We start from the raw sequence: 42634 nt of genomic DNA on the forward strand, positions 1-42634 counted from the left end.
CACCACGCCCAGCTTCTTGTCTTGTGTCTGAGACATAGGGATTCTTTCTTGAAGACTAAAAAACAGCCGCGACGCGAGTGCGCAGCGGCTGCCTGCCAGTGCCTTGCCAGGGCTCAGAAGCGTAGCGACATGCAGCTGACACCGCCGTCAACCTTACGGTATTCCGAGGTATCAACCTCGATCACCTCGTAGCCGAGCGCGGCGATCTTGGCGGCGGTCTTCGGGTAGCCGGAAGGCATGATCACCTTGCCGTTGACCCAGATGCAGTTGGCGGCGTAGATCTCGTCTTCCGGCAGCTCGATAATGTTGTACTTCTGGAATTCGGGCTTGGTCAGGAACTCGCCGGCGCACATCAGGTTGTTGTTCTCCAGATAGGCAAGCCCGGTCTTCAGGTGCAGCACCTCGTCCATGGAAACGACAGAACCGGTCATGCCGTACTTTTCCAGAATGGCGATCAGCTGGCGCGCGCCCTCGGCATTGGTACGGGCCGAGTTGCCGATATAGTAGTGGTTGCCGACCATCATCACGTCGCCTGCGTCCAGCGTGCCCGGCTCGACAATGCGCTCGACGTTCTTGTAGAAGCGGGCAAGGATGGGCGCCATCAGTTCGGCTTCACCGCGGCGGCTGTCGGCACCCGGGCGGGTGACGATACCGCAATGCGGCGTGCACAGGGCCGGATCTTCAACGAACACCGAATCCGGAAACTCTTCGGCCGGCGGCAGGATGGTGATGTCGACACCGCAAGTCTGCAACGCACGGATATAGGTGTTGTGCTGCTCGATCGCCTTTTCATAGATCGGCTTGCCGAGGTCAGAAGCAGACAGGCCATCAACCAGAGCGCGGCAAGGGGTACGGGCGATGATGTGCTTGAACATGGTGTGAGTCCTCAAGATAAAAGTAGGTGCTAGTTAAAAATCGTTCACACCTGGGTTTTAGCGAGAAGCGTGCCAACTATTGCCGGCATCTTGCAATTTTTTGCCCCAAATCGGCGGCAAAACGCCATGAAACCACCCACAAAACGGCAGTTCATGGCCATAAAACGAAGTGCAAAACGATGAATATGTCGTAAAATCGACAGACGTCGAAAAACGGACAAGCGCCCATCCCTGCTGTGGCGATGCCCCGCCCCCGATGCGTCGAAAATCCGACAAGGAAGCGCAATGGAAGAGATCCAGTGGCTGGTGCTGAGCATGAAAGAGCTGCTCGACACCCTGAACCAGCCTGTCACCATGGTCGACCGCAGCGGCCACTTCGTGTACTACAACCGCGCCAGCGCGCGCATGGACGGCGTGGACCCGGCCAATATCCTCGGCCGCCACATTCTCGATGTCAGCCCGTGGCTGAAAACCGAAGACAGCACCTTGCTGCGCTGCCTGTCGCAGCACAGCCGCTTTGTCGACCACTATCAGGCCTATCACGGCAGCGACGGCCGCCAGTTGCACTACCTGCATTCGGCCATGCCGCTGTTCGGCCGCAGCGGTGACGTGATCGGCGCCATCGAGATCGGCCGCACCGTAGACAACCAGCCATCGGACAATAACGACCCCAGCCCGGTGCCCGACATCGTCGGCCACGACGCGCGGCTACGCCTGCAGATCGACGCCATCGACATCTACGGCCATAGCGAACTGCCGGTACTGATCTATGGCGAAACCGGCACCGGCAAGGAGCTGTTCGCGCGCCGCGCCCATGCCAAAAGCCCGCGCGCACGCGCGCCCATGCTGTGCCTGAACTGTGCGGCGATACCGGAAAACCTGCTGGAAAGCACCCTGTTCGGCACCACCCGTGGCGCGTTTACCGGTGCCGAAAACAAGAAGGGACTGTTTGCGCTGGCCGATGGCGGCACGCTGCTTCTGGATGAAATCAACTCCATGCCGATCGCGCTGCAAAGCAAGCTGCTGCGCGTGTTGCAGGACGGCAGCTTCCAGCCGCTGGGCAGCCAGCAGCCGCTGCGCGCCAATGTGCGCCTGATCGCGGCGCTCAACCAGCGCCCGCTGGATGCCATCGCCGCCGGCCGCCTGCGCGAAGACCTGTATTACCGCCTCAACGTCGGCTACATCTTTATCCCGCCGCTACGCGAACGCCGTGGCGACATCGCCCTGCTCGCCCGCCGTTTTGTCGACAAGCACGCCGCCAGCCTCAACCCGGCCATCACCACCTTGTCGGATGCAGCCATCGCCACGCTGGAAGCGCAGGCCTGGCCTGGCAATGTGCGCGAACTGGAAAACGTGATCCGCCGCAGCTTGCTGCTGGATAAAAGCGGCAGCACGCTAAACACCATCGCGCTGATGCACGACAGCGCACCGGCCGCCGTAGCGGCCCAGCCCCCCGATACGGCACCGGCAGGCAGCGGCCCGCTCAAGGCGCGTCTGGCGGCACAGGAGCGCCACATCATTGCCCAGGCACTGGCCGCCAACGGCAACAGGCTGGCCGCCACCGCCCGCGAGCTGGGTCTGCCGCGCACCACGCTGATCTCGCGCATGGCAAGGCTGGGGCTGACAGACATTTAAAAGCTCATATCCCCGTTACGAACGGGCACCGATGGGTGTGGGCTTTGTGTCCGCTACGCGGACGCTTTTTACTTGCCGCTTCCGCTGACCGAGCGCGGCAAGCGCAGCGGCGCGAGGGAATATGAACTGGGATGGGAGGCTGGCGTATGAGCTGGCGGCATGGCCAATAATAAAGCGATGCCCCACACAAGTTGGGGTTTACGCCATGCGATGCGCGCTATCAGTGCGTCAGCCACCCATCCCCGTTAGGCTCGCGCCGGTGCAAAAGACGCTGGCGAGGTCTTAAGCTGGCCCTTGTTCGAGCGATTTGACGGTAGCAAATACCCCGCTGAGCGAATCAAAGATTCGCACGCATGGAGTTGGCTAGCGCCTCGCCAGTGCCTTTTGCGCCGGGGTTTCACGAGACTTCGGGGGCGTTTGGGATGCAAGGGGCTTGTCGCCACAAGCCCCTGCCCGTTCGCCGCGCGGAAGCGGCAAGTAAAAACACGTCCGCGCAGCGGACACAAAGTCCAAAACCTATCTACGCCAACTCGTAACTGGGACATAGCCAATAATAAGTAGCAACCCGCAACTACGGCATCGCCCGCAAGAAAGGTCATCATGGAAACCCAAGACAGCCTGCTCGCCTTCTGGTTCGGCGAGTCAGACGACGACGCCCAGACCGCCGCCACACAGGCCGCGCTATGGTGGGGCAAAAATCCGGACACCGACGCGGCCATACGCCAGCGTTTCGCACCGCTGCTGCCGGCTGCGCGCAAGGGCGAATTAAACCACTGGTGCGCATCCCCCAAAGGAACGCTGGCGCTGATCCTGCTGACCGACCAGATCCCGCGCAATAGCTATCGCGGCACAGCCAACGCCTTCGCGTTTGACGACATCGCACTGGCCTTGTGCCGGCAAGGCCTGGCCGCAGGGCAAGACCGAGCGCTCAGGCCGGTAGAGCGCGTCTTCTTCTATCTGCCGCTGGAACACGCAGAAGACCCGGCACATCAGGCGCACAGCGTGCAGCTGTTTCGCGAACTGGCCGATGCAATGCCCACCGCACAGCAAGCCGTGTTCGAATCCTTTGCCGACTATGCGCTGCGCCATCAGGCGGTGATCACCCGCTTCGGCCGCTTTCCGCACCGCAACGCGATACTGGGGCGCACATCAAGCGCGGAAGAGACCGCATTTCTCGCCCAGCCCGGCTCGTCGTTCTAGCGGCTATTAACGTGGTGCATAAGCAGCACACCTAACGTGGAATTCAGCGGTAAGCCAAAGCGCAGCTTTGGCGAGTCCGCTGGAATGCCGGGTTAGGCGATTGATGTGGATTAAGTAGCATCGCCATGGAACCGCAAATATTTAGACATTGCTGTTTCGATTTTCTTAATTGATGCATCAAAGTCTGCAAGTGCTGCACTCGCATCAAGAGCCATCTTTGAGAGGAGCTCGGGATCACCAGCTAGACTGCTTCCACTTGCCTTGAGGCCAATGACTTTGAAAGAGTCTGAGTGAATTTTTTCGAGCATCTCAAAAATCTTCGATTCATCGGAAAACAAAAACTGAGACTCACGGCACGACCGAATGAACGCACGCTGTACTTCTTTGAACTCTTCACTTCGGTCACCCGGAGGGAGGGCTGATAGTTCTTGGAAGAACGTAATTGTGTTGGAGTAAACCTCAAAACGCCTGTTGTACAAATCTAGCCTTAATTTGTTCTGATTCGTTTTCCATTGTTGATATGCGACAAATGCGACAAAAGTTGCAATTACGCTTGTGACGAACGGTGGCCCAATCGCAACTACATAGTCGAACAATTCGGGGCAAATTGATGTGCAGGTCATGATGGTGTCTAACGTGAAATGTACACCTGCTCAGGTGCATATCTGGCTGGCGCGTGTGCATAAGCAGGCACACACCAATATTTACATTTATTTTTCAAATACTTGGGCGTACATGCACCCGATAGCACACATTCAGACGGGACGGCGGTGCGGCACTGACTGACGGTACTGCGTGATCGGTTCTAGGTAAGAGCTGCAGGCTACCCAGCAGATGATAACATGCAAATTGGATTACTGATTTCACACATCCACCCTCTGCGCCAGATCGGGCAGTCGAGCTTACGGTATTCCGCCCCATCTGGCGAAGGCAGGCTGCCGGTACCGCCAGCAGCATAAGCAAGCCGATGCCACCAGCCCATCCGCCAGCCACCCTTCCCCGTCAGGCTCGCGCCGGTGAAAAAGACGCTGGCGAGGTCTTAAGCTGGCCCTTGTTTGAGCGATTTGACGGTAGCAAATCGCGAGTTGGCCAGCGCCTCGCCAGCGCCTTTTACACCGGGGTTTCGCGAGACTTCGGGGGCGCCGGGGATGCAAGGGGCCGGGCGCGTCCGGCCCCTGCCCGTCCGCCGCGCGGAAGCGGCAAACTAAAAAAAGTCCGCGTAGCGGACTCCACACAAAAGCCCCAGCACGCAGCTGGGGCTTACCGCCAGCCCATACGCCAGCCACCCCCTCAACGCATGCTGAAAGCCTCTCGATGAAATACCGGCGCATGCTGGCGTGCCGCCAGGCCGCGCGCCAAGGCATCACCCATGCCTGCCGGCCCGCAAAACCACACCGCATCGACCTCGGGCAACATCGCCACATCCAGCCTTGCACCCTGATCGCTCTCTATCAGGTGCAGCTTCACGCCTGAGCGCAGGCAGGCGGCGCGCACCTCGTCCAGTGCGGCAGCTTCGGCGCTATTGCGGACGCAGTAATAGAAATCCACTGGCACCCCCTCGCCGGTTTTATTGCGCGCCTCCAGCCATGCCAGAAACGGGGTGATGCCGATGCCGCCGGCGACCCAGGCCTGACGCGTGCTGCCGGCGTGATCAAAGCAACCATACGGCCCTTCCACCTCAAGACTGTCCCCGGCCTTGAGAATGGACGGGAGGGTGGCGGTGTAATCCCCCAGCGCCTTGATGATGAAGCGCAGCTCGCCGCCCTGACGCTCAGCGCTGGCAATGGTGAACGGGTGCGCGCCTTCGCCGGCATCAAAGCTCACCAGTGCAAACTGGCCGGCTTTATGGCCGGGCCAGCCGGCAACGCTGCAGCAGACTTCCAGCGACTGGCCGGGCAAGGCGTGTACCGCCGTGATATGGCCGTTGTAGCGGCGCGAACGGCCGATGCGGCCAAACAACGACCACAGCGCGCTCAGCGTCGTGAACAGCAGCAATAGCGCCAGCAAAGCGCCGGCCGGGGTCAGCCACAAGGCCTTGTCGGCCAGCATCAGGCCGTGAAAGACGCCGGCCAGCGCAATCGGTGCAAACAGCTTGTGCGATGGGCGCCAAATGCGATAAGGCAGGGCCCGCAACAGCGCCAGCAGCACCATGCCCAGCATCAGCCAGGCGGCCCACTCCCCCATGTCCTTGGCCAGACTGACCAAGGGGTCGCGCGCCCCGCCACCACCGGCACGGCGGATTTTTGGCTCTGCCCATTGCATGGCCACAAACAGCTTGGGGGACAGTTCGATCAGCCAGTGCGCCCCCAGTAGCAGGCCCGAGGCGATACCGAAGCGTTTGTGCTGGGCGTAGAGTTTGTCCAGCCCGCCCATCGCGCGCTCCAGCCACATCGGACGCATGGCCAGCAACATGGAGCCGGCCATCACCGCCAGCAGCATCACGCCGCTGAGCAGCCGCAATTGCGAACGCCACGCCCAATAATCGGCAGGCCAGCCGTGCGCCCATACGCTGCAGACGCCATACAGCAGGAAAGACACGAGAAGAATGAGGGTCAGTGGGCGCTTGAGCATGGTCGGCTTTCATCGAGACTGGATGCTTTCATTAGATCATGCCCACGCAGAAAATTGACTATGGCATGGGCTGCGCTTTGTTGCTGAATGTTGGTATGCGCCGCCAGCTTCACACTTATTAACATGTAGACGGCAAACAGGCGGGCCAGGCGGATGCCGGCATGGACAAAGCCCATGGCTGCGTCGACAATACCGCCCCTGTTCCCGGCGCAAGCGGGACCCTTTGCCTATGGATGAAAGGAATACCCGCATGGCCAGCCCCAGCACGCCCAGCCTCGAACTTTACGGCGCATTGCAACGCGCGTTCGACCACTTCAATGCCACACTGTTTGCCGGCGAGTTGCCGCCGTGCATGATCACGCTGCGCGCGCAGCGCACCCGCTACGGCCACCACCAGCATGCGCGCTTTGTCAGCCGCGATGGCGCTTCGCTGGACGAGCTGGCGCTCAACCCCGGCTATTTTGCCCTGCGTCCGGTCGAAACTGTGCTGTCGACGCTGGCGCACGAGATGGTGCATCACTGGCAGGAAAACAAGGGATCGGTTACGCCGTCCAACCACCACAACCGCGAGTGGGCCGAGAAAATGAAGGAAGTCGGGCTGATGCCCAGCACCACCGGTGCGCCCGGCGGCGAAGAATCCGGCTCGCGCGTCAGCCACTACATTATCGAGGGCGGGCCGTTTGCCAAGGCATGCCAGGTGCTGCTGGACCAAGGCTTTGTCCTGCCGGTGTACGACAGGCACGCGCCCGAGCCGCCGGAGCGCGTACTGGCGCGCAGCATGGTGAGTTTCAACGAGAATGCGCCGCCCGCGCCGGACGGCATGAACGATATCGAGCCTTACCGGCCGGAGCCGGCTGCGGCCTTGAACGAGGCACCGATGGAAGCGGCCGAGGCGCAGGGCAAGCCGCTGCCCATCGTGGCCCCGCCCCCGCCGCGCCCCAGCAACCGCTCGCGTCTGGCCTGCCCGCAGTGCGGCGCCAGCGCGTGGATCTCCAAGGAAGTGGTGCTGATCTGCGGCAGTTGCGCGGTGCCGCTGGAAGCGGTGTAAAACGGTTCAGCTGCCGGCTGGTGGCGTCTTGCGCTCCAGCCGGTCTTCCAGCTCGCCGATGCAGGCGGCGATGCCGTTGCCGGATTCTTCGATGCGCTGGCCCAGCTCGGCTTTCAGGGTCACGTTCTGCGCGGCCAGCTTGGTCAGTTCGGCCTCCAAAAAGGCGCGCAGCTCGCTGAAACGCGAAGCCTCGGCCTTGTCGGCCAGCTCGCGGTTGGCCTGCAGCTCGCGCGCATGGCGGCGGCCATCCATCAGCACCGAGCCTTGCAGATAGACGATGTAGACCAGAAACAGCACCGCCAGCAGCACCATCAGCCCCAGCATCACCAGGCCCAGCGATGCCTGGATATCCATGAAGCCCAGCGACAGCGTGCTGGGCGCCATCACCACCGCCCAGTTCAGCGCCACAAACACCGCGATCAGGCCCGCCACCACCAGCAATAACAGCGTACGCAATTGCATATCACCCCCCAATCATTAAAACAAAGCCTAGCTGCCGCTAGCCATGCGTTACAAACAAACAGCTTAGCAGCCACTCAAGCTGAAACCGGCACAGCGGTGCAACTACAGACCGATGCTCTGCCCTTACGGCGAAATGGCGAAAAACAGGAAGGTGGCAAACAGCACCAGATGCACGACGCCCTGCAGGATGGTGGTTTTTCCGGTCGCAAGGCTCATGGAGCCAACCAGTAAAGTCAGCCCCAGCAGCACGGTTTCCTTCATTTCCAGGCCCAGCACCAAAGGCCGGCCGGTCATGACGAAAATCAGGGCCACGGCTGGAATGGTCAGCCCGATCGACGCCAGCCCCGAACCCAGGGCCAGATTCAAACTGGTCTGCAAGCGGTTGGCACGGGCGGCACGGGTAGCCGCCAGCGCTTCGGGCAGCAATACCATGGCGGCGATGATAATACCGACCACCGCTTGCGGCGCCCCCATCACACCGACCATCTGTTCGATAGAGGGCGACAGCACTTTCGCCAGACCGACCACGGCGACCAGCGACACCAACAGCAAGCCGGCACTCCAGCATGCGACCTTGTTGCCGGTGGCTGCGTGTGTACCCTCGTTGCTGGCTTCATCCAGAAAATAGTCGCGGTGGCGCACCGTCTGGACAAAGACGAAAGCGCCATACAACACCAGCGAGACCACGCCGGTAAAGGCCAGCTGTTTGGATGACAGCATATGCCCCGCTTCGCTCAGGCCGTAATTGGGCAGCACCAGGGTCAGCACCGCCATCGAGGTCAATACCGCCATTGCGGCACTCACGCCCTGCTGCTGATACTCCTGCTCGCCATGACGCAGGCCGCCCAGCAACAGACACAGGCCGACAATGCCGTTGCAGATAATCATGATGGCCGAGAAGACCGTATCGCGTGCCAGCGCCAGCTTGTCCTCGCCGCCGGACAGCATCATGGACAGGATCAGCGCGACTTCGATAATGGTCACCGCCAGCGCCAGCACCAGCGTACCGAAAGGCTCGCCGATGCGGTGTGCAATCACCTCGGCGTGATGGACGGCAGCAAAAACCGCACCGCCCAGACACACGGCCACAGCGGCCAGAAACCAGGCAGAGCTGACGCCGCTAAAAGCGACCCCGAGCAACACACAGGCCAGTAGCGGGAAAATCCAGCTCCAGCGCGGAAGTTGGTGAGCAGACATTGCGGCCCCTTTTATCAAAAATTCGTCATATGCTAACGGATATCATCATACCAGATGACAACGTGCACCTGATTCCGGTCTGCCCATCGCCCAAAGGCTCAACTGCAGCCACCATCAGCATAGAGCGCCCCAGACCCGCAACCTAGCCCAGCATTGAGGCAATGCTGGGGCTAACAGAAACTCAGCCCAGCGCCCGCGCGACAAAATGCTTAGGCACGCGGGTCTTGGGCACGCGTACACCAAACCAGCGCCGCACTTCCCAGTCGAGGCCAATGCCGTGCATATAGTTGTACAGCGCCTTGGTCAGCGCCTCGCCCATCAGCGCGTGATCGGTACCGGTCGGGTCGGTAAAGCCGACATCGTTCTTGGCGAAGCTCACCTCGGGCAATGGAATCAGCTTGATGCCGTACTCTTCCGGATGCTGGCCTACCGGCGAGTGCACAGTGCAGGCAAAGCGGTGGAAGAAGCCGGACTGGATGCAGCCGGCCTCAAACAGCTGGCGCACATACTCCAGCGCGTCCACCGTGTCCTGCACCGTCTGGGTCGGGAAGCCGTACATCAGATAGGCATGCACCAGAATGCCGGCCTCGGTAAAGTCGCGCGTCACCCGCGCCACCTGCTCGACCGACACGCCCTTTTTCATCAGTTTCAGCAGGCGGTCGGAAGCCACCTCCAGCCCGCCGGAAATGGCGATGCAACCGCTTTGTGCCAACAGCTGGCATAGCTCGGGCGTGAACGATTTTTCGAAGCGGATATTGCCCCACCAGGTAATCGCCACCTTGCGTTTCAACAGTTCCAGCGCCAGCGCCTTGAGCATCTTGGGCGGCGCAGCTTCGTCGACAAAATGAAAACCGCTCTGCCCGGTCTCGGCAATGATGGCCTCGATGCGGTCGACCAAGAGTTCGGCCGAGGCGGTTTCATAGCGCGAGATATAGTCGAGCGAGACATCGCAGAAGCTGCACTTTTTCCAGTAGCAACCATGTGCCACCGTCAGCTTGTTCCAGCGCCCGTCCGACCACAGCCGGTGCATGGGGTTGAGCATGTCCAGCAGGCTTAAATACTTGCGTATCGGCAAGCCGTCCCAGGTCGGCGTGCCCACATCGGCAAACGGCACATCCGGCTCGGGGAAATTCACATAGCGCACGCGGCTCTCGTCACGCACAAAGGTGCGCACCAGACGCTCACGCGAACGCTGGCCAGCCACATGGTCAAGCAGCGCCAAGAGCGGGCGCTCGCCATCGTCCAGCGTGACAAAGTCGAAGTAATCGAATACGCGCGGCTCTTTAAGTTCGCGCAGTTCGGTATTGACGAAGCCGCCACCCAGCACCGTCTTGATCGCCGGATTGATGCTTTTAATGGTCTGCGCGATGCGGAACGCCGCATACACCGAGCCGGGGACCGGCACCGACAGCAGCACCACATCCGGCTGATGGCGCTCCAGCGCGTCGCGGGTCAGGCGCGCGAGCACATCGTCCACCAGCGTAGGCGCACCGGCCAGGGCGCGGGCCAAGGGCTCGAATGTGGGCTGGCTCATCGCCAGACGTTCGGCGTAGCGCACAAATTCGAAGCGCTCGTCGGCAGCATCGCGCAGCACATCGGCCAGATCATCCAGATACAGGGTCGCGTAATGGCGCGCACGATCGGTACTGCCCAAGGCGCCAAAGGCCCAGGTCAGCGGGTCTTCATCCGGATACTCGGGGTCGATATAGGCATTGATCGTGGCAAAGCGCTGCCCTTCGGGCAAGAAGCTGCGACTGGCGATGCGGTGGGCGATGGTCGGGTCGCTGCCCTGCAAAAAGGCCAGCGCCGGCGCGATGGTCGCATCGTAGGCGTCGTACTGCTCCAGAAAATGCCGCACCTGCGCGCTGCGTTTTTTCGCCGGCAGCTTCTGTGCCGCATCGCGCAAGGCGGCCAGCCCCGGGCGCGAAAACAGCGCCAGCACCAATGCCAGCGCCAGATCCTCCTGCACGGCAGCAAAGCCCTGCTGGCGCAAAAAGCCGGTGAGATAGGCGGTGGACGGGTACGGGGTATTGAGCTGGGTCATCGGCGGGATGATGGACAGCACGCGCGGGCGGTTCGGCATATCGTTCAAGGCAGGCTTCAGTTTGTGGCGCGGCAACACCGCAAGGGCGGCAATTTTAGCGCCTGACGCGCCGGAACGCGAAGGAATCCTCAGCTAATGACAATGATGGCTGGCACTGGCCACAAGTCATGCTTTAAGACTAGGATGTTGGCCACCAGCCTTTACATCAAGGAAGACCCTCATGATCAAGTCGCGTGCCGCTATTGCCTGGGCAGCCCAACGCCCGCTGGAAATCGAACTGGTGGATGTGGAAGGCCCCAAAGCCGGGGAGGTGCTGCTGCGCATGGTGGCCAGCGGCGTGTGCCACACCGATGCCTACACCCTGTCCGGCGCCGACCCGGAGGGTATTGTCCCCGCCATTCTGGGGCATGAGGGCGGCGCCATCGTCGAAGAAGTCGGTGCCGGTGTCACCTCGGTCAAGCCGGGCGACCATGTGATTCCGCTGTATACCCCCGAATGCGGCCAGTGCAAATACTGCCTGTCGGGCAAGACCAATCTGTGCCAGGCGATACGCGCAACCCAGGGCAAGGGCCTGATGCCGGACGGCAGCAGCCGCTTTTCGCTGCACGGCAAGCCCATCTACCACTATATGGGCACCTCGACCTTCTCCGAATATACGGTGCTGCCGGAAATCGCCGTCGCCAAAATCAACAAGGCCGCACCGCTGGAGAAAGTGTGCCTGCTGGGCTGCGGCGTCACCACCGGCATGGGGGCGGTGCTCAATACCGCCAAGGTTGAAGCCGGCGCCACCGTCGCCATCTTCGGGCTGGGCGGCATCGGCCTGTCAGCCATCATAGGCGCGGTCATGGCCGGCGCCAGCCGCATCATCGCCATAGATGTCAACCCGTCCAAGTTCGAGATCGCCAGACAATTGGGCGCCACCGACACCATCAACCCGCTGGACTTCGATAGGCCGATACAGGAGGTGATCGTCGACATGACCGACGGCGGCGTCGACTACTCGTTCGAATGCATAGGCAACGTCAAGGTGATGCGCTCGGCGCTGGAATGCTGCCACAAGGGCTGGGGTGAATCGGTAATCATCGGTGTCGCCGGTGCCGGCGAGGAAATCGCCACCCGCCCGTTCCAACTGGTGACCGGCCGCGTCTGGCGCGGTTCGGCCTTTGGCGGCGTACGCGGGCGCAGCGAGCTGCCCGACTATGTCGAGCGCTATTTGAAGGGCGAGTTCGAGCTGGATACCTTTATCACCCATACCATGGGTCTGGAAGACATCAACACCGCCTTCGATCTGATGCACGAGGGAAAAAGCATACGCTCGGTGATCCATTTCTGATGCCATCAAGGATAGAGATGAATACCCAACTGAACATGCTCGCCAACCAGCGCTGCTTTGACGGCAGCCAGCAACGCTGGCGTCACCCATCCAGCACGCTGGGCTGCGAGATGACGTTTTCCATCTATCTGCCACCCGGCGCCGGCCCCCATACTCCGGTGCTGTACTGGCTGTCCGGCCTGACCTGCAACGATGAAAATTTCGTGCAAAAGGCCGGCGCCCAGCGCATGGCCGCCAGACTTGGCCTCGCCATCGTCTGCCCCGACACCAGCCCGCGCGGCGATCAGGTGCCGGATGATGGCGGCTGGGATCTGGGGCAAGGCGCCGGCTTTTACCTCAATGCCAGCGCCCGGCCCTGGCAGTCGCACTACCACATGCACGACTATGTGGTGCACGAGTTGCCGGCACTGATATCCAGCCACTTCAAGCTGAGTAAAAGGAAATCCATCAGCGGCCACTCCATGGGCGGGCATGGCGCGCTGGTTTGTGCGCTGCGCAATCCCGGCCACTACCACTCGGTGTCAGCCTTCGCCCCCATCTGCCACCCCATGGACTGCCCGTGGGGCATCAAGGCCTTCAGCGCCTATCTGGGAGCAGACAGGGACAGCTGGCGGGCATGGGATGCGTGCGAACTGATGGCACAGGCGAGCGAGCGCCTGCCGCTATTGATCGATCAGGGCGAGGCGGACGATTTTCTGGCCCAGCAGCTGCAACCGACTGCCCTGCTTGCCGCCGCTGGCAAGGCCGGCACTCCGCTGACGCTACGCATGCAGCGCGGCTACGATCACAGCTACTTTTTTATCGCCAGCTTTATCGACGAACATCTGGCATTTCACGCCCAGGCCTTGCAGCCATGAGCTATTGGGAGCGCTGCCTGCACGCCATCCTGTTTGAAGCCATTGCGCTTGCCATGCTGATTCCGGCGACCAGCTGGATCATGGGCGAAAACCACAGCCTGATGAGCGTGGTCATGATCTCGGTCTCGCTCACCGCGATGGCGTGGAATGTTGTCTTCAACTACGTTTTCGACCGACTGGTGCCGGGCGATCGCATCACGCGCAAGCTGCCGATACGCATTGTGCACAGCATCAGCTTCGAAGCCGGCCTGCTGCTGGTCTCGGTGCCGCTGGTGGCCTGGCTGATGAAGTGCAGCCTGTGGCAGGCCTTCTTGCTGGACGCGGGCACGGCGCTATTTTTCCTCGTGTATGCGCTGGCATTCAACTGGCTGTACGACAGCCTGCGCGCACGCTGGCAGCAGCAGCCGGCCTAGCCGGTACCGGCTGCCGGCCAGCGGCTGTTAATGCTGCGCCACGATATAGAAGTAGTAAATCATCAGCAGCGCAATCAGATACACCGACCAGTGATCCTCGCGCCAGCGCCCGGCTGCCACTTTCAGGAAGGCATACACCAGCATGGCCGCCGCGATACCGTTGCCGGCATTGAAGCTGAAGATGCTGATGGCGACACAGACAAAGGCCGGCAGGTATTCGGTGACATCATCGAAATCCACCTTGCGAATCGACCCCATCATGCTGATGCCGATAAACATCAGCACCGGTGCGGTCGCCGCCGCCGGGATCATGCCCGCCAGCGGCGCGACAAACAACGTCAGCGCAAAGCACAACGCCGTCACCACCGCGGTAAAACCAGTGCGCCCGCCCGCCTGCACCCCGGCCGAACTCTCGACATAGGTGGTCAGCACCGGGCAGGAGAAAAATGCGCCCAGGGTGGTGGCACAGGAGTCGACATGGAAATTGCGGTCTATGCCCGGCAGATTGCCATCCTTGTCCAGATAGCCCGCCTGCGCCCCCACCCCGAGCAAGGTGCCCAGAGTCGAGAAAAAGTCGGGAATGAAAAAAGCCAGCAAAAAGGGCAGATAGGCCGGACTTAACGCCGCCATCACATCCATATCGAAAGCCAGCGCGCTGAAGTCGGCCGGCAGCGAGATCAGGCTATCCGGCACGCGCGCCAGACCCAAGGGGATGGCCAGCGCGGTAATCAGCGCAATGGCGAGAATGATGCCGCCGCGCACCTTGCGCGTGGTCAGCCACAGCACCAGAAAAAATCCGGCGATAGCCAATAGCGTAGGCGGCGCCAGCAAGTCGCCGAACACCAGCACGTTCTTCCTGGCATCGGCCACGATAATGCCGGCCTGCTTGAAGCCCAGCAGCGCGATAAACAGGCCGATACCGACCCCGACCGAGACCTTGACCCCGTGCGGAATCACCCGCACCACGAAATCGCGCACGCCGAGGAAGGAAACCAGCATGAACAGCACGCCGCTGACCAGCACAATGCCGTTGGCTACCGGCAGCGGCACACCGCTGCCCAGCAGGGTAAACGAGAAGATCGCCACGCTGCCCAGCCCCGGCCCCAGCACAAAGGGACGGTTGGTATAGATGCCCATCGCCAGCGTGGTGACCACCGTCATCAGGATGGTCACGGTCAGCGCCGCATCGAACGGCAACCCGCCCTTGGCCAGCATGCCCGGCACCACCGCCACCATATACGCCATGGTGGCAAAGGTGGTCAGCCCGGCGATGATTTCCTGACGGAAGCCGGTCGCGTTTTCGGCAAAGCCAAACCAGTGTGCGATACGTTGACGGGTAGCGTTCATGCGCCCTCTCCTTGTATTGGGTCGATTGCCCGCGGGCGGTAACGGATCAGCTGTTCGGCCGGAATGACAGGCTCGGCCTGCAGGCGGGCACGCAGCGCATCAAACTCGGCCAGCCACGCGGATGCACACGCGGCCTTGTCCGCCTCGTTCATCCAGCTGGCACGCACAGCCAGCGCCAGCATATGGCGCAGGCTGTCCAGATCGAAGCCGAACTCCTCCACCATCACCCGGTAGCAATTGGCGGCATCGGTATCGTGGATGTGCCAGTCGTCGGTGCCCGGGATAATCGACAGGCCCAGCCTGGCCATCTGGCGGATAGGGTGCTGCTCGCGCCACTGGCGCGCATCCGGCCATTGGCGGTAATAAAAGGTATTGGAAGGAATCACGGTAAACGGGATGCCCGAAGCGGCATAGCGCGCCGCCAGCGCGGGATTGTCGACAATGGTGTAGCCGTGGTCGATGCGGTCCAGCCCGATCAGCTCGACGCCGGTTTCGACATTGCGCCAGTGCAGGCCAAATTCTGAACAATGGGCGGTCAGCTTCAGCCCGCCTTGTTGCGCCAGACGATAGGCCTTCCAGAACTGCTCGATCGGCGCATTACCCTCGCGATAATCGATGCCTATACCCGGCACACCCGGATGCGGATGGGCGAGCATGGCCTCGACCATCGCCACCGCCTCTTCCGGCGATTTTTCACGGTTGATGGACGGAATCAGGCGGATCACCAGCCCCAGTTCAGCCCGAACCTGGTCAATCGCCGACAGCAGCGCCGCCGTCACCACCTCGTAAGCCAGCTCGGTATCGGACGGATTCCAGAAGGTTTCCAGATAGCGCACACCGCAAGCGTGGGCATCGGCGGCCACCTCGCGCAATACGCGCACATAGTCGTCGGGCTCGCGCATCAGGCGGTACAGCAAGGTCAGCGCATCGATACCGCCCCGGCTTTCGCCGGTTTCGGCCTGATGGGCGCGGTAATAACACTTGGCTTCGCGCTCGCTCAGGGCGACACCATATTTGCGTGCCAGATCCAGCATGGTCGCCAGACGCACACCGCCTAGCAGGTGATAGTGCAGTTCGACTTTGGGAAAGGCCCGGTAAAAATCGGCCAGCGTCAGCAAGGAGGGATTCATGGTCTGCGGTGAGGATGGACGACGAAGGCAATTGTCCGGATCACACAGGCGATGTGAAGTGCCAAAAACGGTATGACCATGCCGGATCGGCATCACCATGCTCTTCCACAAGCCTTGCCAGACAACAGCCAGTCTGCCGTAAAAAACGCCTACCCCTCCTGCACGGCAGGCCTGGCACTGTCATCCGGCCTGGCCTTTGCCTTGCCGGTCAGCGACACCCATAAAGTCGCCATAAAGATCAATCCGCCACCGATAGCACCCTGAAGCGACAGGGTTTCACCCAACATGGCAGTCGCAAACAAAGCGCCAAACAAGGGCTCGCTTCCTGTCAGCACCACCACCCGGGAGGGGCTGCAACGGCGCACCGCCCAATTCTGGACAAAGAAGGCAAACAAAGTACAGAACAGAACCAGGTAAGCCAGTGCCAGCCAGAATCCCGGATTGACAGGCAAGGCCGGCAAAGGCTGGCCCTCCCACCACCACAGCAAGGCGCACAAGCTGGCGGCGACACCGGTCTGCAAACCGGTCGCCGCCAGCGAAGACAAACGACTGCCAGACAGCAGGCGCTGACTGAGGCAGACCATCAGTGCGCGCAAGATGGCGGCGGCCAGCATCCACGCGTCCCCGGCGCCGAATCCCAGCCCGCCACCGACCAGCAGGAACGTGCCCAGACAACAGACCAGCGCCGCCAAGGCCATGCCGGCATCCGGCTTGCGCCGCGTAAAAGCCCACTCAAGCCAAGGCGTCAGCACAATACACAGGCTAATCAGGAAGGCCGCATTGGCAGCACTGGTCAGCGCGACCCCCTTGGTCTCGCATACAAAGATCGCCCACAGCAATACCCCCAGCGGCAAGCCCGCCTGCAGGCAATCACGGCGGTCTTTTTTCAGCGCCGACCAAAGCGCAGGCGCCAACAGCAGGAAAGTGAGCGCGAATCTGAGGGTCAGAAAACCCAGCAGCGGAAACCATAACAAGGCCTGTTTGGTGACGCCATAACTCGTCCCCCACACCAGCGCCAACATCAGCAACAAGATTTCAGCCATTACCGCCTCCCATTTAAATTCAAATGGGATTATCTGCGTGTGCCATTTGGATGATAATCAGCATCTCCGGAACAGGATTGATTCCCCATGAACAACAGTCAGCTGAACGAATCCCTGCCCGACATGGCTGTTTTCGTGCGTGTCGTCGATTGCGCCAGTTTTTCCGGAGCGGCACGGACACTGAATCTGACGCCATCGGCCGTCAGCCGTATGATTGGCCGCCTGGAACAGGCATTGGGCATGCGACTGCTGGAACGCACCACCCGCCAATTGCGCTTGAGTGAACACGGCAAAGAAATCTACATGCTGTGCAAAGAAATGCTGGCCTCGGCGCAAGCCGCCGTTGATCTGGCACAACAGACTGCGGCACAGCCAGCCGGCACGCTGCGCGTCAGTGCACCCAAGGCCTTCGGCCGACGGGTACTTCACCCGCTGGTGAGCGGATTCTTGCAACGCTTCCCCCAGGTCAGACTGCAACTGCTGCTGCAGGACGCCAGCCCGCACCCGGTCAAGGATGAAATTGATCTGATGCTGCTTATCAGTGATACGCCGCCCGAAGCGATGGTCGCGCGGCCCCTGATGCAGGTCAGGCAACAACTGTGTGCCTCAAGCGCATATCTGGCTGAGCATGGCGAACCCAGACACCCGCTGGAACTGGCCAAGCACGCCTGCCTGCTGCTGGCCGAGATGCCCGGCGACAATAGCTGGACGTTACGCAAGGGCGAGGAGGAAGTCAGCGTGGCAGTAACAGGGCCTTATGCCTGCAATCACAGCGAAGTCAGGCTGGAGGCCATGCTGGACGGGATGGGCATTACCTGCCTGCCATCCTTTATTGCGCATGAAGCGCTGCAATCCGGCGCCGCGCAGGCCATCTTGCCGCAATGGGCGTTTAGCGGCCCGTATCAGGGCACGGTCTGGCTGATGAATTTACCCAACCGGCGGCTGCCACCCAAATGCCGTGTTTTTATCGACTACCTGACAAACGCCCTCGCCTGAGCTCTCATACCATGGCGCCAGCAGACGCCAGCCGCTGGCAAGGCGGGTTTCCAGATGCTGCCAGAAAGTTTCGGCCGCGGCGGCCAGACGGCCTTGCTGACGATACAGCCGTACCTGATACGGCACATGCAGGCATTCCGGTGCGACGGGGCACAGCGTGCCGGCAGCAAGCTGGGGACGAATCAGCGCATCCGGCAACCAGGCCACCCCCTCGCCGCGCAGCGCCATCTCGGCCAGCAGCTGGCACATCGAGGTTTCGAATACCGGGCACAGGCTGAGCGCCGCATCGACATTGTGCCGGTGCAACAAGCGGGCACTATAGGCATCGGCGCTGTAGCGCAGATAGGGAACCTGTTCTTCACGGGGATTGAAAGCCGCCTGGCCATCGGCACCGGGCGCCGACACCAGCAGAAAATCGCCGCCCCCCAGCAACAGGCTGCGATAAGGCGGCTTGAGCAATGCCAGCACATCAAAGGCCAGCACGAAATCACAACGCCCCTCGGTCAGCGCGGCCTCGGCTTCATCCACCCGCATGATATCGACGGCAAAACCGTCACCGGACGGTGCCGCATCCGGCGGAGAAATCAAATCCAGCAGCAGGGGTGAAGCCAGTGCATGCGGCGAGGCGATACGGATGGGGTGAAACAGGGCAGGATCGGCCCCGTTCAGTGCATCCAGCCCCTGCTCCAGCTGCATCACCAGCGAGCGCGCCAGGCTGTGAAACTGCCGGCCGGCAGCCGTCAGGCTGATTGGCGTCGTTGTGCGATCGACCAGTTGCTGCCCGACGGCCTGCTCCAGCGCCTGGATATGGCGGCCAAAGGCCGGCTGGGTAATATGACGCAGGGCAGCCGCACGCGAAAAATGCCGTACCTCGGCCAGTACCAGAAAATCCTGCAGCCATTTGGTTTCCATGCACCCGCTCCCGATAACAAGGGCGTGAGTGTAAGCAGATTCAGCCAATAAAGCACCGTTGACAAAACGGCGTAAAAGACAGAAGCCATGCTGGCTTCCGGCTACTCCCGGGCAGGCATGGCTTCAACTGGCAAGGGCCGCGCGTGGCGCGCGGTACGCGGTTTAACGCGGAATGATAGGCGCGATACTCAAGGGATGCTTCTTGATCGCCTTGGCCGCTTTCTTTTCTTTGGCGGTCATCGCCGCCGGCTTTTTGGCTTCCTTGGTGCTCTGTCTGATCTTGCCCATGATGCTGCTCCTTATAAGCGCCCACAAATGCAGGTGCTGACCGAGTATAGGCTGATGGGACAGGATCAGCCGGATAAGGCACCATAAAGCTGCGGGCCAAACAAGGCTTTGCTCAGACCGCCACGCTGCTTGCCATTACGCTAAAACCAGTTTTTGACATAGCGCAAAAGAAACCTACACTGAAATGAAATATTTCTAAAACAGCTTTCAAAATCGAGCCCCATCCAGAGGGGGTCTGAACATGTCTGTCGCCGTCCCTTTCACCATGATCTCTCTGGACAACCGCATCGTCATCGGCCTGAACCAGTTCATGCACAGATGGCCACAGCTCGACAGCCTGCTCGCATGGGCCATGGATGCGGCGATTATCAAGTTCCTGCCTATGGTGCTGGTGATTTGCTGGCTCTGGTTCTCGGACACTCCCGAGCAGTTGCCAAGACGAAATATTCTGCTCACAGGCCTGCTAACCAGCCTTGCCACACTATTCATCGCAAGGTTCATGGCCTTGCTGTTGCCCTTCCGGGCCCGGCCATACACCAACCCCGACCTGCATTTTGTAACGATAACGGAAGGTGCGTTGCGCACCTGGAGTTCGTTCCCGAGTGACCATGCCGTGCTGGCTTTTGCCTTGGCCACCACGATCTACCGCATTTCCCCTAGGCTGGGCACCTGGGCCTTCCTGCACGCGACCGTGTTTATCTGCCTGCCGCGACTGTATCTGGGCATGCATTATCCGTCCGACCTCGCGGTCGGTGCCCTGATCGGGGTGTTGCTGGTATTGCTCACCATCAGGATTCCAGCCAGCAAAGCTGCAAGCGGTGCGCTATTAAAAATAGAACGCCACTGGCCACAATGGTTTTACGCGACAGGGTTTTTAATACTGTTCGAAATTTCGGAAATGTTTGACAGCCTGCGTCAGGTTGCTGGTTCGATATTCCACATGCTGAGACAGTAACTATTGCAGGCCATAACACGCATCAAATACCAATATAAAATTTTCGGTATATATATATATATATATATGAACAAAACACTATCTATTTCGGTAATCGTGACGGCCTACAACGTAGCGCAATACATCGGCCGCTGCATCCAGTCCATTCTGGAGCAAGATTTATCCGACTTTGAGCTCATCATAATCAACGATGGCTCCACGGATGATACACGACACATTATACAAAAACATGCAGGGACTGACTCACGCACAAAAATAATCACGCAGGAAAATAGCGGCGTATCAAACGCCAGAAACAGAGGCATTCGCCTGGCGCAAGGCGACTATATATTGCATATAGATGGAGATGATTGGCTAGACAAAAATGCATTAAAAAAACTACAAGAAATAGCCATCCAATTTAAGCCAGACATAATCGTTACCGACTTTTATATGAACTATCCGGATGGAAAAGAATTTTATATATCACAAACAATATGCACATCCACCGAACAACGATTTCGCGATGTGTTATCACTACAATGCGATACCCTACCACCCACGCGCCTTTACCGCCGAAACCTGCTCATACAACACGGGATCAACTACCCAGAATACATACGGAGCGCTGAAGATTTTTGTGTAGACCTGCAAGCGTTTTTTTACGCTGAAAATGTAATAAAAATGGACCATGCATTCTATCATTATTACCAGCGCAATAGCAGCATCAGCCATTCACCTGAAAAATACGCCTACGATATCATTTTGTCTTATCATTTTGCCAAATCATTCCTTAGCAAAAACAATATAGCGCCTGACGAATATGCAGCTGATATCCAGTACTACGAATTTGCCAAGGCATTTACAAGCCTTCTATCCGCCAGAGGAAATGAAGAATGGCATCGTCGCGAATTCGATAAAATTCGCCACAATATAAAGCACTACAAATCCAACCCAAGAATAAACACACTCATCGCCACCATGCCGATAAGAAAAAAAATTCTAATATCGGTCTATAGCTTCAGCTATTTAGCAGGAAGATTTACAAAATTTATATTCAACACAACAAAAAACCATAAATTCAGGAAATCAAAAAACTATCCTGACCAACTACCTCCGTCTTCTAGTTACCGAGTAATGGCAACCGATACAGAAAATAATATATAGGATCATATGGAAAACATCGATATATTGCCATTTATTCCATTCAAAAACCCAAACTTTACACTGAAAGCAGATAATAGCCTGCATGATTTTTTCTCTCGTGTGCAAGCAAAATTCACGGAAGAAGAAGCCCGTGTCTGGCAGGCCATCGATGGTCAAACGGATAATGCCAGCCTTGAAGCCCGTCACCCCGGAGCACTCGCCTGCATCCAGCGCTTTCATGCACAAGGCTGGTGCGAATGTGTCGAGCCACACTTTCCCCAAACACGCCGCACGGTGCTGGTGATTGAGCCGCATATGGATGATGCCGCCTTCAGCGTAGGCGGCCTGATGTGGTCAAGACGGATGCATTGCCGCTTTACCGTTTTGTCCATGGTGGGCATCAGCAACTACACAGCGGGACTGGGCTTTACCCCACCGCAACTGAATGGCAAGAACGAAGTCACCGCCTTACGCAAGGCGGAGTCCGCCCTGATGGCCCGCTGTATTGGTGGCAGGCATGAAACACTGTCGATGGCGGATTCGCCCCTACGCTATCCAAATGCCCTCCATCACGATACTTGGCCCCCTGACTGGTTTACCCTCCATGCTCAGGCCATTTCGGCTCTCATCAGCCATCGTGCCGGCCAAAACGAATTCACTCAACTGGAGGGACTTATCGAAGCGGCACTGGACAGGTTCAGCTTTGCAGAGCTTTGGTTGCCACTGGGACTGGGGGGGCATAGCGACCACGAATTGACGCGAGACGTCTGGCTACAGGTGCTGCAACGCAAGCACCTGCAATGCACCGTCTATTTATACAACGATGTACCTTACGTCAACCGTGCTGCCGCACATCAAACCCAGATACTGGCCGCACTGAACCGGCAGCATGGCAAAACCGTCAGCGACACATATGCCATTGATGAGGCGATGGCGGGCAAGCTCCGCTTAAGCGCCATTTATCGCACGCAATTCCAGCCCGAAGAAATATGGCCACAGATCACACAAGCGGCTACTGACCGTACATCAGCCCTACCCCGTTTTCAGGAAACCCTGCACCAACTCATACGACTTCCTACTCCGCTTGACTGCAACCAGTTTTATTCGCGTAAGCATATTGTCGAAAGATTAGGAAACCGGCTTGAGCGATGGATACCCCCGCACCGGACAACAAAGCGGATCCGGCTTTTTGTCAGCATGCCATTTGGCCACTGGGCCGACGATATCAAACAGATCATGCAGGCGTTCCCCAAAGCCAGACTCGAAATTCAGCTTGTCTCCGACGCCAGCATCGAAGCCCAAGGTTATCAACATCCGAGGGCACACCTTATCCCTTGCAACAGCAAACTCCGCTTCGCCCTGAGCCTGCTTGCCGCCTTACTCAGCCCATGGCGAGGACCGGTACTGCTCATCGGCTCTGAACAGGTCAGCCGGATCACGCAATCAGGTCTGGCGGGCAGACTGTTGCAACACTCGCATTTCTTCGCGGCAGCGACGGCAAGCGATCTTGTTATCGCCTTGCTTGACCAGCAGCCGCGTTCAAGCACCGGACAGGCGGCGGCCATTTAGTCCGCCATCTCGGCCGACTCGACCACCCTCACCCCGGGTTTGGCTGCCAGCGCCGCAGCCAGCATGGCCGCTGCGACCTTGTCCACAGGGATGGCACGCCATTTTTTCGGCACGAAGCAAGCCAGATGCCGGTTCAGCCACAGGCCGATCTCTTCTGCCCGGCGTTGCTGCGGCCGCGGCCCGGCATCCAGCAGCGAGGGGCGCACGATGGTAAGCGAAGCAAAACCCAGCGCCCTCACGTCGCGTTCGGTCTCGCCCTTGGTCTTGAGATACAAGCCGTATGATTTTTCATCTGCGCCCAGTGAGGAATTGAGCACGAACGCAGGCGTTCCAGCGGCATAAGCCAAGCGCGCCGCCGCCAGCACATAATCGTGATCGACCCGGTAAAAGGCGGCAGCGGAACCGGCCTGCTTGCGTGTTGTTCCCAGCGCGCACAGGGCGGCATCGGCCTGCCACCATGGGGCGCTATCCGGCAAGGCGGCAAAATCAACGAGAGGATTATCCAGATGAGGATGCGGTGGTAACGCTCGCCGCGTCGGGGCAACCACACGGACAATACCGGGGTGAGCCAAGGCCTGCGCCAGCATCTGCTGGCCGACGGCGCCGCTGGCTCCCAGAATCAGAACAGTTTGCACAAAGGATCTTTCTGCAGACATCAGGACGGCCGTTTAAACGCCGTATCTTTAACTTATCAGACAAAAACTGCTTGACCCGCTACACACAAGCCGGTATAAACGCCGCAAGCAAGATTTCAAGCAGCAGACTCCAGCAGTTCATCATAGTCCCCCTTTTCTAGCGGCACTTCATTGTATTCCCGGTCTTCCTTGATGTTTACGTCCGGCAGCTTTGTCTGCACGACGCGCTTCCATTTTTTATAAATACTATCCTGCTTTACACAATTCAGGCCCGACTCTGGCCTTCTGCTATCGGTTGAATACCACACATTGACACTATTGGCAGTCACAGATAATCGGCAAATCCGGCATAAGCCGGATGGCAGGAAATCCGACAAGAAAGAAAATATTATTATGATGATGAAAATCAGCGAACTGAAAGCCGGCTTCCGGATCAGCGAACACAAAGATAATGGCGATATCCAGCACTTCGAAGTGGTAAATGTCCAGCCCGCTGGCCGCCGGGTCGAAGTAACCTTCCGCTCGCATAGCGGCATGGAGAGCGCGCTATACCCGGCTGATGCCTACCTCAGCGCATACTAATCAAATCAGAGGTCCAAATGAAATCTGCCTGCCATAAGGCAAGCAGATTTCCTGACCAAGCCGGCCCGACCTGCTCTATTCAGGGCGGCAATGTTTTCCGGTAAAAAACTTAAGGCAGCGCTTCAACCTGCCTGATCAACTCGATCTCGCATAAGCACCAGTCGCTTCCCCGCTCCTGCACTTTGCCCAGTGCCACCAAAAAATGCTTGCCACGCGCAGTCATATAAAACTGCTTTCCCAGCGAATACGAAGATATGGCAAGCACCATCGCATTTATCTTGCGCCCCTCACGAATACAAGGCACAAACAGAGCCGTCTCCCCGCCCAACCACATTCGCTCAGCCGGTAACTCGGGCATTCCCCCACCCTCCGGCCGGAGAGAAGCGGCAACCGGACGTTCTGACAGGATTTCTACCCCAAGATATATTTTTTCGGCGGTCGGCCGGTTGATCCGGCGCATGATACCCAGGCTCCATGAAGCCTCGCTTCCACTGCGAAAACCAAGTAAACCACCAATAGAAACCCACTCATTGCCTATAGTGGCCAGAGAAACGCCTAAGCCGCTTGTACTTTGATTGTCAACGAGACACTGTGGCAGGACTTCTTTCGCCTCTGCACCTTCCCGGCTAACCGATGCAGAAGGTCTGCTGCGGCTGGTAACAAAACCATAAATCCGGATCTCAGCCATCTCGTCGGAAGACGAAGCCGTTTCGCTGGCATGTTTTTTCTCGTCGGGTTCGCGTACCAGTTTATGCAACAAGGGCAGGCGGTAAGCGAGCTCCAGCATTTTCCCGGTGACCGGCAAACGCTCGGCACGCTCAAAACGATAAGGCTGTGATGCCCACTCACGCTGCAAATAGCGCAATAAAGCCGCATCCAGACCGGGTTCCCGCAGAGATTTAAGCACCTCCGGCATCCGGCTGCTATCGAGCATAATCAGCCAGGTATTGACCTGCTCAATCAGCGCAGAAGTTCCCCAGTAACGCATTGTCGGAACATTGGGTATAGAAGGACGGGCAGGCGGCAAGCCTACGGCAAGATTCACGCAAAAACTAAGCTCGCCCGTATTTTCGGCAACCAGACTGACATAACTGCTTAAGCGCTGTGCCAGCATATAGGCCATATTGATCTGCCGAGGCTGCAAATTTCCACTACCAAGCAAGGATACCAACAACAGCACCAGGTATTGATCCTGAACTGTCGTCCCAGTCTCTTGACCGAATAGCAAGACTGGCGCAATAGCCATGCCACGCGTCTCTGCCAGCCGGTATAGCTGATGCACATTTGTCCAGAACACCTTGTCCGGCGAGAAATGGCGAAAATACAGCCACAAAGCATGCTCTGCCTGATAATGCATCATGCACGCCATAGCCTCCGGCAATAATGCCCGAATGCCTTCATCGTCCTTCATCTCAATGACGAGAAAACGCTGATAAGCGGTACAAAACAGCTGGCTATAGCGCAACATCTGATTGCGCAGTTGTGACTCCATCACTTTGGGCATGCGGGCACTCATCAAATACTGAGTGCGCAACTGTGATTGCAAGGGCTGGGACAAACGGTTCAATACCAGCAGAGCCTCCAAGGTGTCGGCATCATGCTGGTGAGCCTGCCCAGCCTCATTGAAGCGCGCCAGTTCATCACACAATATTTCATGCGCAGCAGCACCATGCTCATCGAGTTGCTGCTGCAACCACTGTGCGGCATTTTTCCCATCGGAAAAGGGACCTGCCGGGTTTTTCTTGCCGGCACCAAAAGAAAGAAAATCAAGCCTGCTCATCACTATGTGCATCTCATTAGTATTGGCATGGTAGCTTTGGCCGCAACACAACCCGACCCTGAATGCTTTTCAAGTATACCCCGTCACACTCTTTGCAATAGAACATTCATCAGTAAAAAAGCCGCGAACAAATCGCGGCTTTTTCTGAACTCAAAGCACAGATCAGATAGCCAGATCTGCCAGCGTCTTTCCTGCTGCCAGCAACTCGACGACCCATACCGGCTTGCGGCCACGACCTGTCCAGGTCATATCAGGGTGGTCAGGATGGCAATATTTGGCCTCAACTGGCTTGCGTACGCTGACCGACTTGCTCAGTACTTCTTCGACACTTAGTCCATAAGTGCGGGCGATTTCTAGAATTTGCTTGCGTGCCTTGGACTTCTCTTCTTGCTCGCGCTTGGCAATCTCCGACTCAACATCGGATTTCAGCTGGAGAAGTTCAGGGTAAGACAGTGTTTCGATTTGCATGGTGAGCGCCTATTGTTTATTTGTAGCTTTTACAAGTTAGCTATTTTTACTTATTACGTCAACAATACTGACAGCCGGTTAGCTGCCATATATTTAAATAATATCAGGAACGACATAAGGCAAGGTCAAACAATGCAACAACGCTGAATTACGCCCAGCGCAAACCTTATTATCCCAAGCGGAGATCAGCATCACAACCAATGCCTCCTGCTTGCCACTTTCCAGCGTCGCAACAGCCGCCACTACCCCCAGCGAATGCTCAGCATCCCCTAGCGCAAACACCTCGTCCCCTACCAGTAATCCACCTTCATCGGCTTCAACCCGGTATAAACGGCGTTTGGTCTTGCCTAAATATTGCATGCGGGCAACGATTTCCTGCCCTGGATAACAGCCTTTACGAAAGTTGATCGCTGAAACAAGTTCCATATTAGCCATTTGCGGCACAAATGCCTCCTGAGTTGCCGCAACGACCCAGGCAAAACCGGATCGGACAAAGGCTAAATTAACGATATCATGCCCACCCAGTGCGCAATAAGACATTAGCTTTTGCCATTGCATCGAAACATCATCCGACTCAAGCACCAGCAAATAAGATGGAAACGGCAGGGTCACGACCACACCGCCATTCACAGCATGCAGCCTCATCTCATCAGAGCCGACAGAAAAACCGGCGCCAGCGAGCGCATCGGCAGCCAATGGGCCTGATAACAAAGCTGGCATGCAATCGGCCAGCTCAATACTCACCTTGGAGCGCATCACAAACATGCGCAGCCTTTTTATAATGGCAGCAGACAGATCCAGCGGCAGCAATAAGCGATATGCCCCCTTATCCTTCCACATCAGAAAATTGGCCAGCATTCTCCCTTTTGCCGTTGAGTAAGTCGTGAACTGTACATTCGCTCCATTCAACTCGCGCACATCATTCGACAGCTGCCCCTGCAGGAAGGCTTCGGCATCTTCACCGGATACATTCAACACGGCAAAATCAGCCAGCGGCGCAAACACAGCCCCTTGTGACAGCCCCTGCCAGGCGGCTGTCGTATCGGCCACCGCCAGCGTGCCCTCCTCGTTGAACACCGCACCATTTTGCGCCAGCCACTGTTTTACCATTGCGTTCATATCATTTACCGTGCTGTTGGCAAGCCCCCTCTTTATAGAGGCTCAATGACTGGTAATTTAGGACAAACTCGGAAATTTCAATCCGCCAAATGCATGCATCACGACAGTCCGGCCAAACAAATTCGCCCGTGGGGTTGACGCCAAAAAACGACCAAGGTATAGTTCGTGCCTCAGCAATTCCCTGATAGCTCAGTTGGTAGAGCGACGGACTGTTAATCCGCAGGTCGCAGGTTCGAGCCCTGCTCGGGGAGCCAGAATTAAAAAAAGCCGGACGATAAAACGTTCGGCTTTTTTCATGCCTGCACCAGACTTCCAGATCCACCCACAAACACAAGCCCCCCCTGCATATCCATTTACACCATGCACGCCTTGATGCAGCAAAAAAATAGCATGTAACAAAAAAATTGATTACCCTTAGTACTAAGATGTCATCTCCCCCCTGTATCATAAAGAGGTCGCGGCATGTCCATTTTGAAAGAGTTTCGTGATTTTGCCGTACGTGGCAATGTATTAGACCTTGCGATTGCAGTGGTTATTGGTGGCGCGTTCGGCACCATTGTTAAATCGCTAGTTGACGACATCATCATGCCGCCAATCGGCATCTTGCTGGGCAATATCGATTTTTCCAATTTGTTTCTCGTCCTCAAGCAAGGCAGCAAACTGGCAGGCCCTTATGTTTCGCTTGCTGCAGCCAAAGATGCCGGAGCCGTCACACTCAATGTCGGCCTGTTCATTAATGCAATGGTCAGCTTTACCATTGTCGCCTTTGCCATTTTTATGCTGGTCAAAGTCGTCAACCGCCTGAAACGTGAAGAAGTTCAGGCTGAAGCACCCGCAACCACGCAAGACTGCCCTTATTGCCTGAGCAGTATTCCTTTAAAAGCCAGTCGCTGCCCGCACTGCACGTCCCAACTGGGCTAAATCCGGACAACGGCAGCTTGATAGCACGATTAAATTGCTTTATCATGCGCCGACTCTGGGGGAGTAGCCTCGGTGCGGGACAGCACCGGTGCATGTCAACACACTTGGCTTAACAGCCATGGCATGTGCGACCTGAGAAGGTTTGGCAAGACCCATGACGTACCGCGCGCCCGTTCAGGGGCTGCCGCGCGGCTGCGTCATGGCTTGTCTGCAGCCCCTTAGGATCTCTCATGGAAGCTCTGTTTTTCTCCACCGGCATCGTGGCGCTTGCCGAAATCGGCGACAAGACCCAACTGCTGGCACTCTTGATCGCTGCCCGCTACAAAAAACCAATCCCCATTATTCTCGGTATTTTTGTTGCTACCATCCTCAACCATGCAGGTGCCGCCGCATTAGGCACATGGATTACCGGCTTCTTCGGGGCCGACACCTTGCGCTGGATACTGGGCGGCTCATTCATTGCCATGGCGGTCTGGATGCTGATTCCAGACAAACTGGATGACGACACCAAACTGCTGGATCGTTTTGGTGTATTCGGCGCAACACTCATCGCTTTCTTTCTCGCCGAAATGGGCGACAAAACCCAAATTGCCACCGTTGCGCTAAGCGCCCGCTATCACGACCTGTTTATGGTCGTTGTCGGAACGACGCTGGGCATGATGATAGCCAATGTCCCCGCTGTATTACTGGGTGAAGTGGCGGCGCGCAAGCTCCCCAAGCATATCGTCCACCGCGTAGCGGCCAGCCTGTTTGCCGTGCTTGGCATCGTCACACTGGCAATCTGATAAAAAGAGCGGCACTGCATCTTTGCATGTGCCGCTCTTTTTCAATACCCCGCAATCTTCGCCAGCGCCGTTTTCTACTTCAATAGCTGCTGCGGATCAAAACCCAGGCGCAACGCCCCCCAATGCCGCCCATTCAATTGCACAGGCAAGGCTATCTCGGACAAAATCTCACCGGTATCGCGCGCATAAGTTTGCAGCAACATCGATTGCGTATTGCGGGCAGAGCGAATACCAACCGGGTCATTGAATAAACGCTTATCGCGGCTATACAGCAAATCCCTGGCCGCATCGCCGGTTGGCGCTTTGGAATAAAACGAGTTATGCGTAGGCGCATAACCATTGCCATCTACCAGCACGCTATAGATCACGCCCTGATTGCTGCGCACGATCTGATCCAGCAACGGCTGTATATCCGCCTCGACAGCACCATCATATGAGGTATGGTATTTAGGGGGCGAAGAGCCAGCCACCGGCACATAATGGCTGTCACTCACATTCAAGCCCTGACTACGCCAGAGCTCCAGCATATCCTGCAAACGATTACGCAAGCCTTTACTCTGCTGGCTGATATGATCCAGCGCGCCCTCTCCCAAGACAAAACGCGACACCAGTTCCTGAATCTCCTCCGCCTCTCCCGACAACTGGCGGGACACATCGCTTGACTGTTTAAGCTGAGCACTGACCTGCTGGCTTAGCTCATTGACCACCTGCACATTCTGATTGACTTGCTGGTTGCTGACAGCAAAGCACTCCATGGTCGCGGCAATGCCGGATAAACCGCTGGCTGCACGCTCAAAATCGACAACCATCTTGCCGAAATGCTCCGATGCCTTACCTACTACAAGCAAGGCGGCCCCGGTATCCCGGCAGATCTGTCCGGTTTCGTCCTCGGTCTCACCGACCCGCTGCAGCATACCGTCGATATTGCCGGAAATTTCATCGGTTGCAAGCTTGACCTTTTCCGCCAGTTTGCGCACTTCATCTGCCACCACGGCAAAGCCGCGTCCGCTCTCTCCTGCACGAGCAGCTTCGATTGCCGCATTTAACGCCAGTAAATTGGTCTGATCGGAAACATCCTTAATCAGCCCGACAATATCCTTGATGCTGACCGAACGCTGACTCAGGTCAGTCACGGTCTGATTAAAACGCTCAACCTTGCTACTGATCGCCCCTATCGTTGCCGCAACGGCACATAACTCGGCGTAAGACTCGCGCGCAACCTGCAGGTTATCGCTGGTACTGGCCGAAATATGTTGCGTTTCGCCAGAAACCTGATGAATGCCATCCGATGTCTTTTCACTGACCGCTCTCACTTCGGCTGTCAGCGCATCCTGACGCTTGGCTACCGCCAGAGAGTCCGCCATATTGATACGGGAGCGCACCGAATCTATCGCGATATGTATCGTCTTTTGCTGCACCTTTCCGATGATTTCACGCATTTTCCGCAAAAACTGGTTATGCGCCTCGGACAGATCACGGATTTCGTCATAGGTCGACGCAGGGATTTCCCCGGAAAGATCACCCTCTCCTGCACCTATATCACGAAGAATATGGATGATCGTCTTGAGCGGCCGGACAATCAGATAACGCAGATACCAGACCATAAAGCCGATAAAAACAAAACATAAGCCCCAGAGTCCCAGCGACCACCACAAGGTCCACCCCAGAACGGCATTGATTTCCAGCATTGTCGCAGCAGGAATGCCGGCAGCAGAAAGCAACTGCCGGATATCTTCAAGTGCAAAGTAAACGTATACCACCAGACCGAGCTGCAGCAGGCTGATGAAGAAAAAACTACATAATTTTCGACCGAGGGAGAACCAGAATGTACGTTCTATCAAGGTATAAACCCGCCAAAAATATGCCATTTCTTCTCCCTTTTATTTTATTAAACCTATTGATTTAGCTAGCCATTCTATATAAAAGAAATGAGTACGGCATTATATTTTCACGGTCGTTCACCCATCTTCGCTGCCGGCACATCCACCACTCGCGCCCGGCAAAAACCGGCAGGCTATCTATCTGCAAAAACGCTTCACAACAACTAAAGGCAGGCACAGCACCACACGCTATGCACTTAGCCCCAGCGCCACTGCAACAAGAGCTTGACCGACTCGAAACCCCAAAACCCTGCCAAGCCTAATACGCATACGCCCAGCCAGCCGGCGAGCGAGGGCGCAACAAAACCAAAGGGACTGGCTAGCGCAGGAATCAGGCAGATGGCCAATAGCGCAGTCAAACTCGCCGACAATACCCAGTACGTCACCGGGCTAAGCCCGGCAAAAGCCTGCATCCACTGCGGCCCGGATGAGCGGCTGCTGAAAATCAGCACCGAATTGAGCAGCAGCAAAGCGGCAAACGCCAAGGTGCGCGCCTCGTCCACCGCCGTGGCTTGCGCGAGCAATACCCCATATAAAGCAATCACCATCAGCGTCGCCAAGCCCCCAAGACTCAGGCTCAGCACCAACTGGCGCGAAGACAGTAATGGATCGCCCTGACGGCGCGGCGCTTGCGCCATCAAATGCGGGCTGCCTTTGTCGGCTTCAAACACCACGGAACAGGCCGGGTCTATCACCAACTCCAAAAAAGCAATGTGCAAAGGCGCCAGCACCAGCGGCATGCCCAGCAACACCGGCACAATGGATAAGCCGATAATGGGGATATGCACGGCCAGGGTATAAATCATCGCCTGGCGTAAATTGCTGAAAATGCGCCGCCCGAGGCGAATGGCGCCAACAATGGCGGCAAAGTCGTCATCCAGCAACACAAGCGCAGCTGCCTCACGCGCCACATCGGTGCCGCGCTTGCCCATGGCAATGCCGATATGTGCCGCCTTGAGCGCCGGTGCATCATTAACCCCGTCCCCGGTCATGGCGACCAGCTCGCCTTGTGCCTGCAAAGCCTGAACCAGCAGCAGCTTTTGCTGCGGCGTCACCCGGGCAAATACATCGACTTCGGCAAGTTCGGCATGCAGACGCGCCGCCGGCAAAGCCTGCAATTCGCTGCCGGTCAGTATGCGCCCGGCGGGCAAGCCGGCCTGCAAGGCAATTGCGCGCGCGGTACGCGGATGGTCTCCCGTCATCATCAGCACACGGATACCCGCCTGATGGCATTGCGCGACCGCAACAGGCACTTCGGCGCGCAGCGGATCCGCCAGGCCGATCAGGCCGACAAATTCAAAATCGAAATCATGTTGCCCCGCCGGCCACGCCTGGCCATCGTAGCGGGCACATGCCACACCCAAAACCCGCAAGCCACGGTCAGCCAGTTGCGCCGCCTGCGCCAGCACCTTATCCAGCATGGCCGGCGGCAAATGGCACAGATCGGCAATCGCCTCGGGTGCGCCCTTGCTGGCGACGGTATCGGCACTGCACTCGCGGCTTTGCCACAGGTGCGACATCGCCATTAATTCGGGGGAGAGTTCATACTCGTGCGCCAGACGCCAATCGGGATGCAGATGCTCGGTGCCGGCCAGACAGGTATTGGCCAAGGCATGAAATGCCCGCTCCATCGGGTCGTGCGGCTCGGTTTCGCTTGCCAGGACGGCATACTCCAGCAAAGGATGAAAACTTTCCGGCAGATCGGCCAAGGCCGCGGCATCAGGCACATCCAGCCATTCATCGCCCACAACCAGCGCCGCCACGGCCATGCGGTTTTGCGTCAGCGTGCCGGTTTTATCCACGCACAAAACGGTCGCACAGCCCAGCGCCTCGATCGCGGACAGGCGTCGCGTCAGCACACGTGCCACCACCAGACGCCGCGCGCCCAAGGCCAGAAACACGATCATAATGACCGGAAACTCCTGCGGCAAAATCCCCATGGCCAGCGTAATCCCGGCCAGCAATCCTTCCAGATAGCCACCGCGCAGCCAGATAAACAGCAGCGTCAAGACCAGACACAGGCCCACGCCTATCAGCGCCAGGCGCCGGGTCAAAGCGGCAATTTCACCCTGCAAGGGCGAGCGCGAGGCGCTGTCTATACCTTGCAAGGACTTGCCGATACGGCCAAGTTCGGTAGCCGGCCCAGTGGCGTACACCTCGATGAGTGCCTGCCCCGAGCTTAATAAAGTGCCGGCAAAAACCTGCGCGTCGCTGCCCTGACCCGCCGCATGCTTGAATACGGTCAGCGATTCGCCGCTAAGCAAAGACTCGTCCAGTGCCAGTTCGTGCGACTCAAGAATGCGCGCATCAGCCGGCACGCGGTCACCCTCGCTTAACATCAACAAGTCGCCCGGCACGACTTCGCGCCCGGGAATGCGTAGCGGTACCCCGTCACGCAGCGCCAGTGCCCGCGGACTGGATAAATCGCGCAGTGCGGCCAGCGCGTGTTCGGTACGCCGCTCCTGCACCACGGTCACGGCAATAATCACGCAGACAAAGCCCAGCAGGATCAGCGCCTCATGCCGGTCGCCGGTCAGAAAATAGAGACCGCCTGCCGCCAAAAGCAGCAAGAACATAGGCTCGCAGGCAACTTCCCGCACGATATGCAACAAGGTCCGACGCTGGTCGGTAGCCAACTCGTTGTAGCCATAGCGCTGCAGCAAGGCTGCGGCCTTGGCCGAACTTAAACCGCGATCTGGCATGGGTGCAGGCATGGCGTCATCATCCGTAACTCAAGAACACCACAATAGCACCGCCTTCTTGAGCGTCAGGCAAGAAAAACCCGCCAGCCCCTTATCGGGGGTGGCGGGCAAGCGCACGCAGGCGTGACAATCAGGCCTTCAGTTCAGCGACCAGATCGATATATTTCTGCATGGCTTCGTCGGCGCTCAGGCCCTTGAATTTTTCCCATGCATCGAATTTGGCACGGGCAACAAAATCCATCATTCCCGGACGCTCGCCAGTTACGTCACCGCTCGTCGCTTGCTTGAACAAGGAATACAGCTGCAGCATGGCTGCGTTATCCGGGCGCTCGGCCAGGGAGGTAACGTCTTGCTGGGCTTGGGCGAACAGGGTCTGCAAATCGGACATGATAGTTCCTCGTAGTGTTTGCGCTCGTACTTGACGCAGTGGTTAGCAACAACAGCCGCTCTATGAAGGCTTGCTGCCATCTTACCCGAATCTTTGGCCTTACAGCATCTTATTAATGACAATACGCTTGTAGTGCCGCACCGCACGCCCTTGCTGCATACCCGGCTCAAAACGCGCCAGGGAAAATGCCGCGCGCGCGATATCGTCCAGCACCCCAGGCGGCTCGGAGCGCACAATATCCACCCCATCCACCTCGCCTCGCTCATTAACGTAAACCCTGATCTCGGCCTCGGCCATCTCTCCCGAGCCTGCGCCCTCTTCATCCGGTTCAGGCAGCAGGATTTCTTCCAGCGGCAAGGAAGGGCCATCCAGTAGACGGGCCGGCACATAAACATTCCAGCCCAGCATCTGGCTCTCATCCCCGGCTTGCGGCAAGAGGCCAAATACGGTGTCCGCTGGCGCTGCCATCTCCACATCAATCGGCAAGGCGGCAAGCTCAGGCAACGGGGCACTCACCATCTCGGCCGGGGCCGGCATCGGCATGGAGTTCGCCACCAATGCTGGGGCCTGCGAAATGGACGCTGATGACAGTACGGGCTTGGCCTCTGGCGCAGGCAAAGCAGGAATGGGCGCAAGCAAGGGCTTGGCAGGGCTGGCGACGGGAGCGAGCAAGCCGACCTGCAAGGGCCTGCCCACGGACGGAGGGGCAGGCGTGTACGCCAAAAGCAAAACGGCCAGATGCAGCAGCACCGACAAACCCAGTGCCAACGGCAATCCGGCCGTTTTCCAAGACATGGCGGCTTACTTCTTGGCCGACAGGCGTTTTTCGATTTCGGCGACAGGAATCGCGCCGGGCACCAGATCACCATTGGCGAAAATCAGCGCCGGCGTACCGGAAATGCCAAACTTTTCAGCAAGGGCAGCGACCTCGGCAAGCGGCGCGTCGCAATTGACCTTATCCGGCAAGGCCTTGCCTTCACGCATAAAACCAGCCCAGGTCTTGGCCGGGTTTTCGCTACACCAGATGGCGCGCGACTTGCGCTCGGCATCCGGATGCAATTGCGCCAGCGGCAGCAAGAAGGTGTAAACCGTTACATTATCCAGCTTGGCGATGCTCTCACGTTCCAGCTGTTTGCAAAACGGGCAATCCGGATCGGAGAACACCACCAGCTGGCGGCTGCCGTTGCCGCGCACATCCTTGATCGCCTTGTTCAGCGGCAATTTGCTGACATCAATGCTGACCTTGTTGAGCGTCTCCATACGCGCCTCGGTCAGGCTGTTGCGCGCCTTGGCATCAATCAGGTCACCGACCAGCAAGTAGTCGGCCTTAGCATCGCTATACACCACGCTATAGACATCGCGCCCGCGATTCTGTCCCTTGATCACCACCTCGAACAGATTCTTGACCGGGCTCTCGGCCACGCTGACTACTTCACGGTCGGGAAAGCGCGCCTTGAAGGCCTTTTTCACCGCATCGGGATTATCCGAAGCATTGGTGGCCGAACAAGCCAGCAAGGGAGTCAGCAAAGCCACGACAGGCAACAAGCGAAATACACGTTTCATTCAGTTCAACCTTATCAAACAGTATCAAAAACCGATGGCGCGACGGGCGAGTTCCCGTTTGACCAGCGGCAGTTTATGGGTCAGCGACAGCCCGGCATTACGCAGCCAGCCCAAGAGCGGCTTATCCAGCTGGTGAAACAGGGTAAACAGGCCATCGCAGGTGTGCTGCATGGTACGCACCGCCTCGCGCCGCGATCTTTCATAACGGCGCAGCGTCAGCCACTCTCCGGCATCACCGCCACCAGCCAATAGTTCGGCCAGTACCGCCGCATCCTGAAAGCCCAGGTTGACGCCCTGCCCGGCCAATGGATGCACGGTATGCGCCGCATCGCCCACCAGCGCAACCCGTGGGGCAATGACCGCTTCGGGCTGGATCAGGCGTAGCGGAAAAGCCGCCGCCGGCGCCAGCAATTCAAGCTTGCCCAAGGCATGGCCGCCAGCTGCGGCGACCAGCTCAGCAAGATCGTCCGGCGACAGTGCCAATAGCGCATCCGGGTCCGGGCTCGACCACACCATGGAAATGCGCGCGCCCGCCATCGGTAGCCACGCGAGAATGCTGGTGCCGTCAAACCACTGCCGAGCCACACCCTGATGCGGCTTTTCGCAGGCAAAATTGGCCACCACACCGCTTTGGCCATAGGGCTTGATGGCGGCCTTGATGGCACAGGCTTCGCGCACCCAGGAGTTGGCGCCATCGGCACCGACAATCAGCGCGGCACGGCGCGTGCTGCCATCATCCAGCTGCAAGCTGGCCTCGGACGCATTGCTATGCAAAGCCACAGGGCGCACGCCCGACACCACTTCAATTCCCGCCACTTCAAGCTCGCGCCACAAGGCGGCCAGCAGCCAGCGGTTTTCGGCAATCCAGGCCAAGGCCTCGGCGCCCGCATCGGAGGCGTGAAAGGCGATGCGGCCACCGGCATCTCCGCATACATCCATGGCGCTGATCGTGCCTATCCTGCTGCCATCCGGCCAGGCATTCAGACGCTCTAGAAAGACGCGATTGGCCGGGCTGACCGCATAAATGCGCGCATCCCAGCCCTGCTCCAGTGCCGAAAAGTCAGGCAACCGGCCCTCTATCAACACCACGCGCCGCCCGGCGCGCGTCAGCGCCAGGGCGCTGGCGGCCCCCACCAGACCACCACCGACAATGATCACATCACTGCGTTGTCCGCTCATTTCATACTCCGAAAACCAGATGGCCGGCAAAACGCCGGCGCAAAGGCGGGATGGCATCCAGCGTCATCATCCCGGCACCGCGCAGCGCGCCGGTCAAGGTGGACGAGCCGTCAAACAGCCGGATCAGGCCATGGGTAAAACCAACTACAGCGTGGCTGTCACGCTTGCGCGCGCAGGCATAAGCCGCCAACCCCGCCACTTCGCCCGGATCGGCTGCGCCTTTTAGACTGTCGGCCAGTTGCGCTGCATCGCGCAGCCCCAGATTCAGCCCCTGGGCGGCGACCGGGTGCATGGTTTGCGCCGCATTACCTATCATCACCACGCGACTCGCCGTGACCCGGTTCAACTGGCGCAGTGCCAGCGGAAACAGCGCACGCTCACCTACGCCGACAATCCGCCCTAGGCGTTCGCCAAACGCCTGCTGCAATTCGGCCGCCAGCACCTCAGGCGCAGCACTTTGCAGACGCAAAGCATCGTCGCTTGTGCGCGTCCACACCAGCATATAGCCGCCGGCATGCGGCAATAAGGCCAGCGGCCCCGCATCGGCAAAGCGCTCGAAAGCAACGCCGGCCGGCGCTTCTTCAAATTCAACCTGCGCCAAAAGCGCGCTTTGCACATAGTCGTGCACATGGCGACGGATGCCGGGCAGGGTTTCGGCCAAGCTGCCACCATCGGCCAGCACCAGCAGGCGCGCACTGAGTAGCTCGCCACTATCCAGCGTCACCGTGGCATAGCGCGCCAGCGTGTTGATTTTGCAGACCCGCGACTGCCAGCGCACCGTAACCCCGGCCTCTTCCAGCACCCCGGCCAGCGCGCAGGTCAATGCCGGATAATCGACCACCACGCCCAGATGCGGCAAGGCCAGATCATCGCGGCTGATGCGCGTGCGCCCCATGCGTCCCTGCTGCGAGACATGCACGGTATCAATCATCGACACCGGCACACTGTCTGGAAAAGCACCGACCTCGGCCAACAGCGCGCGACTGGCCCAGGACAGCGCCAGCGCCCGCGCATCGCGCACAGTCTCGCCAGCAGCGCGCGCTTCTATCATCAGCACGCGCCGCCCATCCCGTGCCAGACGCAAGGCGGCGAGTGCGCCCACCGGCCCGGCACCGACCACGATCACATCGGCGTGCGTCATAGCCTCTCCATCAGTGCTTCGATTTCGGCAATCTGCTTGGGCACGCTGTCGGTGTAAACCTCGTGCCCCTTGCGGGTGACCAGCACATCATCCTCGATGCGGATGCCGATATTGTGTAGCGCAAGCGGAATATCATCGGCCGCGCGGATATACAGCCCCGGCTCGACCGTGGTACACATGCCCTCTTCCAGCGTGCGCCATTGCCCGTCCAGCTTGCGCGCACCCACATCATGCACATCCAGCCCGATAAAGTGGCCGATGCCGTGCATGTAAAAGCGCCGGTAGGCACCGGACTCGATCACCCCGTCCACGCTACCCGTGAGCAAGCCCAGATCGATCAGCCCTTGCGCCAGCACCGCGAGTGCCGCATCGCCCGGCACATTCAGCCGCACACCGGGCCGGATGCTGGCAATGGCCGCAAGCTGGGCCGCAAGCACGATTTCGTAGACATCGCGCTGCGCACCGCTAAAGCGGCCATTGACCGGAAAGGTGCGCGTGATATCGCCGGCGTAAGCGGAGAACTCGCAACCGGCATCGATCAGCAGCAGCGCACCATCATCCAGCCGGCTGTGATTGCCGACGTAATGCAAGGTACAGGCATTGGCGCCAGCGGCGACGATGCTTTCATACGCCGGCTGTCGTGCGCCGTTGCGGCAGAAAACGGCCAGCAGCTCGGCCTCGACCTGATACTCGTATAGCCCGGGGCGCGTGGCACGCATCGCAGCGATATGCCCATCCGCGGAAATGCGCCCGGCGTGACGCAAGGCAGCGATTTCGAAGTCATCCTTGATCAGGCGCATTTCATCCAGCAAGGCCAAAATATCACCAAAACGGGCTGGCGGCATGTCAGCGCTGCGAGCGCGCGCACGCACAACCTCCAGCGCCTTCGCGATGCGCGCATCAAAGCCGGCCTGACGCCCCAAGGGCCAATACAAGCAGCTTTGTCCGGACAGAATATCGGGCAGGCGCTGATCCAGTTCGCTAATCGGATAGGCTTCGTCAAAGCCGAAGGCTTCGCACGCGGCAGAAGGCCCGTAACGGTGTCCGTTCCAGATTTCATTGGCCTCGTCTTTGTCGCGACAAAACAAAATGGTGCGCCCGGCGCGGCCATCCAGCACCAGCACCGCCTCCGGCTCGGTAAAGCCGGTCAGGTACAGAAAATGGCTATCAGGACGGTAAGGATAGGGATTGTCGGCATTGCGCAGCACTTCGGGCGCGGTCGGCAGCACCGCTACGCCCCCTTCCAGCCGCGCCATCAAAGTCGCACGCCGGCGTACATGATTCGAATACATGGTGCCCCCTGCAAATAGATTCAGGCCGGCGCTATTTTTTGCGCCGCAAAGATGACGAAAGTGTACACCGCAGCATGCGTACCGCCCATAGCGCCGTGGCCGAGCCCAGAATATCGGCGCCAGCATCCGCCAGCTCCGGCGAGCGGTCCGTGGTCAACATGCCCTGCAAGGTTTCCGACAGCACGGCCCACAAGGCCAGCATCAGCAATAAGCGCGGCCACGCCTGTTGCGGCAAGGCAAGGCGCAACAAGACCGCCTGTGTAGCAAACAGGGAAAAATGGCCGATCTTGTCGAAATACGGGATAAGCGAAGGCTCGGTGCCAGCGGGTTTAAGCAGCATATACAGGCTGAATCCCCACCACAGCAGACTCAGCAGCATAAACAGGTGCGTCATGCGAAGCGATGGCATGGCGGCCCTTCCGGATAAAGACAAGGCTTGCCCTCAGGCAAGCCTTGTCTTGGATCATGAGAAACCGGCTTAGTCTTCCAGCTCGGCCGAGGTGTAAACCTCCTGCACATCATCCAGATCTTCCAGCGCATCCAAAAGCTTCTGCATACGGATGGCGTCATCACCGGCAAGGACGGTTTCATTTTGCGGGCGCATGGTCACTTCGCCCATTTCCGACTTGAAGCCCTTGTCCAGCAGCGCCGCCTGGATGTCGGAGAACTCGTAAGGCGCGGTAATCACTTCGATCGAGCCGTCTTCGTTGCTGACCACATCGTCAGCACCGGCTTCCAGCGCCGCTTCCATCAGTGCGTCTTCATCGGTACCCGGCGCAAACAGCATATAGCCGCAGTGGGTGAACTGGAAGGCCACACAGCCATCGGTACCCATATTGCCGCCATACTTGGAGAAGGCATGGCGCACATCAGCCACGGTACGGGTCTTGTTGTCGGTCAGGCAATCCACCATCACCGCCGCACCGCCGATACCGTAACCTTCATAACGGCACTCTTCATAGTTCACACCATCAAGCGAACCCGTGCCGCGCTTGATCGCATTCTCGATATTGTCCTTGGGCATGGACTCGGACTTGGCCTTGTCCACCGCCAGACGCAAGCGCGGGTTGGTTGCCAGATCGCCGCCGCCCATTTTGGCGGCTACGGTGATTTCCTTGATCAGGCGGGTAAAGATCTTGCCGCGCCGGGCATCCTGCCTACCCTTGCGGTGCTGGATGTTTGCCCATTTGCTGTGACCTGCCATAGTTGCCTCGGTATGCGTAAATCCGGACGCAAGCCCCCGGATTGTGGTAACAAAAAATCCTGTAGATGCCGGATTCTAGCAAAAAGCCGCTTAGGGCGCAGCCACCGGCGCGGCTTGCAATAGGCTGCGCATCAGGCCGAAAGACTGCTGATAGATGGTTTCAATCGCCGGCACCATCAAGGGCACGGCCAGATACAGCGCGATAAAACCTATCATCAGCGTGAGCGGAAAGCCGAAGGCAAAGATGTTGAACTGCGGCGCTGCACGCGTCATCACGCCGATGGCAAGGTTGGTCACCAACAGCGCCGCCACCACCGGCAACGACAGCCACAAGCCCCAGCTAAAGATATGCCCGCCCCACACCGCCAGCGCCTGCAGACTGTCCGTTGGCAGCGCCTGCCCCACCGGCAGCGTATTAAAGCTGTCTATCAGCACCGACAGCACAATCTGCGGCCCGTTTAGCGCCAGATAAAGCAAGGTCACAAACATGGACAGTACCCGCGACAAGGCCGGCACCGAGGCCGAATGCTGCGGGTCGAAGAACATGGCAAAACCCAGACCCATCTGCGCACTGGCAATCATGCCTGCCATTTCCATCGCCGTCATCACGATGCGCATGACAAAGCCCAGCATAATGCCGATCAAAAGCTGGTTGAGCAAAATAGCCACACCCTCGGCCGAAACCAAGGGCACGGCAGGCATGGGGGGCAATAAGGGCGCAACCAGTACGGTCAGGATCAGGGCAAAACCGCCTTTGAAGCGGCGCGGAATACTGCGCGAGGAGAAGATGGGTTCGGACAGCATCAAGCCCAGAATGCGGGCAAACGGCCAGACAAAGAAGCTGACCAGCGCATTGATCTGCAGATCGGAAATAACGAGACTGGCCGCCATCTTGCCTTAACCGATCGCGCCGGGAATGCTTTGATACAGGCGAATGGTGAAGTCCATCATGGTATTCAGCATCCATGGTCCGGCCAAGAGCAGCACCAGAAACAGCGCCATCAGCTTGGGAATGAAGGTCAGGGTCATTTCATTGATCTGGGTGGCCGCCTGCAGGATGCTCACCAGCAAACCCACCAGCAAAGACACGCCCAATACGGGCGCCGAGACAATAATCAGGGTAAACAGCGCCTGCTGCACCAGATTGATGACCAGTTCCGGACTCATATCCTCTCCTTGCGCTTAACGCTGGGCAAAACTCTGTACCAGCGAACCCAATACCAGCGTCCAGCCGTCGACCAGAACGAACAACATGATTTTGAACGGCAAGGAAATAATCACCGGCGACACCATCATCATCCCCATCGCCATCAGGATACTGGCGACCACCAGATCGATAATCAAAAACGGGATAAAGATCATAAAACCGATCTGGAAAGCCGTCTTCAGCTCGCTGATCACATAAGCCGGCACCAGCGTCTTAAGGGAGATATCGGCCGGGCTCGCTGGTGCCGGCGAGCGCGACACCTCGATAAAGAAAGCCAGATCCTTTTCACGCGTCTGTGACAACATAAAGGCCTTCATCGGCCGGGCGGCCTCGTCGGCCGCCTGCATCATGCTGATCTTGTCGTCGGAAAACGGCACCCACGCCTTCTGGTACACCTGATCCAGCGTCGGCCCCATGATAAACAGGGTCAAAAATAAGGACAGCCCCACCAGAACCTGGTTGGGCGGCGACTGCATGGTGCCCAGTGCCTGCCTGAGCAGTGACAGCACGATGATGATGCGGGTAAACGAAGTCATCATCAGCGCCATGGCCGGGATAAACGACAGCCCGGTCATAAACAGCAGCATCTGCAAGGACAGGGAATAGTTCTGACCGCCACCGGGCGCGGGACTGCTGTTCATCATGGGCAGACCGGCTGCGTCGGCCAGAACAGGCACCAGCGCGAACAGACCGCCCAGCAGCAAAGAGGGGCTTTTCTTCATGACTTGGATTTGGCGAGTACGCTTTTGAACAGACGGGCAAAACTCTCGGGCAAGGGCGGCTGCGGC

The 42634-nt window shown here is 58.4% G+C and carries 41 protein-coding genes, 1 tRNA gene and 1 riboswitch; of the genes, 14 read left to right on the forward strand and 28 right to left on the reverse strand.

Going from position 1 to position 42634, the window contains the following annotated elements; translation table 11 throughout:
* Nucleotides 1–113 precede the first annotated feature (113 nt).
* A complete protein-coding gene (gene ddaH, locus EGI20_RS04050) occupies nucleotides 114–875 on the reverse strand; it encodes a dimethylargininase (protein ID WP_498629843.1) in 762 nt (253 codons plus the stop codon).
* Between the two features lie 285 nt (nucleotides 876–1160).
* Here ddaH and EGI20_RS04055 point away from each other — a divergent pair, with 285 nt between their 5' ends.
* Both EGI20_RS04055 and EGI20_RS04060 read left to right on the forward strand, forming a co-directional pair.
* Entirely contained in the window at nucleotides 1161–2510 is a 1350-nt protein-coding gene (locus tag EGI20_RS04055; RefSeq protein ID WP_498629845.1) for a sigma-54 interaction domain-containing protein, read from the forward strand.
* A gap of 600 nt (nucleotides 2511–3110) precedes the next feature.
* Complete coding sequence (locus tag EGI20_RS04060) at nucleotides 3111–3710, forward strand: DUF924 family protein (protein WP_498629847.1); 600 nt, start codon at nucleotides 3111–3113, stop codon at nucleotides 3708–3710.
* Between the two features lie 110 nt (nucleotides 3711–3820).
* On the opposite strand, the gene EGI20_RS04065 is transcribed toward EGI20_RS04060, so the two are convergent.
* Nucleotides 3821–4333, reverse strand: a complete 513-nt coding sequence (locus tag EGI20_RS04065; protein ID WP_498629849.1) for a hypothetical protein — start codon at nucleotides 4331–4333, stop codon at nucleotides 3821–3823.
* A gap of 667 nt (nucleotides 4334–5000) precedes the next feature.
* On the reverse strand, nucleotides 5001–6281 hold the full coding sequence (locus EGI20_RS04070) for a ferredoxin reductase family protein (protein ID WP_498629851.1): 1281 nt from the start codon (nucleotides 6279–6281) through the stop codon (nucleotides 5001–5003).
* Nucleotides 6282–6531: 250 nt separating this feature from the next.
* Here EGI20_RS04070 and EGI20_RS04075 point away from each other — a divergent pair, with 250 nt between their 5' ends.
* Nucleotides 6532–7329 (forward strand): SprT-like domain-containing protein, encoded by a 798-nt coding sequence (locus tag EGI20_RS04075; protein ID WP_498629853.1) that lies wholly within the window; start codon nucleotides 6532–6534, stop codon nucleotides 7327–7329.
* A gap of 6 nt (nucleotides 7330–7335) precedes the next feature.
* Here EGI20_RS04075 and EGI20_RS04080 read toward each other — a convergent pair whose 3' ends face one another.
* The 3 genes from EGI20_RS04080 to EGI20_RS04090 all read right to left on the reverse strand — a co-directional run bounded on the left by EGI20_RS04080 (nucleotide 7336) and on the right by EGI20_RS04090 (nucleotide 11071).
* Complete coding sequence (locus EGI20_RS04080) at nucleotides 7336–7791, reverse strand: hypothetical protein (RefSeq protein ID WP_498629855.1); 456 nt, start codon at nucleotides 7789–7791, stop codon at nucleotides 7336–7338.
* Between the two features lie 123 nt (nucleotides 7792–7914).
* Nucleotides 7915–8988, reverse strand: a complete 1074-nt coding sequence (locus EGI20_RS04085; protein WP_498629857.1) for a calcium:cation antiporter — start codon at nucleotides 8986–8988, stop codon at nucleotides 7915–7917.
* 181 nt (nucleotides 8989–9169) lie between these two features.
* Complete coding sequence (locus EGI20_RS04090) at nucleotides 9170–11071, reverse strand: B12-binding domain-containing radical SAM protein (RefSeq protein ID WP_498629912.1); 1902 nt, start codon at nucleotides 11069–11071, stop codon at nucleotides 9170–9172.
* A gap of 181 nt (nucleotides 11072–11252) precedes the next feature.
* On the opposite strand from EGI20_RS04090, the gene EGI20_RS04095 reads away from it, so the two are divergent.
* From EGI20_RS04095 to EGI20_RS04105, 3 genes are read left to right on the forward strand one after another with little or no spacing between them, the layout of a single operon-like run.
* Nucleotides 11253–12365, forward strand: coding sequence for an S-(hydroxymethyl)glutathione dehydrogenase/class III alcohol dehydrogenase (locus EGI20_RS04095; protein WP_498629859.1), 1113 nt, complete (start codon nucleotides 11253–11255; stop codon nucleotides 12363–12365).
* 29 nt (nucleotides 12366–12394) lie between these two features.
* The gene (gene fghA / locus EGI20_RS04100; RefSeq protein ID WP_498629914.1) at nucleotides 12395–13222 is read left to right on the forward strand and encodes an S-formylglutathione hydrolase; all 828 of its coding nucleotides are present in this window, start codon (nucleotides 12395–12397) and stop codon (nucleotides 13220–13222) included.
* Nucleotides 13219–13635, forward strand: a complete 417-nt coding sequence (locus tag EGI20_RS04105; protein ID WP_498629861.1) for a PACE efflux transporter — start codon at nucleotides 13219–13221, stop codon at nucleotides 13633–13635. The genes fghA and EGI20_RS04105 overlap by 4 nt, the downstream gene beginning before the upstream one ends.
* A 27-nt stretch (nucleotides 13636–13662) precedes the next feature.
* On the opposite strand, the gene EGI20_RS04110 is transcribed toward EGI20_RS04105, so the two are convergent.
* From EGI20_RS04110 to EGI20_RS04120, 3 genes are all read right to left on the reverse strand, one after another.
* Nucleotides 13663–14982, reverse strand: coding sequence for an NCS2 family permease (locus EGI20_RS04110; protein WP_498629862.1), 1320 nt, complete (start codon nucleotides 14980–14982; stop codon nucleotides 13663–13665).
* A complete protein-coding gene (locus EGI20_RS04115; protein WP_498629864.1) occupies nucleotides 14979–16112 on the reverse strand; it encodes an adenosine deaminase family protein in 1134 nt (377 codons plus the stop codon). The genes EGI20_RS04110 and EGI20_RS04115 overlap by 4 nt, the downstream gene beginning before the upstream one ends.
* Before the next feature lie 149 nt (nucleotides 16113–16261).
* Nucleotides 16262–17155: a DMT family transporter gene (locus EGI20_RS04120; RefSeq protein WP_498629866.1), complete on the reverse strand. Its 894-nt coding sequence runs from the start codon at nucleotides 17153–17155 to the stop codon at nucleotides 16262–16264.
* 87 nt (nucleotides 17156–17242) lie between these two features.
* On the opposite strand from EGI20_RS04120, the gene EGI20_RS04125 reads away from it, so the two are divergent.
* On the forward strand, nucleotides 17243–18151 hold the full coding sequence (locus EGI20_RS04125; protein ID WP_498629867.1) for a LysR family transcriptional regulator: 909 nt from the start codon (nucleotides 17243–17245) through the stop codon (nucleotides 18149–18151).
* Here the strand turns inward: EGI20_RS04125 and EGI20_RS04130 are convergent.
* Both EGI20_RS04130 and EGI20_RS04135 read right to left on the reverse strand, forming a co-directional pair.
* Entirely contained in the window at nucleotides 18083–19063 is a 981-nt protein-coding gene (locus EGI20_RS04130; RefSeq protein WP_498629869.1) for a LysR family transcriptional regulator, read from the reverse strand. The two genes, EGI20_RS04125 and EGI20_RS04130, sit on opposite strands and share 69 nt — an antisense overlap.
* Before the next feature lie 162 nt (nucleotides 19064–19225).
* Nucleotides 19226–19351: a hypothetical protein gene (locus tag EGI20_RS04135; protein ID WP_268890998.1), complete on the reverse strand. Its 126-nt coding sequence runs from the start codon at nucleotides 19349–19351 to the stop codon at nucleotides 19226–19228.
* A gap of 241 nt (nucleotides 19352–19592) precedes the next feature.
* Between EGI20_RS04135 and EGI20_RS04140 the strand changes: the two genes are divergently transcribed.
* From EGI20_RS04140 to EGI20_RS04150, 3 genes are all read left to right on the forward strand, one after another.
* Nucleotides 19593–20306, forward strand: a complete 714-nt coding sequence (locus EGI20_RS04140) for a phosphatase PAP2 family protein (RefSeq protein ID WP_498629871.1) — start codon at nucleotides 19593–19595, stop codon at nucleotides 20304–20306.
* Nucleotides 20307–20372: 66 nt separating this feature from the next.
* Nucleotides 20373–21452, forward strand: coding sequence for a glycosyltransferase family 2 protein (locus tag EGI20_RS04145; RefSeq protein WP_498629873.1), 1080 nt, complete (start codon nucleotides 20373–20375; stop codon nucleotides 21450–21452).
* 6 nt (nucleotides 21453–21458) lie between these two features.
* Complete coding sequence (locus EGI20_RS04150) at nucleotides 21459–23000, forward strand: PIG-L deacetylase family protein (protein WP_498629875.1); 1542 nt, start codon at nucleotides 21459–21461, stop codon at nucleotides 22998–23000.
* On the opposite strand, the gene EGI20_RS04155 is transcribed toward EGI20_RS04150, so the two are convergent.
* Nucleotides 22997–23635 (reverse strand): NAD(P)H-binding protein, encoded by a 639-nt coding sequence (locus EGI20_RS04155; protein WP_498629877.1) that lies wholly within the window; start codon nucleotides 23633–23635, stop codon nucleotides 22997–22999. The two genes, EGI20_RS04150 and EGI20_RS04155, sit on opposite strands and share 4 nt — an antisense overlap.
* Before the next feature lie 393 nt (nucleotides 23636–24028).
* Here EGI20_RS04155 and EGI20_RS04160 point away from each other — a divergent pair, with 393 nt between their 5' ends.
* Nucleotides 24029–24217 (forward strand): hypothetical protein, encoded by a 189-nt coding sequence (locus EGI20_RS04160; RefSeq protein ID WP_235930096.1) that lies wholly within the window; start codon nucleotides 24029–24031, stop codon nucleotides 24215–24217.
* Between the two features lie 109 nt (nucleotides 24218–24326).
* Here EGI20_RS04160 and EGI20_RS04165 read toward each other — a convergent pair whose 3' ends face one another.
* The 3 genes from EGI20_RS04165 to ygfZ all read right to left on the reverse strand — a co-directional run bounded on the left by EGI20_RS04165 (nucleotide 24327) and on the right by ygfZ (nucleotide 27584).
* Complete coding sequence (locus tag EGI20_RS04165; RefSeq protein WP_498629879.1) at nucleotides 24327–25997, reverse strand: cyclic-di-GMP receptor FimW-related protein; 1671 nt, start codon at nucleotides 25995–25997, stop codon at nucleotides 24327–24329.
* A 162-nt stretch (nucleotides 25998–26159) separates the two neighbouring features.
* Nucleotides 26160–26465, reverse strand: a complete 306-nt coding sequence (locus tag EGI20_RS04170) for an H-NS histone family protein (protein WP_498629881.1) — start codon at nucleotides 26463–26465, stop codon at nucleotides 26160–26162.
* Between the two features lie 93 nt (nucleotides 26466–26558).
* Nucleotides 26559–27584 carry a CAF17-like 4Fe-4S cluster assembly/insertion protein YgfZ gene (gene ygfZ / locus EGI20_RS04175; RefSeq protein ID WP_498629883.1) on the reverse strand — a complete coding sequence of 342 codons (1026 nt, stop codon included), beginning with the start codon at nucleotides 27582–27584 and terminating at the stop codon, nucleotides 26559–26561.
* A gap of 178 nt (nucleotides 27585–27762) precedes the next feature.
* Here ygfZ and EGI20_RS04180 point away from each other — a divergent pair.
* From EGI20_RS04180 to EGI20_RS04190, 3 genes are all read left to right on the forward strand, one after another.
* A tRNA-Asn gene (locus tag EGI20_RS04180) sits at nucleotides 27763–27838 on the forward strand.
* 208 nt (nucleotides 27839–28046) lie between these two features.
* Nucleotides 28047–28505: a large conductance mechanosensitive channel protein MscL gene (gene mscL, locus EGI20_RS04185; protein ID WP_124736553.1), complete on the forward strand. Its 459-nt coding sequence runs from the start codon at nucleotides 28047–28049 to the stop codon at nucleotides 28503–28505.
* A 52-nt stretch (nucleotides 28506–28557) separates the two neighbouring features.
* Nucleotides 28558–28731, forward strand: a riboswitch (yybP-ykoY riboswitch).
* Nucleotides 28732–28735: 4 nt separating this feature from the next.
* Nucleotides 28736–29290 (forward strand): TMEM165/GDT1 family protein, encoded by a 555-nt coding sequence (locus tag EGI20_RS04190; RefSeq protein WP_124736554.1) that lies wholly within the window; start codon nucleotides 28736–28738, stop codon nucleotides 29288–29290.
* A 74-nt stretch (nucleotides 29291–29364) separates the two neighbouring features.
* Here EGI20_RS04190 and EGI20_RS04195 read toward each other — a convergent pair whose 3' ends face one another.
* The 13 genes from EGI20_RS04195 to fliP form a co-directional block, all read right to left on the reverse strand.
* Complete coding sequence (locus EGI20_RS04195) at nucleotides 29365–31158, reverse strand: methyl-accepting chemotaxis protein (RefSeq protein ID WP_498629886.1); 1794 nt, start codon at nucleotides 31156–31158, stop codon at nucleotides 29365–29367.
* 209 nt (nucleotides 31159–31367) lie between these two features.
* Nucleotides 31368–33884: a cation-translocating P-type ATPase gene (locus tag EGI20_RS04200; protein ID WP_498629888.1), complete on the reverse strand. Its 2517-nt coding sequence runs from the start codon at nucleotides 33882–33884 to the stop codon at nucleotides 31368–31370.
* A gap of 118 nt (nucleotides 33885–34002) precedes the next feature.
* Nucleotides 34003–34260 (reverse strand): acyl-CoA-binding protein, encoded by a 258-nt coding sequence (locus EGI20_RS04205; protein ID WP_498629890.1) that lies wholly within the window; start codon nucleotides 34258–34260, stop codon nucleotides 34003–34005.
* A gap of 99 nt (nucleotides 34261–34359) precedes the next feature.
* Nucleotides 34360–35055, reverse strand: a complete 696-nt coding sequence (locus EGI20_RS04210) for an energy transducer TonB (protein WP_498629892.1) — start codon at nucleotides 35053–35055, stop codon at nucleotides 34360–34362.
* Nucleotides 35056–35061: 6 nt separating this feature from the next.
* Nucleotides 35062–35823 carry a DsbC family protein gene (locus EGI20_RS04215; protein ID WP_498629894.1) on the reverse strand — a complete coding sequence of 254 codons (762 nt, stop codon included), beginning with the start codon at nucleotides 35821–35823 and terminating at the stop codon, nucleotides 35062–35064.
* A gap of 24 nt (nucleotides 35824–35847) precedes the next feature.
* Nucleotides 35848–37002 carry a UbiH/UbiF family hydroxylase gene (locus tag EGI20_RS04220; RefSeq protein ID WP_498629896.1) on the reverse strand — a complete coding sequence of 385 codons (1155 nt, stop codon included), beginning with the start codon at nucleotides 37000–37002 and terminating at the stop codon, nucleotides 35848–35850.
* Between the two features lies 1 nt (nucleotide 37003).
* Nucleotides 37004–38143 (reverse strand): FAD-dependent oxidoreductase, encoded by a 1140-nt coding sequence (locus EGI20_RS04225; RefSeq protein WP_498629898.1) that lies wholly within the window; start codon nucleotides 38141–38143, stop codon nucleotides 37004–37006.
* Entirely contained in the window at nucleotides 38140–39435 is a 1296-nt protein-coding gene (locus tag EGI20_RS04230; protein ID WP_498629900.1) for an aminopeptidase P N-terminal domain-containing protein, read from the reverse strand. The genes EGI20_RS04225 and EGI20_RS04230 overlap by 4 nt, the downstream gene beginning before the upstream one ends.
* A 31-nt stretch (nucleotides 39436–39466) precedes the next feature.
* Nucleotides 39467–39844, reverse strand: coding sequence for a VanZ family protein (locus EGI20_RS04235; protein WP_498629902.1), 378 nt, complete (start codon nucleotides 39842–39844; stop codon nucleotides 39467–39469).
* A 69-nt stretch (nucleotides 39845–39913) separates the two neighbouring features.
* The gene (locus EGI20_RS04240; RefSeq protein ID WP_498629904.1) at nucleotides 39914–40639 is read right to left on the reverse strand and encodes a YebC/PmpR family DNA-binding transcriptional regulator; all 726 of its coding nucleotides are present in this window, start codon (nucleotides 40637–40639) and stop codon (nucleotides 39914–39916) included.
* A 90-nt stretch (nucleotides 40640–40729) separates the two neighbouring features.
* Nucleotides 40730–41530: a flagellar biosynthetic protein FliR gene (fliR, locus tag EGI20_RS04245; protein WP_498629906.1), complete on the reverse strand. Its 801-nt coding sequence runs from the start codon at nucleotides 41528–41530 to the stop codon at nucleotides 40730–40732.
* 6 nt (nucleotides 41531–41536) lie between these two features.
* Nucleotides 41537–41806, reverse strand: coding sequence for a flagellar biosynthesis protein FliQ (gene fliQ, locus EGI20_RS04250; RefSeq protein ID WP_498629908.1), 270 nt, complete (start codon nucleotides 41804–41806; stop codon nucleotides 41537–41539).
* Nucleotides 41807–41821: 15 nt separating this feature from the next.
* Nucleotides 41822–42568, reverse strand: coding sequence for a flagellar type III secretion system pore protein FliP (fliP, locus tag EGI20_RS04255; RefSeq protein WP_498629910.1), 747 nt, complete (start codon nucleotides 42566–42568; stop codon nucleotides 41822–41824).
* Between the last annotated feature and the right edge of the window lie 66 nt (nucleotides 42569–42634).

This window comes from Aquitalea sp. S1-19 (assembly GCF_024343515.1).

Coding starts and splice junctions, on each gene's coding strand:
- EGI20_RS04170 (WP_498629881.1), bottom strand. CDS start 26,465: ATGCAAATCGAAACACTGTCTTACCCTGAACTTCTCCAGCTGAAATCC.
- fliR (WP_498629906.1), bottom strand. CDS start 41,530: ATGGCGGCCAGTCTCGTTATTTCCGATCTGCAGATCAATGCGCTGGTC.
- fliP (WP_498629910.1), bottom strand. CDS start 42,568: ATGAAGAAAAGCCCCTCTTTGCTGCTGGGCGGTCTGTTCGCGCTGGTG.
- EGI20_RS04065 (WP_498629849.1), bottom strand. CDS start 4,333: ATGACCTGCACATCAATTTGCCCCGAATTGTTCGACTATGTAGTTGCG.
- EGI20_RS04105 (WP_498629861.1), top strand. CDS start 13,219: ATGAGCTATTGGGAGCGCTGCCTGCACGCCATCCTGTTTGAAGCCATT.
- EGI20_RS04070 (WP_498629851.1), bottom strand. CDS start 6,281: ATGCTCAAGCGCCCACTGACCCTCATTCTTCTCGTGTCTTTCCTGCTG.
- EGI20_RS04165 (WP_498629879.1), bottom strand. CDS start 25,997: ATGAGCAGGCTTGATTTTCTTTCTTTTGGTGCCGGCAAGAAAAACCCG.
- EGI20_RS04075 (WP_498629853.1), top strand. CDS start 6,532: ATGGCCAGCCCCAGCACGCCCAGCCTCGAACTTTACGGCGCATTGCAA.
- mscL (WP_124736553.1), top strand. CDS start 28,047: ATGTCCATTTTGAAAGAGTTTCGTGATTTTGCCGTACGTGGCAATGTA.
- EGI20_RS04140 (WP_498629871.1), top strand. CDS start 19,593: ATGTCTGTCGCCGTCCCTTTCACCATGATCTCTCTGGACAACCGCATC.
- EGI20_RS04215 (WP_498629894.1), bottom strand. CDS start 35,823: ATGAAACGTGTATTTCGCTTGTTGCCTGTCGTGGCTTTGCTGACTCCC.
- EGI20_RS04080 (WP_498629855.1), bottom strand. CDS start 7,791: ATGCAATTGCGTACGCTGTTATTGCTGGTGGTGGCGGGCCTGATCGCG.
- EGI20_RS04150 (WP_498629875.1), top strand. CDS start 21,459: ATGGAAAACATCGATATATTGCCATTTATTCCATTCAAAAACCCAAAC.
- ygfZ (WP_498629883.1), bottom strand. CDS start 27,584: ATGAACGCAATGGTAAAACAGTGGCTGGCGCAAAATGGTGCGGTGTTC.
- EGI20_RS04145 (WP_498629873.1), top strand. CDS start 20,373: ATGAACAAAACACTATCTATTTCGGTAATCGTGACGGCCTACAACGTA.
- EGI20_RS04195 (WP_498629886.1), bottom strand. CDS start 31,158: ATGGCATATTTTTGGCGGGTTTATACCTTGATAGAACGTACATTCTGG.
- EGI20_RS04190 (WP_124736554.1), top strand. CDS start 28,736: ATGGAAGCTCTGTTTTTCTCCACCGGCATCGTGGCGCTTGCCGAAATC.
- EGI20_RS04115 (WP_498629864.1), bottom strand. CDS start 16,112: ATGAATCCCTCCTTGCTGACGCTGGCCGATTTTTACCGGGCCTTTCCC.
- EGI20_RS04200 (WP_498629888.1), bottom strand. CDS start 33,884: ATGCCTGCACCCATGCCAGATCGCGGTTTAAGTTCGGCCAAGGCCGCA.
- EGI20_RS04055 (WP_498629845.1), top strand. CDS start 1,161: ATGGAAGAGATCCAGTGGCTGGTGCTGAGCATGAAAGAGCTGCTCGAC.
- EGI20_RS04130 (WP_498629869.1), bottom strand. CDS start 19,063: ATGGAAACCAAATGGCTGCAGGATTTTCTGGTACTGGCCGAGGTACGG.
- ddaH (WP_498629843.1), bottom strand. CDS start 875: ATGTTCAAGCACATCATCGCCCGTACCCCTTGCCGCGCTCTGGTTGAT.
- EGI20_RS04235 (WP_498629902.1), bottom strand. CDS start 39,844: ATGCCATCGCTTCGCATGACGCACCTGTTTATGCTGCTGAGTCTGCTG.
- EGI20_RS04160 (WP_235930096.1), top strand. CDS start 24,029: ATGATGATGAAAATCAGCGAACTGAAAGCCGGCTTCCGGATCAGCGAA.
- EGI20_RS04125 (WP_498629867.1), top strand. CDS start 17,243: ATGAACAACAGTCAGCTGAACGAATCCCTGCCCGACATGGCTGTTTTC.
- EGI20_RS04085 (WP_498629857.1), bottom strand. CDS start 8,988: ATGTCTGCTCACCAACTTCCGCGCTGGAGCTGGATTTTCCCGCTACTG.
- EGI20_RS04095 (WP_498629859.1), top strand. CDS start 11,253: ATGATCAAGTCGCGTGCCGCTATTGCCTGGGCAGCCCAACGCCCGCTG.
- EGI20_RS04210 (WP_498629892.1), bottom strand. CDS start 35,055: ATGTCTTGGAAAACGGCCGGATTGCCGTTGGCACTGGGTTTGTCGGTG.
- EGI20_RS04090 (WP_498629912.1), bottom strand. CDS start 11,071: ATGCCGAACCGCCCGCGCGTGCTGTCCATCATCCCGCCGATGACCCAG.
- EGI20_RS04230 (WP_498629900.1), bottom strand. CDS start 39,435: ATGTATTCGAATCATGTACGCCGGCGTGCGACTTTGATGGCGCGGCTG.
- EGI20_RS04240 (WP_498629904.1), bottom strand. CDS start 40,639: ATGGCAGGTCACAGCAAATGGGCAAACATCCAGCACCGCAAGGGTAGG.
- EGI20_RS04205 (WP_498629890.1), bottom strand. CDS start 34,260: ATGTCCGATTTGCAGACCCTGTTCGCCCAAGCCCAGCAAGACGTTACC.
- EGI20_RS04120 (WP_498629866.1), bottom strand. CDS start 17,155: ATGGCTGAAATCTTGTTGCTGATGTTGGCGCTGGTGTGGGGGACGAGT.
- fliQ (WP_498629908.1), bottom strand. CDS start 41,806: ATGAGTCCGGAACTGGTCATCAATCTGGTGCAGCAGGCGCTGTTTACC.
- EGI20_RS04060 (WP_498629847.1), top strand. CDS start 3,111: ATGGAAACCCAAGACAGCCTGCTCGCCTTCTGGTTCGGCGAGTCAGAC.
- EGI20_RS04110 (WP_498629862.1), bottom strand. CDS start 14,982: ATGAACGCTACCCGTCAACGTATCGCACACTGGTTTGGCTTTGCCGAA.
- EGI20_RS04220 (WP_498629896.1), bottom strand. CDS start 37,002: ATGAGCGGACAACGCAGTGATGTGATCATTGTCGGTGGTGGTCTGGTG.
- EGI20_RS04225 (WP_498629898.1), bottom strand. CDS start 38,143: ATGACGCACGCCGATGTGATCGTGGTCGGTGCCGGGCCGGTGGGCGCA.
- EGI20_RS04135 (WP_268890998.1), bottom strand. CDS start 19,351: ATGGGCAAGATCAGACAGAGCACCAAGGAAGCCAAAAAGCCGGCGGCG.